This window comes from Massilia sp. LXY-5, from assembly GCF_059801075.1.
Map to the genome: position 1 here is coordinate 397,439 of NZ_JBNNEH010000005.1, position 56,137 is coordinate 453,575.

Below are 56,137 nucleotides of genomic sequence, written 5' to 3' on the forward strand. Positions count from 1 at the left end.
TGGGCCCGGCGTTCCATTTCCGGATTGCCGCGCTGGACCGAGTCGAAGTCCAGGTCCGCCGTATTCGTGCCGGTCGCCATCGAGGAGGCGGCCGAGCCGCCCATGCCGATGCGCATGCCCGGACCGCCAAGCTGGATCAGCAGGCTGCCCGGCGGGATGTCGTTTTTAAAGGTGTGCTGGTCGGAGATGTTGCCGATGCCGCCGGCGATCATGATCGGCTTGTGGTAGCCGTAGACGCCGCCGGCGGCCTGGGCGTTCTGCTCGTAGGTGCGGAAATAGCCGCCCAGGACAGGACGGCCGAATTCGTTACTGAAGGCGGCGCCGCCGAGCGGGCCGTCGATCATGATCTGCAATGGCGACGCGATGCGCTCAGGTTTGCCGTAGACAGGCGCCTCGTCCTTTTCGCCGGCGGCGGTAACGTCGGCAGCGTTTTCCCATGGACGCTGGGCATCGGGCAGCAGCAGGTTCGACACGGTGAAACCGGTCAGGCCGGCCTTTGGCTTGGCGCCGCGCCCGGTTGCGCCTTCGTCCCGGATTTCGCCGCCGGCGCCGGTCGAGGCGCCCGGGAAAGGAGAAATCGCGGTCGGGTGGTTGTGGGTCTCGACCTTCATCAGCGTGTGGGTCAGCTCGGTCAGCGGCGCGTATTCCCCGTCCGGGCGCGGGAAGAAGCGCGTGACGACGGCGCCTTCCATGATCGACGAGTTGTCGCTGTAGGCGACCACGGTGCCCTTCGGCTGCAGTTGGTGCGTGTTCTTGATCATGCCGAACAGCGACTTGTCCTGCTTCACCCCGTCGATGATCCAGTCGGCGTTGAAGATCTTGTGGCGGCAGTGCTCGCTATTAGCCTGGGCGAACATCATCAGTTCGACGTCGGTCGGATTCCGTCTGGCCCTGGTGAAGGCCTCGTACAGGTAGTCGATCTCGTCGATCGACATGGCAAGGCCCAGTTCCGTGTTGGCGCGTACCAGCGCCTCGCGGCCCTGCCCCAGCACGTCGATGGCTTCGAGCGGCTTGCCTTCGAGCTCCTGGAAAAGCCGGGATGCTTCGTCGGCGCTGCGCAGGACGGTTTCCGTCATGCGGTCGTGCAGCAAGGCGGCGACCTGCGCCAGTTCCTCGTCGGCCAGCTTCTTCGGTGCGCCGATGCTGCTGCCGAGGATGCCGCTTTTCAGCACCAGCGTGTAGGCCACGCCGCGCTCGATGCGGTGCACGTGGCGCATGCCGCAGTTGTGGGCGATATCGGTCGCCTTCGAGGCCCAGGGCGAAATCGTACCCAGGCGCGGGATGACGAAGAATTCGACGGTACTGCCTTCGTACAGCGTTTCCGGCACCGGCTCGCCATAGGTCAGCATGGCGGTCAGCTGCTGTGTATCGTCGATGGAAAGCGGCGCGGCGCTGTCGATGAAGTGGACAAATCGGGCCTGGACGGCGGCAATCGCGGGCGCGGCTGCTTGCAGTTGGGTCAGGAGGCGTTGGCTACGAAAGACAGACAGGGCATTGGAACCCGGCAGAATCAACATGGCTGGAAGTCGGTTGATGCAGCGTGGCTGCGGGTGGAAGATAGCCCGCTATTATACAGGGTTGATAATATTGCCCCCGCATAGGGGCGCTTTCGGTTGCCCGGCGGGATGGTTGTCGGTATTGTAGCGATTGATATTGACGACATAGGCGGCGTCCAGCGGCCGATGAAAGAGACGATGCAAGAGAACAGCCAACTGTCGGTACTGGTAATCGATCCCAACCCGGGCATGCGCAGCAACCTGCAGAACATGCTCAATGCCGCGGGCATCAACAAGATCGAATATGCCGTCAACTCGGGCACGGCGATTCGCCAGCTGACGCGGCGCGCCTACGACATCGTCCTCTGCGAATACGACCTGGGCAGCGGCGAGGGCCAGGACGGCCAGCAGCTGCTGGAAGACCTGCGCCACCACCGCCTGATCAGCCCCTGGGCGATCTTCATCATGCTGACCTCGGAAGCCGTGTACGGCAAGGTGATCGGCGCGGCCGAGCTGGCGCCGACCGATTATGTGCTCAAACCCTTTACCGCCGAGACGCTTGGGGCCCGCGTCGCGCGCGCCCTCGAGCGACGCGCCGTCTTCCTGCCGACTTATCAACTTGTGGCGCAGGGCAATGTACGGGAAGCGATCCGCTCCGCTGCGGCCGCCGAGATCGCCCATCCGCGCCACGCCCTCGAGTTCGCCCGCCTGCGCGCCGACCTGCACGTGAGCATCAAAGAACACGGCGAGGCCGAGCAGATCTACCGCAAGGTGCTCGACTACAAGCCGCTCGGCTGGGCCGGTCTCGGCTTGGCCCGGGCGCAGTTCGCGCAGGGCCGGGTCGAGGATGCGCGCGAGACGCTGCAGGTGCTGGTGGCCGCCAATCCGCGGCTGATGGCCGGCTACGACCTGCTGGCACGCTGCCACGAAGCGCTCGGGAACCAGGCCCAGGCGCAAAAGATCCTGGAGGAAGCGGTGGCGATCTCGCCGCACATGGTACGCCGCCTGCGCAAGCTCGGCGAAGTGGCGCTCGAGGCCGGGGACACGGCGGCTGCGGAAAAATCCTTCAAGCAGGTGGTGAGCAAGGCGCGCTATTCCGAGTTTCGCGATCCCGAAGACCATGTGCGGCTGGTCAAGGCGCTGGTGAAACGCGGCGACCTGGCGGGCGCGAGCGGCGTGGTGCGCGACCTCGAGCGCTCGATGAAGGCGAGTCCCGAGCTCGACGCCTGCGTCGCCGTGTCGAACGCGGCCCTGCACGACGCGGCCGGCAACCGGACGGCAGCCCTGGCCGATCTGCAAGGCGCGGTGTCGGCGGTACGCGCCGGCAGCGGCCTGTCTACAAGCCTGAAGCTGGGCCTGGTGCGGGCCTGCCTCGACCATCGCCTGGACCAGGGTGCGCAGGACGTCATGATGGCCGTGGTGAACGACGCCGACAGCGGCATCACCAGCGAGCATGCGCTGACCCTGTTTGCACAAGCCGGCCGGCGCGACCTGGCCGATGGCGTCCAGCAGCAGCTCAAGGCCCAGGCCCAGATCCTGCTCGGCGTCGCCGACGAGAAGCGCAACATGGGCGACGTACGCGGCGCCGTCCAGACCCTGCTCGAAGCCCTGCACATGGCGCCGTCGAACCTGCAGGTCACGATTGCCGTGGCCGGCGGCGTGCTCAGGCAAATCAACGAGCTCGGATGGGATCATCCGCTGGGCGAGCTGTGTTACGCCCAGCTCGAAAAGATCCGGGCCATCGACGCCCAGCATCCGAGACTGGGCCCGCTCGAGACCGAGTACCAGGCAATGCGCCGCAAGTACGGTATCTCGTAGGGACACTGGGGCTCACGCCTCTCCGTACCCTCCCCCGCCCGGCGTCTCGATCACGAACAGGTCCCCGGCCGCCATCTCGACCTTGCCGATATGGCCGACCTGCTCGACCCGCCCATCGGCACGCACGACCGTGTTGACGCCGCGCGCGCCCGGCTCGCCGCCCGCCATCCCGAAGGGCGCGTAGATCCGGTTGTTCGACAGGATCGCGGCCGTCATCGGTTCCAGGAAGCGCACCTGGCGCACGCCGCCCTTGCCGCCATGCCAGCGCCCGGCGCCGCCGGAACCGGGCCGGATCGCATAGCTCTCCAGCCGCACCGGGAAGCGGAACTCGAGGATCTCCGGATCGGTCAGGCGCGAATTGGTCATGTTGGTCTGCACGACGTCGGTGCCGTCGAAGCCCTCGCCCGCGCCGCTACCGCCCGAAATGGTCTCGTAGTATTGGTAGCGGGCGTTCCCGAACGTAAAATTGTTCATCGTGCCCTGCGAGGCCGCCATCACGCCCAGTGCCCCATATAAGGCGTTGGTGATGCAGGTCGAGGTCTCGACGTTGCCGGAAACGACAGAGGCCGGGTAATGCGGGTTGAGCATCGAGCCGGGCGGGATGATCACCTCGAGCGGCTTCAGGCAGCCGCCGTTGAGCGGGATCTCGTCCTCGACCAGGGTACGGAACACGTACAGCACCGCGGCCATGCAGACGGCGGACGGCGCGTTGAAATTGTTATCGAGCTGGCTTGACGTGCCGGTGAAGTCGATGCGGGCGCTGCGTGCGGCGCGGTCGACCGTGATCGCCACCGCGATGCGCGCGCCATTGTCCAGTTCCACGGTGAAGGCGCCGTCCTTCAGGGCCGTGATCACGCGCCGCACGGCTTCCTCGGCATTGTCCTGCACGTGGCCCATGTAGGCGCGCACGACATCGAGGCCGAAGTGCGCCACCATCCGCAGCAGCTCCTCGACGCCCTTCTGGTTGGCTGCGACCTGGGCGCGCAGGTCGGCCATGTTCTGGTCCGGATTGCGGGCCGGGTAGCGCGCGCCGTTCAACAGCGCACGCGCTTCGGCCTCGCGCAGGATGCCGTCGGCGCCGTCGACCAGCTTGAAGTTGTCGATCAGGACGCCCTCCTCCTCGATGTGGCGCGAGTCCGGCGGCATCGAGCCCGGCGTGGTGCCGCCGATGTCGGCGTGGTGGCCGCGCGACCCGACGTAGAACAGTATGTCGATGCCCGCTTCGTCGAACACGGGCGAGATCACCGTCACGTCCGGCAAGTGGGTGCCGCCGTTGTAGGGGTCGTTCAGCACATACACGTCGCCGGCCCGCATGCGGCCCGCATTCTCGCGCATCACGGTCTTGATGCTCTCGCCCATCGAGCCCAGGTGCACGGGCATGTGCGGCGCGTTCGCTACCAGGTTGCCGGCGGCATCAAAAATGGCGCAGCTGAAGTCGAGCCGCTCCTTGATGTTCACCGAATGGGCCGTGTTCTGCAGGCGCAGGCCCATCTGCTCGGCGATCGACATGAACAGGTTGTTGAAGATCTCGAGCATGACCGGATCGGCCGTGGTGCCGATCGCGCGCCGCTCGGGCAGCGCCTGCACGCGGCGCAGCACAAGGTGATTGTAGGGCGTGACCTCGGCCTGCCAGCCGGCCTCGATGACCGTCGTCGCATTGTCCTCGGCGACGATGGCCGGACCGTCGATGCGGTCGCCGGGCCGCAGGTCCGCGCGCCGGTAGATCGCGGTCGCGCGCCATTCGCCGGCGCCGAACATGGGCACCGTGTCGAAGGGGTGCAGGCCGCCGTCGCGCGGCATGACCGGGGCGATCGTCTCCGGCGGCGCTTCCGAGCGTCCCAACGCTTCCACCGACACCGCTTCCACGATCAATGCGCGCGAGGGCATCAGGAAGGAGAAGCGGCGTTTATAGGCGGCTTCGAACCGGGCCTGCATGGCCTCCGGCGCAGCGAAGTCCACCACCAGCGCCGAATCCGTGCCCTCGTAGCGCAGGTGCACGCGCTTGACGACGTCGATGCGCGCGTCATCCACGCCTTGGGCGCGCAGGTCGCCGCTCGCGGCCTTGGCCAGGGTGTCGAGGCGTGCGGCCAGCGCTTCGCTGTCGGCCGCACCCAGGCGCTCCTCGACCGCCTGCTCGCGCATCGCGCTCTGGTCGGCCAGGCCCATGCCGTAGGCCGACAGCACGCCCGCCAGGCCATGGACGAAGACCGTCTTCATGCCGAGGGCGTCGGCCACCAGGCAGGCATGCTGGCCGCCGGCGCCGCCGAAGCTGGTCAGCGCATATTCCGTGACGTCGTGGCCGCGCTGCACCGAGATCTGCTTGATGGCGTTGGCCATGTTCCCGACCGCGATCTGGATGAAGCCTTCGGCGACCTGTTCGGGCGTACGCTCGTCGCCTGTGGCTGCGGCGATCTCGCGCGCCATTTCCTCGAACCTGGCGCGCACGACGCCGGCGTCGAGCGCTTCGTTCCCGCCCGGTCCGAACAGGTGCGGAAACTGCCCCGGCTGGATTTTACCCAGCATCAGGTTGGCGTCGGTGACCGTCAGCGGCCCGCCGCGGCGGTAGCTGGCCGGGCCCGGATTGGCGCCGGCGCTGTCGGGGCCGACGCGGTAGCGGCTGCCGTCGAAATGCAGGATCGAGCCGCCGCCGGCCGCCACCGTGTGGATGCTCATCATCGGCGCGCGCATCCGCACGCCGGCGACCTGGGTCTCGAACACCCTTTCGAATTCCCCCGCATAGTGCGAGACATCGGTCGAGGTGCCGCCCATGTCGAAGCCGATGACGCGCTCGAAGCCGGCCAGCCGGCTCGCACGCACCATGCCGACGATGCCGCCCGCGGGGCCGGACAGGATGCTGTCCTTGCCCTGGAAGGCGCGCGCATCGGTCAGTCCCCCGTTCGACTGCATGAACTGCAGGTGCACGCCCGGCAGTTCGGCCGCGACCTGGTCGACATAGCGGCGCAGGATCGGCGACAGGTAGGCGTCGACCACGGTGGTGTCGCCGCGCGCGACCAGCTTCATCATCGGACTGACCTCGTGCGACACCGAGACCTGGGTAAAGCCGATCTCGCGCGCGATGCGGGCGACTTCGGCTTCGTGCCGCGTATGGCGGTAACCGTGCATGAAGACGATCGCCAGCGCGCGGGTGCCGCTGTCGAACACCGCCTGCAGCTCGGTCCGCGCCTTCGCCGCGTCGAGCTCGCGCACGGTCTCGCCGTGCGCGCCGATGCGCTCGTCGACCTCGACCACCTGGCCGTACAGCAGCTCGGGCAGCACGATGTGGCGTTCGAACAGCCTGGGACGGTTCTGGTAGGCGATGCGCAGCGCGTCCCGGAAGCCGCGCGTGATCGCCAGCGCCGTGGGTGCGCCCTTGCGCTCGAGCAGCGCGTTGGTCGCGACCGTCGTACCCATCTTGACGGCCCCGATGCGTTCAGCCGGCAGTGGCTGGCCGGGCGCCACGTTCAACAGATGGCGGATGCCCGCTACGGCGGCGTCGCGGTACTGCTCCGGGTTCTCGGAGAGCAGCTTGTGCGTCGTGAGGCTGCCGTCTGGGCGGCGCGCCACGATATCGGTAAAGGTGCCGCCGCGGTCGATCCAGAACTGCCAATCCATTCCTTACTCCATGCGCTGTCAGGTATGCTCCTATTGTATTCGCCCCTCGCGCCAAAATTGGCGAAAATGCACTGTTGGTACCACTTTGGAGTCCGGATGGACAATCGTCTTTACAGCGTGGCGCAGATTCGCGCCACGGAAGCCGCCGCGGCGGAAAGCCTTGAACCGGGCGCATTGATGCGCCGCGCCGGGCGTGCCGGCGCGGATGCCGCCCTCGAGCTGCTCGGCGGCGCACGGGAACGGCCGGTGCTGGTGCTGGCCGGCCCCGGCAACAATGGCGGCGACGCCCTCGAGCTGGCGGCCAACCTGGGCGAAGCCGGGGTCGACGTCGTCGTGCTGCACCTGGCCGGCAGCGGCAAGGTGTCCACCGAGGCGGCCCAGGCCCTGGCGCGCGCCCGCGCCAGCCGCGCCAACTTCGCCGACGTCGCACCCGACGTGCGCGACTGGGCGCTGGTGGTCGACGGCCTGTTCGGCATCGGCCTGCAACGGCCGCTCGAGGGCCGCTACCGCGACCTGGTGAGCGCCATCGACGGCGTGCGCTGCCCGGTGCTGGCGCTCGACGTGCCGAGCGGCCTGGACGCGGACAGCGGCGCGGTTGTCGGTCCGAACGGCGTCGCCGTCCACGCCACCCATACGATCACCTTCATCGGCGACAAGCCGGGCCTGCACACGGCCGAGGGCCGCGACCATGCGGGACAGGTGCAGGTGGCCGGCCTCGAGCTCGATGAAGCCCTGTTCGAGCCCGCGCAAGCCTGCATCGGCTCGCCCGCGCTGTTCGCAGCCAGCCTCGCGCCGCGGCGCCAGAATTCGCACAAGGGACAGTTCGGCGACCTGGCTGTGGTCGGCGGCGCCCGCGGGATGACCGGGGCCGCGGTGCTGGCCGCGCGCGGCGCGCTGTACGCCGGCGCCGGACGCGTGTTCGCGGTGACGATCGATCCGGCCCCCGCCTTCGATCCGGTGCATCCCGAACTGATGTTCCGCCTTGCCCACGACTTCGACTTCGCCGGCCGCGTGCTGGTGCTCGGCCCCGGCATGGGCGACGCGATGGAGGCGATGCGCGCACTCGGCCACGGCATCGACAGCGCGGCGCCGATCGTGCTCGACGCCGACGCCCTCAACCTGGTCGCGGCCAGCACCGAACTGCAGGCGCGCCTGACACGGCGCCAGGCGGCTACCCTGGTCACGCCGCATCCGCTGGAAGCGGCGCGCCTGCTGGGCAGCTCGGCGGCCGAGGTGCAGGCAGACCGGCTGGGGGCGGCGCGCAGGCTGGCCAAGCGCCTGCAGGCGGTCGTGGTGCTCAAGGGGGCCGGCAGCGTGATCGCGCGGCCGGATGGCGAGATCGTGATCAACCCGACCGGTAATCCGGGCCTGGCGACGGGCGGCAGCGGCGACGTGCTGGCGGGCGTATGCGGCGCACTGCTGGCGCAGGGCTGGCCGGCCTGGGAGGCGGCGATCGGGGCCGTGTGGATGCACGGGGCGGCGGCGGACCGGCTGGTCGATGAAGGTATCGGGCCGGTCGGAATGACGGCCGGGGAATTGCCGGCGGCGGTGCGGGCCGTATTCAACGGCTTGATCCGGGAGCGCGGCCAGGCACGCGCCCGTTGACGCGTGGGGCGAGCGGGGAATTCGGACAGCATGCTGTCCGCCCGCGGAGCGCCCTGCCCGTGAGGCAGGGCACGACTGCCCACCCTACGTTACGCAAGGGCCGAGGGCTGCAATCGAGACGGCGGTGCACCGTAGGGTGGGCACCTCTGCCCACGCGTCAACGCACGGATGCAAGTCGAAACGTGCTTCGATGCGTACTGACTAAACCAGCTTCCCCGCCGCAATCGTAATCGTCCGCCCACACCGTGCCGCCATCGCGGGATCGTGCGTGACGAGCACCAGGGTCGACCCGCGTTCGCGATTGAGTTCGAACATCAGCTGGATGATGGCCTCCCCGGTCGCCGCATCCAGGCTGCCGGTGGGCTCGTCCGCGAACAGCAGCGGCGGCTCGGTCACGAAGGCGCGCGCCAGGGCCACGCGCTGCTGCTCGCCGCCGGACAGGTATTTCGGATAATGGCGCAGCCGGCTGGACAGGCCGACGCGGCCCAGCATCGCTTCCGCTTTTGCCCGCGCCTGGCCGTCGCCGCGCAATTCGAGCGGCAGCATCACGTTTTCGAGCGCGTTCAAATGCGCCAGCAGCTGGAAGGACTGGAACACGAAACCGAGCCTGGCCTTGCGAAACGCGGCGCGTCCATCCTCGTCGAGCGCGAAGATATCGGTGCCGCCCAGCAGCACGCGGCCGCCGCTCGGGGTGTCGAGACCGGCCAGCAGACCGAGCAGGGTCGACTTGCCGGAACCCGAGGCGCCGACGATCGCGAGCGTCTCGGCCGGTTGCACGGTAAAATCGATGCTGTGCAGGATGGTGAGTTCGCCGCTGGCGTCCGCCACCCGCTTGGACAGGCCTTCCACCTGGATTGCAGCCGCCCCGTCTGTCGCGGCGGAGTCCGTATATTTGAAAGCCTCGGGATGATCGCGCATGCTCTCTTTTCTCAATAAATTCACTGTCGCGGCAGCCCTCGTGGCTGCTTCGGCGAGCGCTTATTCTGCACCAAAAACCGTACTCGTGGTGGGCGACAGCCTGTCGGCCGAATATGGCCTCACACGCGGCGCCGGCTGGGTCGCCCTGCTCGAACAGAAGCTGAAAAGCGAAAAGATCGACGCCAACATCGTGAACGCCAGCATCAGCGGCGAGACCACCAGCGGCGGGCGAGCGCGGCTGCCCGCCCTGCTCAATGCGCACAAGCCCCAGATCGTCGTCATCGAACTCGGCGCCAACGATGGCCTGCGCGGATTGCCGGTCGACGCCGCCTCGACCAACCTGCGCGAAATGATCACGATGGCGCAGAAGCATCGCGCCAAGGTCATGTTGATCGGCATGCGCATGCCGCCGAACTATGGCCGTGCGTACACGGAGCGCTTCTTCGGCATGTTCAGCACGCTCTCGAAGGAATACAAGGCGCCGCTGGTGCCCTTCATGCTGGAAGGCGTGGCCGACAAGCCGGCGCTGTTCCAGGCCGACCGCCTGCACCCGAGCGCGCAGGCACATCCAATTATCCTGAATAACATCTGGCCGACTTTCTCGACACTGATCACCAAATAATGAAATATCCCGCCGTACTGAGCTTTGCCGACATCCTTCCCGAACTCGACCGCTTCGACACCATCATCGACGCCCGCAGCGAGGGCGAGTTCGCGCTCGACCACTTGCCCGGCGCCATCAACTGCCCGGTCCTGAACGACGAGGAGCGGGTGCGGGTCGGCACGCTCTACAAGCAGGTCGGCGCCTTCGAGGCCAAGAAGGTCGGCGCGGCCCTGGTCGCGCGCAACATCGCGCGCCATCTGGACGAGCGCTTCGGCGACAAGCCGAAGGACTGGAAGCCCCTCGTCTACTGCTGGCGCGGCGGCAACCGCAGCGGCTCGCTGGCCCACATCCTGGCCAAGATCGGCTGGCCGGCGATCCAGCTCGACGGCGGCTACAAGGCCTACCGCGCCGCCGTGAGCGCCGCCCTGGCCGCGCCGCCGGACCTGGAATGGCGGGTCATCTGCGGCACCACCGGCAGCGGCAAGAGCCGCCTGCTGGAGACCCTGGACGGGATCGGCGCCCAGGTGCTCGACCTCGAGCGCCTGGCGGCCCACCGCGGCTCGGTGCTCGGCCACCTGCCCGACGAGCCGCAGCCGACCCAGAAGATGTTCGAGACCCGGATCTGGAACAAGCTGCGTCATTTCGACCCGAGCCGTCCCGTGTTCGTCGAATCCGAGAGCAAGAAGGTCGGCAACCTGCGCGTGCCGGACGCCGTCATGGAGCGCATGCGCGCGGCGCCCTGCGTGGCCCTGACGCTGTCGCGCCCGAACCGGGTGCGCCTGCTGATGGAAGACTACGAACACTTCGCGCGCGACCCGCAAGCCCTGAACGGCCAGCTCGACCACCTGGTCCAGCTGCACGGCCGCGCCCGGATCGACGAATGGCACGCCCTGGCCAACAGCGGCGCGATGCCGGAGCTGGTCGACCAGCTGCTGGTCGAACACTACGACCCGGCCTACCTGCGTTCGATCGACCGCAATTTCGTCCAGTACGGGCAGGCGCGGGTGCTGGAGTTGAGTGATATCGGGCCGCAGGACTTCATGAAGGCGGCGCAGTCGCTGCACGCGGCCTGACCGACGCCGCGTAGGGTGGGCGCTCCGTACCCACCTGCGGCGAGACGTAAAAAAACCCGGACACGCGAGCGTCCGGGTTTTTTTGTATGTGACTCAGGCCCGCAGGCCTGCGCTTACTGCGCCTTGGCCGCCTCTTCGCCTTTGGCGACATTGATCTTCACCTTGGACTTCGCCTTGATCGCTTCCACGAAGTTGTACAGTTCCGCCTGGCCGACCAGGCCGCCGATCTGCTGTGCTTCCTGGGCGCGGCGGGCGGCGTCCGGCTGGGCCGGCTGCGAGACCTTGCCGATGCGGTAGACGCCATAGCCCTGGCCCGGCAGCTCGACACCGACATAGGCCGGCAACTTGGTCACGTCGGCCTTGAACACGGCCAGCGCACCGGCGGTGTTGATCGCCGGCTGCCTGGTGCGCGACAGGACCTTCGCTTCGCCGAAACCGGTGGCGTCGCCGGACGCCTTGGCGGCGGCCAGTTTCGCTTCGCCGGCCTGGCGTGCCAGGCGCAGCGCTTCTTCCTGGGTCACGCGCTGGCGGATCTGCGACTCGACCTGCGCCATCGGCAGTTTCGAGGCCGGGTGGAACTCGACCACGCGGCCGGCGATCAGGACCGCAGGCGCGACTTCGACGGCTTCCGTGTTGCGCTTGTTCTTGATGGCGTCCGTCGAGAACAGGGCCGTCAGGAATTTCTCGTTGTTGAACGGCGCGGCGCCCAGTTGCGGATTCGGCTTGCGGTTCAGGTTCTCGGCGGTCTGGATCTTCAGGCCCAGCTTGTCGGCCGTCGGCTTCAGGCTGTCCGACTGCTCGTAGACGCTGTTGTTGAACTGCTCGGCCAGCTCCGAATACTTCTTCGACAGCTTCGACTTCTTCACTTCGGCAGCGATCTCGTCCTTCGCATCCGCGAGCGACTTCTGCGTCTGCGGCTTGATCGAGGTGAGCTTGATGATGTGGTAGCCGAATTCCGACGGCACGATGCCGCTGATCTCGCCTTCCTTCAGGCCGTAGATCGCGTCTTCCATCGACTTGCCGAAGGTGCCGCGTTCGATCGGGCCCAGGTCGCCGCCGCGGCTTGCCGACTCGGCATCCTGCGACTGGCTCTTCGCGATCGCCGCGAAGTCGGCCGGGTTCTTGCGCACCTCGGCCAGCACGGCTTCGGCTTTCGCCTTGGCCGCGGCTTCCTCGGCCGGCTTGGCGCCCTGCGCCTTGGTGATCAGGATGTGGCTGGCGGTACGCTGTTCCGGCGTGGTGAAGCGCTTCTTGTTGGTTTCGTAGAACTGGGCGATTTCGGCGTCGCTGACGCTGACCTGGCTTTCCACGGCGCCGGCGTCGAGCACGATGTACTCGGCCTTCACGCTTTCCGGAATCTGGAACAGGCTGGCGTTCTTGTCGTAGAAGGCCTTGACCATGTCGTCGGTGACCTTGACCTGCGCCAGGTACTGGGCCGCCGGGAAAATCAGTTCCTGGACTTCGCGTTCCTGGTCGTTGATGTCCGAGACGCGGCTCGCCACCGAACGCGGCACGAATGCGGTGGCCTGGACCGAGCCTGCCAGCTGCTGGATCGCCATGTCGCGGCGCATGCGCGCCTCGAAGACTGGCGCCGTCATGCCCTGCGCGGCCAGCGCGGCGCGATAGGCGTCCATGTCAAAGCTGCCGTCCGGCTTCTTGAAGGCGCCCATCTCGGCAATGGCCTTGGCGATACTGGTGTCGCCGACGGTCAGGTTGCTGCGCGCGATTTCGGCGTTGACGGCACGTTCGGCAACCAGGTTTTCGAGCACTTCGCGCTTGGCTTCGGGCGTGTCGAACAGTTTCTGGTCGAATTGTGGACCCATCTGCTGGCGCGCCTGGTCGATCTGCTTGCGCTGCGCATCGTCCCACTCCTGCTGGGTGATCTTGCGGCCATCGACGGTCGCGACGCCCGCACCGCTGTCACCACGGTTCTGGTAGCTCTCCACGCCGACGAGCACGAACGAGGGAATGATCAGCAACAGCAGGACGAACTGCAATATGCGCTTGTTATTACGTACAAAATCAAACATGGTCCACCAATCGCTGTAGAAATGGCTTCAAAGCACAAGTTAAAAAAAAAGGCGAACTCGCGTTCGCCTCTTCTCATTGAAACGCTCTTTCCGAGCATTTCGAATACTGCTGAAATCTGGCGGAGCGGACGGGGCTCGAACCCGCGACCCCCGGCGTGACAGGCCGGTATTCTAACCAACTGAACTACCGCTCCAAATTCGTTGTATGCCGTGGCGGAGCGGACGGGGCTCGAACCCGCGACCCCCGGCGTGACAGGCCGGTATTCTAACCAACTGAACTACCGCTCCACGAACATACTGGGTACTGCATCACCCTCAAGAAAGAAAGCCGAGAGGCTCATGCCCTCTACTCCTCAAAGGATGTTTTCTTTGCGTGTCACCGCAAAGAAGGCATTAGTTTACAGCATCTTTTAACGCTTTACCAGCCTTAAATTTCGGAACCTTTGCAGCCTTAATCTTGATCGGTTCCTTGGTGCGCGGATCGCGGCCGGTACGGGCCGCGCGTTCGCCGACGGTGAAGGTGCCGAAGCCGACCAGGGTCACGCTGTCGTTCTTCTTCAGGGTGTTCGTCACCGCTTCGATCATCGCATCCAGGGCACGGGTGGCCGAGGCCTTGGTAATGTCCGCGGATTTCGCGATTTCTTCGATCAGTTCAGTCTTGTTCACTCGTATCCTCTAGGTCGTTCTGACGCGGCGGCGCTGCGCCTTCCTGCAAAAAGTGCAAGCGCGTATTAAACAAGGGGGGATTGCTTCTGTCAAGCAACATTCACCGGTGAATGCTTGGGTGTGGCGAATTGTTGGCATTGGCATGGACGTGGGATGCTACCTTGGTGTCCGTGATAAACGGTTCGACCAGGCCGCGTTCGATAACGCGTGGGCATGCCCACCCTACGGTACGCAACAGTCTCGGCAGACGCACGACGTAGGGTGGGCATGCCCACGCGTAACGTAACCGATGCGGCGCCGCGCGGCGTTTTCATGGACGACGCGCGCGCAAAAAAGGCGCCCCGCAGGGCGCCTTTCATTCGACCAAACCTCGATCAGTGCTTGACGACGTCGCCCTGCCCGTCCGTTGCCGTCGCCGCTGGCGTGACCGGCACGGCCTGCACCTCGACGATGGCTTCCGGCTGGCGTTCCAGTGCGATTTCCAGCACCTTCTCGATCCAGCGAACGGGCACGATCTCGAGCTTGTTCTTGACGTTGTCCGGAATCTCGGCCAGGTCCTTCACGTTCTGCTCGGGGATCAGCACCGTCTTGATGCCGCCGCGATGCGCCGCCAGCAGCTTTTCCTTCAGGCCGCCGATCGGCAGCACTTCGCCGCGCAGCGTGATCTCGCCCGTCATCGCCACATCGGCACGCACCGGAATCCCGGTGAAGGCCGACACCAGCGCCGTCGTCATGCCGATACCGGCGGACGGACCGTCCTTCGGCGTCGCACCTTCCGGCACGTGGATGTGGATGTCGCTCTTTTCGAACGCTTCCGCCTTGATGCCGAAACGCTGGGCACGGCTACGAACCACCGTACGCGCCGCTTCGATCGATTCCTTCATCACGTCGCCCAGCGTACCGGTACGGATGATGCCGCCTTTACCAGGCACGTTCACGGCTTCGATCGTCAGCAGGTCGCCGCCGACTTCGGTCCAGGCCAGGCCGACCACCTGGCCAACCTGGTTTTCCTTCTCGGCCACGCCGAAATCATAGCGGCGCACGCCCAGGAACTTGTCCAGGTTCTTGCCGTTGACGATGACCGCCTTCTCGCTCTTTTTCAGGAGCAGCATCTTGACGACCTTGCGGCAGATCTTCGAGATTTCGCGCTCGAGCGAACGAACGCCGGCTTCGCGGGTGTAGTAGCGGATGATGTCGCGGATTGCCGACTCTTCCACCTTGATCTCGCCATCCTGCAGGCCGTTCGCCTTGACCTGCTTCGGCAGCAGGTAGCGCTGCGCGATGCTGGTCTTCTCGTCTTCGGTGTAACCCGACAGGCGGATGACTTCCATCCGGTCCAGCAGCGCCGGCGGGATGTTGAAGGAGTTCGAGGTCGCCACGAACATCACGTCCGACAGGTCGAAGTCGACTTCCAGGTAGTGGTCCGAGAAGGTGTGGTTCTGTTCCGGATCCAGCACCTCCAGCAGGGCCGACGACGGGTCGCCGCGGAAGTCCGCACCCATCTTGTCGATCTCGTCGAGCAGGAAGAGCGGGTTACGGACGCCGACTTTCGCCAGCGACTGCAGCACCTTGCCCGGCATCGAGCCGATGTAGGTACGGCGGTGGCCGCGGATCTCGGCTTCGTCGCGCACGCCGCCCAGGGCCATGCGCACGAACTTGCGGTTCGTGGCACGGGCGATCGACTGTCCGAGCGAGGTCTTGCCGACGCCTGGAGGGCCCACGAAGCACAGGATCGGGGCTTTCAGCTTGTCGACGCGCTGCTGGACTGCAAGGTATTCCAGGATGCGTTCTTTAATCTTGTCGAGGCCATAGTGCTCGGCTTCCAGCACTTTCTCGGCGTTCGACAGGTCGTTGGTGACCTTCGACTTCTTCTTCCACGGCAGCGACACCAGGGTGTCGATGTAGTTGCGCACGACGGTGGCTTCGGCCGACATCGGCGACATCAGCTTGAGCTTCTTGATCTCGGCGGTGGCCTTGTCGAGGGCCTCCTTCGGCATCTTGGCGGCGATGACTTTCTTCTCGAGCTCGTCGATGTCGGCACCGTCTTCGCCTTCGCCCAGTTCCTTCTGGATGGCCTTGACCTGTTCGTTCAGGTAGTACTCGCGCTGCGACTTCTCCATCTGGCGCTTGACGCGGCCACGGATGCGCTTCTCGACCTGCAGGATGTCCAGTTCGCCTTCCAGCTGGCCGAGCAGGTGCTCGAGGCGCTTGGCGACGTTGAAGATCTCCAGGATCACCTGCTTCTGCTCGAGCTTGAGCGGCAGGTGCGCGGCGACGGTGTCGGCCAGGCGGCCGGCGTCGTCGATGCCTGCCAGGGATGCGAGGATCTCGGGCGGGATTTTCTTGTTCAGTTTTACGTACTGGTCGAACTGCTGGACGATGGCACGGCGCATCGCCTCGACTTCGGAATCGTCGCCGATTTCCGAACGCAGCGGGGTCAGCTCGGCGACGAAATGGGTCGGCGCATCGCTGATGTGATCGATCCGGGCACGCTGGGAGCCTTCGACCAGCACCTTCACGGTACCGTCGGGCAGTTTCAACATTTGCAGGATGTTCGCGACGCAGCCGATCTCGTAGATGTCCGCGGCGGAAGGTTCGTCCTTGGCAGCAGCCTTCTGGGCGGCGAGCATGATGCTCTTGCCCTGTTCCATCGCGGCTTCAAGCGCCTTGATCGACTTCGGGCGGCCAACGAACAGGGGTATCACCATATGGGGAAATACGACCACGTCGCGCAACGGCAGCAGGGGCAGCGTCGTTTGCTCGGTTAATTTCGAAGTTGTCATGGTATACCTTATAAAAAGCGTGTAACGGATGTTGGGCGCACACGGTGAAAACTCAAGACCGTCCCAAAATAATTTCTATGAATAAAAAAACATATTCGCGAAATGCAATCTGGACGTTCCAATAAAATCCCGATTTGAAATGAAAAAGCCACCACGTGACGGTCGGTCACGAGTGGCTTTTCGATTGAAGCCGGATGCTTTTATTGAGGTAAATTGTACCGCCAAGCTCCCAGCGCACAAGTGGTTTTGTGGTTTCCGCGCGGATATTTTTTAATTTTCTCCGGACGCCTTTGCAGTTTCGCTATAAATCAACAGCGGCTTGGCGCCGTTCGTGATGGTATTTTCATCAACCACGACTTTCACCACGTTTTGCTGATTCGGCAATTCATACATGACGTCGAGCAGTGCGTGTTCCAGGATCGAACGCAGGCCGCGGGCACCGGTCTTGCGTGCCAATGCTTTTTTCGCAATTGCGTGCAAGGCCGCCGGACGGATTTCCAGTTCGGCGCCTTCCATTTCCAGCAATTTCGAATACTGCTTGATGAGCGCATTCTTCGGCTCGATCAGGATCTGGATCAGCGCTTCTTCCGTCAATTCGTTCAGCGTAGCTACGACAGGCAGACGGCCGACAAGTTCCGGAATCAGGCCGAATTTGATCAGGTCTTCAGGCTCGGCTTCCATCATGATTTCGCTGTTCGAACGCTGGGTGGCGCTCTTGACGCTGGCTGCGAAACCGATGCCGCCCTTTTCCGAACGGTTCTGCACGATCTTGGCCAGGCCGTCGAAAGCGCCGCCGCAGATGAACATGATGTTGGTCGTGTCGATCTGGACGAAGTCCTGGTTCGGATGCTTGCGCCCGCCCTGCGGCGGTACCGAGGCCATCGTGCCTTCGATCAGTTTCAGCAGCGCCTGCTGGACGCCCTCGCCCGACACATCGCGCGTGATCGACGGATTGTCCGATTTACGCGAAATCTTGTCGATCTCGTCGATGTAGACGATGCCGCGCTGGGCCTTTTCGACTTCGTAGTTACAGCTCTGCAGCAGCTTCTGGATGATGTTCTCGACGTCCTCGCCCACATAGCCCGCTTCGGTCAGCGTGGTCGCGTCGGCGATGACGAAAGGCACATTCAGCATGCGTGCCAGGGTCTGCGCCAGCAGGGTCTTGCCGGAGCCGGTCGGACCGACGAGCAGGATGTTGCTCTTGGCCAGCTCGACGTCATCCTTCTTGCCCAGGTGCTTGAGGCGCTTGTAGTGGTTGTACACAGCGACGGACAGGATGCGCTTCGCTGTCTGCTGGCCGATCACATATTGGTCGAGCAGTTCGGCGATTTCGTGCGGCGTCGGCAAATCGGACTTGGCGCCCGCCACCGATTCCACATTCGATGTCTCGTCGCGGATGATGTCGTTGCACAGGTCGATGCACTCGTCGCAGATAAAGACGGATGGTCCCGCGATGAGCTTTTTGACCTCGTGCTGGCTCTTGCCGCAGAACGAGCAGTACAGGAGCTTTTCGCCGCTGGAGGATTTTTTGTCAGACATGGGGGGCAGGTCTCAAGTGAAGTACTGGAAATATAACGCGCTTGCGGTGCACGCGACAATGCATGCGCACACCGCCATGCTACCCGAAATAAAAAACAAACGCCCGAACGTGTTGGCGCCCGGGCGTTTTTTAAGCAACACCTTGTGTCGGCTCAAGCGCGATTCAGGTGCGCTCAGTTCACGTTCGGTTGGTGAGCACCTTGTCGATCAGGCCATAATCCACCGACTCTTCCGCCGACATGAAGCGGTCGCGGTCGGTGTCCTTGTGGATCTGCTCGACGCTCTGGCCGGTGTTCTCGGCCATGATGCGTGCCAGGCGCTCGCGCAGGTAGAGGATTTCCTTGGCCTGGATTTCGATGTCCGAAGCCATGCCCTGCGATCCGCCGGACGGCTGGTGGATCATGACGCGCGAATTCGGCAGCGAGAAGCGCTTGCCCTTGGCGCCGGCGGCCAGCAGGAAGGCGCCCATCGAGGCAGCCAGGCCGGTGCACAGCGTCGAAACGTCGGGCTTGATGAAGTTCATCGTGTCGAAGATCGCCAGACCGGCCGAAACCGATCCGCCAGGCGAGTTAATGTAGAGCGAGATGTCCTTGTCGGGATTCTCGCTCTCCAGGAACAGCATCTGGGCGACGATCAGATTGGCCATCTGATCGTTGACAGGACCGACCAGGAAAATCACGCGCTCCTTGAGCAGACGCGAGTAAATGTCGTACGCGCGTTCGCCGCGGCCGCTTTGCTCAACTACCATCGGCACGAGGCCGAGTGCTTGGGTGTCCAATGCCGGATTACGGTTCATACCTGTCTCGTTCCTTGTAAGTAGGGCAAACTCGAAGACTAAGCCTGCGCTCAGCCTTGTGGGTTGCTGCCCATCAATTCATCGAAAGCGACGGCCTTGGTGCTGACCTTCGCCTTGCCAAGCACATAGTTAACGACGTTTTCTTCCAAAACAAGGCTTTCCACTTCACCAAGGCGGCGACGATCGCTGTAGTAGTACTTGAGGACTTCTTTCGGGTCTTCGTAGCTCTGTGCGAAATCTTCGATCTGGGCCTTCACCTGCTCTTGCGTTGCCTGCAGGCTGTTGTCAGCGACCAGTTGCGACAGGATCAGGCCCAGGCGCACGCGGCGCTCGGCCTTTTCGGCGAACAGTTCGGTCGGGAACGGCATGCTCTTGACGTCCATGCCGCGCTGGGCCATGTCCTGGCGAGTCTGCTCGGCCAGGCGCTCGGAGTCCTGCTGGATCATCACGGTCGGCACGTCCATCTCGGTCACTTTGACCAGGGCGTCCATCACGGCTTCCTTGTTGCGGGCCTTGACGCGGGCGTTGACTTCACGCTCGAGGTTGGTCTTGATATCGGCGCGCATCTTTTCGATCGAACCGTCTTCGATGCCCAGCGACTTGGCGAACTCTTCGTCGACTTGCGGCAGGTGCGCCCATTCCAGCTTCTTCAGCGTGATGGTGAACTCGGCGGTCTTGCCGGCCACGTCGGCACCATGGTAGTCCGCAGGGAAAGCCAGCGGGAAGGTCTTGCTTTCGCCGACTTTCAGGCCGACGGTGGCGGCTTCGAATTCCGGCAGCATGCGGCCTTCGCCGAGCACGAAGGCGTAGTCTTCAGCCTTGCCGCCCGGGAATTCCACGCCGTCGATCACGCCGACGAAGTCGACGGTCACGCGGTCGCCATTGGCTGCGACCGGCTCGCCGCCGTCGCCGTGCTCGCCTGCCTCACCCTTGGTGTGGTAGTGCACGCGCTGCTTGCGCAGGATGTCGATGGTCTTGTCGATCTCGGCGTCCGAGACCTCGGCCTTGACGGTCTCGACTTCAATCGCGGACAGGTCGCCGATGACGACTTCCGGGAACACTTCGAAGGTCGCGTCGAAAGCCAGCATGCCTTCCGGTGCGTCTTCCTTCGGCTCGATCTTCGGGAAACCGGCAACGCGCAGCTGGTTCTCGTTGGCGGCTTCGTTGAAAGCGCGGCCGACGCGGTCGTTCAGCACGTCCGATTCGATCTGGTAGCCATACTGGGCTGCGACCATTTTCAGAGGCACTTTGCCAGGACGGAAACCAGGAGCCTTGGCGGTCTTGGCCTGCTTCTTGAGGCGTTTTTCAACTTCCGAACGGACATCGCTCAGCGGAAAAGTGATCGTCAGGCGACGCTCGAGTTTATCCAGGGTTTCGACTGCAGTTGCCATCGTAAAAATCGTCCAAAAAAATAATTATTCGTGGTGCGAGGAGGGGGACTCGAACCCCCACACCATTGCTGGCGTCAGGACCTAAACCTGGTGCGTCTACCAATTTCGCCATCCTCGCGCAGGATTGCATACTGCCACATAAACAAAGGGCGCCCGACAGTAAATCCGGCCGCCCTTGCACTCCATTGTCTATGGGCTACAACTTCAACCCGGTATTTTACTGGATTTTCTGACACCATAGGAGTGAATTTTCATGGAGTGCGGGGCGTATCGGCGCCCTTTATAATGTAGCGCTCACTTACTGCGGATGACTTGCCGGTCATTTGAACTGCATGGCCGTCGATCATTACGAAAACTTCCCCGTCGCCTCCATCCTGCTGCCGCGCCGCCTGGTGCCGGCCGTCGAAGCCATCTATGCCTTCGCGCGCGGGGCGGACGACGTCGCCGACGAGGGCGACGCCCTGCCCGCCGAGCGACTCACGGGCCTGGCGGAATACGAAGCCGCCCTCGACGAGATCGCCGCCGGACGCATGCCCGCACACCCCATGTTCGCCCGGCTGGCCACGGTCGTCGCCGAATACGCGCTGCCGCTACAGCCCCTGCGCGACCTGCTGTCGGCCTTCCGCCAGGACGTGGTCACCACGCGTTACCCGGATTACGCGCTTCTCCTCGACTATTGCCGGCGTTCGGCCGATCCGGTCGGACGCCTGATGCTGGCCCTGTATGGCGTCGGCGGCGAGCAGAACCTGGTCGAGGCCGACGCCATCTGCACCGCCCTGCAGCTGATCAACTTCTGGCAGGACGTCGGCATCGATATCGGCAAGGGCCGGATCTACCTGCCGCTGGAAGACCTGCAGCGCTTCGGCGTAGGCGAAGCCGATATCGCGGCGCAGGCGGATACCCCGGCCTGGCGCAGGCTGATGGCCTTCGAAGTCGCGCGGGCCCGTGCCTTGATGCTGTCGGGCGCCCCGCTGGCGACGCGGCTGCCGGGCCGCATCGGCTGGGAGCTGCGCCTCGTGATCCAGGGCGGGCTGCGCATCCTCGAATGCATCGAGGCCGCCGGCTACGACGTCTTCCGCCGCCGGCCGCAGCTGGGCAAGAAGGATTACGTGATCATGGGCTGGCGCGCCCTGCGAATGTCAGCATAATTGCCTTTGATCGGACCCAGCCGCACCCGGCATCGGCTAAGATAACGGATTCGCATCACCCAACCTTGCCTTTTTTACATGTCTCCTGACGAATACTGCCAGCAAAAGACTGTCCAGAGCGGTTCCAGCTTCTATTACAGCTTCCTGTTCCTCGCCCCCGAGCGCCGCCGTGCGATCACGGCCCTGTACGCGTTCTGCCGGGAGGTGGACGATACCGTCGACGAAGCGACCGACGCTTCGCTGGCCCGCATCAAGCTGGCCTGGTGGCGCACCGAGGTGTCGACCATGTACAAGGGCACGCCGACCCACCCGGTCACGCAGGCCCTGAAGCCGCACCTCGCGGTCTACCACCTGGAAGAGCAGCACCTGCAGGCGATCATCGACGGCATGGAGATGGACCTCGACCAGAGCCGCTACCTCGATTACCCGGGCCTGCGCAAGTATTGCTGGCATGTGGCCGGCGTGGTCGGCATCCTCTCGGCCAGCATCTTCGGCTATACCAATCCGCAAACCCTCCAGTACGCCGAGAAGCTCGGGCTGGCCTTCCAGCTGACGAACATCATCCGCGACGTCGGCGACGATGCGCGCCGCGGCCGCATCTACCTGCCCGTCAACGAGCTGCAGCAGTTCGGCGTCACGGCGGCCGACCTGCTGGGCGCCCGCCACAGCGACAAGTTCGAGGCGCTGATGAAGTTCCAGACCGGGCGCGCCCAGGCGATGTACGACGAGGCGCTGGCGCTCCTGCCGAAGGAAGACCGGCGCGCCCAGCGTCCCGGCCTGATGATGGCGGCGATCTACCGCACCCTGCTGGATGAGATCGCGCGCGACAACTTCCACGTCCTGAACCAGCGCATCTCGCTCACGCCGCTGCGCAAGCTCTGGCTGGCGTGGAAGACCTATGTCCGCAACTGATGGGAAGGCTGCCGGCGCGGTCGCCGTCGTCGGCGGCGGCTGGGCCGGTTGCGCCGCGGCGGTCGAGCTGGCGCGGCGCGGCCGGCGCGTTACCCTGTTCGAAGCGGCGCGCACCCTTGGCGGGCGCGCGCGCGCCATCGAGCTCGATGGCCGTCTGCTGGACAATGGCCAGCATATCCTGCTCGGCGCCTACAAGGACACCCTGACACTGTTGAAGCGGGTCGGCGTCGACCCGGCCAGGGCATTTTTACGCCTGCCGCTCCAGATGCGCTATCCCGCAGGCAGCGGCGGCATGGATTTCGTCGCCCCTCGCCTGCCCGCGCCCTGGCACATGATCGTCGCCCTGGTGCGCGCCGGCGGCCTAGCGCGCGAGGACAAGCTGGCGCTGGCGCGCTTTTCCACCGCCGCGCGCTGGATGGGCTGGCGCCTCGACCAGGACGTGAGCGTCAGCATACTACTGGAACGTTTCGGCCAGACCGCCCGCCTGAACCGCCTGATGTGGCATCCACTCTGCCTGGCGGCCCTGAACACGGCGCCGGAACGGGCATCAAGCAACGTCTTTCTCGCCGTGCTGCGCGACAGCCTGGGCGCGAAGCGGGCGGCCTCCGACATGCTGGTCCCGCGCCTGGAATTGAGCGCCCTGTTTCCGCAGGCCGCCGCGCGTTACCTCGAAGCGAAGGGCGGCACCGTGCACCTCGGCGCCAAGGTCGAGACGCTGGAGCACAGCGCCGGCGGCTGGGAGCTGCGGGCCAGCGGCCAGGCGCTCGGCGGTGACTGGAACGGGCGTTTCGACGCCGTCGTGCTGGCCACGCCCGCTGCACAGTCGGGCGCCCTGCTCGCTTCTTTTCCGGAGACGGCCGGCCTGGCCGCCCAGCTGGGCGCATTCGAATACGAGCCGATCGCCACCTGCTACCTGCAATACGAGCGCCAGACACGCCTGCCGCTGCCCTTCTGCGCCCTGCTCGACGATCCGGAACACGAACGCTTCGGCCAGTTCGTGTTCGACCGGGGCCAGCTCGACGCCGACCAGGGCGGCCTGCTGGCAGTGGTCATCAGTGCCGCAGGCGCGGCCGCCGAGTTCAGGCAGGACAGCCTGGCCCGCGCCGTCGCGGCGCAACTGGACGCGGCCTTCCCGGCGCTGGGCCTGGGCAGCCCGCAGTGGTCGCGCGTGATCACCGAAAAACGCGCCACCTTCGCCTGCACCCCGGAGCTGGCGCGTCCGGCGAACGCCACGCCGCTGCCGAACCTGGTGCTGGCCGGCGACTATACGGCCGGCGACTACCCTGCCACGCTCGAGTCGGCGGTGCGCAGTGGCCAGGCGGCGGCGTCGGCCATCCTGCGTGGACGCGCCTCAAGCCGCAAAAACGGCAGCCTGTCGCAGGGCGATGGCAAACATCAGGCCGGGTCCGTACAGTAGCAGCATCGGATAACCGGATCACGGACATCGCCATGACACCCCAACTCGGATTGCGCACCCTGCTCCTGCTGGCACTGGTTGCCGCCAGCACGCTGGCCCTGGTCGCGCCCGAACTCTTCGGCGCGCACGCCAACGCCACGGGCCCGGCCCTGCTGTCGATGCTCGCCGTCGGCCACGCCTGATCCATGGGCAAGCTCGAATACCTCGAGGCGCTGAAACGCGCCATGCTCGGCCTGCCGCCCGAACTGCAGGCCAGGACCCTGGCCTGGTACGAGCAGCGCTTCGTCGACGGCATTGCCGCCGGCCGGCCGGAAGCCGACATCGCACGCGAACTGGACGACCCGAAGAAGGTGGCGCTCACCCTGCGCACCAGCACCCACATGGATGCCTTCAAGGAGCAGAAGAATCCGGCGAACCTGGTACGCCTGATGGTGTCGGTGCTGGGCCTGCTGATCTTCAACCTGTTCATGGTCATCCCGGCGGCCGTGTTCGGCTCGCTGCTGGCGGCGCTGTACGCGGGCGCGTTTGCCTTCTATGTGAGCGGCATCGCCATCACCGCGAGCGGCCTGGCCGGCGCCAACGAACTGGTGCTCGACGGACCGCTGCGCCACGTCGTCGACGGCGCCATCGACGACCGCGACCGCACGCGCACCCGGATCACGATCGGCGACACCGGCATCGAAGTCAGCCAGGACAAGGATAACCGCGCCGATGCAGGTGCCGACACCGGCGACGATGCCGGCGCCAGCAAAGGCGCGCGCGCCGTGCGCCGCGCCGAACGGGTGGCCGGCAGCGGCATCCGCATCTCGACCGAGATGGACGAAGAGTCGCGCGCGACCCAGACGGTGCTCGGCCTGGCCATGGTGCTGGGCGGGATCGTGCTGTTCCTGGTCTCGATCGTCGTCACCCGCTATGCGGCGCTGGGCGTGAAGCGCTACCTGCAAATGAACATGTCCCTGCTCCGGGGCAGCTGAGGAGAAACGATGCGTTCATTGTTACGGGTAGGCCTCGGCCTGTTGCTCCTTGCCTTCGTCCTGATCGGCCTGTCCTATGGCGTGCTGCGCGCCCAGGGCGGCACCGCGCGCCTGGATGCGCGCATCGTCGGCGACGAGACGCGCAAGATCACGCGCGAGGCGCGGGCGGTCGAACTGAGCGGGCCGATCGACCTGACCCTGCGCTACGGCGCCGAGCCGGCGCTGGTCGTGCGCGGCGAACAGCGCCTGCTGGCCAATGTCGAGACCGGCCAGGACGGGCGCGTGCTGCACATCGGCACCCGCGGCATCGTGCTGCGCCACCGCCAGCCGATCGAAGTCGAATTGACCCTCCCTGGGCTCGACCGGGTCGGCGTCGACGGCAGCGGCGAGACCCGCATCAACGGCTTTTCGGGCGAGCGCATCGAGCTCGAGCTGAACGGCTCGGGCAGCGTCGACTTCAACGGCCGCTACCGCCAGGCGAAGGCCACCCTGCACGGCACCGGCGAGCTCACCGTCGATGCCGGCAACGGCGACAGCGTCGAGGCCGAGCTGAGCGGCGGCGGCACCATCACCCTGGCCGGCGCCGCGCGCAGCTTCCAGGCCGTATCGAACGGCTCCGGCACCCTCGACGCCCAGCGCCTGCGGGCGGACGAGGTGAAGGTGCGCCAGACCGGCTCGGGCAACACCAGCGTCACCGCGCACGCCACGGTGGCGGCGGCCGTCAGCGGCAGCGGGGATGTGGATGTGTACGGAAATCCGCCGCAGCGCAGTATCAGCCGCACGGGTTCAGGCGACGTCCATTTCGATCATTGATGGAGCCGGCGATCCGTATGATCGTAGGGTGGGCACTCCGTGCCCACGCGTGAAGCATGCGTCACGTCAGATGATGCAGCACCCCTTGCGCCGCCGCCCGCCCGCTGGCAAAGCAGGCAGTCAGCAAATACCCGCCCGTCGGCGCTTCCCAATCGAGCATCTCGCCGGCCACGAACACCCCCGGCACCGTGCGCAGCATGCCGTGCGCATCGAGCGCTTCGAAACGAACGCCGCCCGCGCTGCTGATCGCTTCGTCGATCGGCCGCGGACGCTTTAATACCAGCGGCAGCGCCTTGATCGCCGCCGCCAGCTTTTCCTCATCCAGATAATCCGCCTGTGCCAGGCATTCGCGCAGCAGGCCAGCCTTCACACCCTTGATCCCCAGCCGGCTCTGCAAATGGCTCGACATCGAGCGCGCGCCCCGTGGCCGGGTGACCTCGGCATGGACCCGCTGCGCATCGTGGTCGGGCGCGAGGTCGAGCCAGACCATCGTTTCGCCGCGCGCCGCGATCTGGTCGCGCAGGATGCTCGACAAGGCATACACCAGGCTGCCTTCGATGCCGCTACTCGTCACCACGAACTGCCCCTGGCGCCGCGCACGCTTGCCTGCGCGGGCTTCATACTCGATAGCCACGGTGGTCAAGGGCGCGCCCGCATGCCTGTCGCTGAAGTGGGGCGACCAGTCGACGTCGAAGCCGCAATTGGCCGGCACCAGCGGCGCCACCTCGACGCGGCGCGCTTCCAGCAAGGGCACCCACGCGCCGTCCGATCCCAGCCGCGCCCAGCTCGCCCCCCCCAGCGCCAGGACGACGGCGTCGAACTGCCCGGACGTGTCGCCGTCCGGCGTCGCGAAGCGCAGCGCTTCCCCCTCCCAGCCGAGCCAGCGGTGGCGCATGTGAAAACGTACACCGGCTTCCCGCAAGCGATGCAGCCAGGCACGCAGCAGGGGCGCCGCCTTCATGTCGGTCGGGAAGACCCGGCCCGAAGTACCGATGAAGGTGTCGATCCCGAGGCCGTGGATCCAGGCGCGCACGGCGTCCGGCCCGAAGGCATCGAGCCAGGCGCCGACCTGCGTGCTGCGTTCGCCATAGCGGAGAACGAAATCGGCATAGGGCTCGGAGTGGGTGATGTTCATGCCGCCCTTCCCGGCCAGCAGGAATTTGCGGGCGACCGAGGGCATCGCGTCGAAGACCTCGACCTGCACGCCGCCGGCGGCCAGGACTTCGGCCGCCATCAGGCCGGCCGGTCCGCCGCCGACGACGGCGACGCGCTGTGGAAGGGATGAAGGAATCGGCATGGGAAGCGGCACAGAAGATCGGGAGCCGCATTGTAGACGACAAGGCTGCGCCGGTCAGCCCCTGCCGAACGACTCAGGCCGCGGCAGCCTGCAACTGCGGCAGGGACGCCATCAGGTCCGCAAAGCGCTGCCCCTGGATCATCACGTGCTCGCGCGTCAGGCGCGCGGCCAGTTCGCCGTCGCCGTCGAGGATGGCCTGGACCATCTCGTCGTGCTCCGCATACGAATTGCTGACCCGGTCGCGCACGCGCAGCTGCAGGCGGCGGTAGGGCCGCAGGCGCCGGTACAGGCTGCGTGCCTGCTCGATCAGGAACTGGTTGTGGCTGCCGGTGTAGATCGCCTCGTGGAAGGCCTCGTTCTTCACATAGTAGTCGTCCGGGTCCTGCGAGGTCATCGCTTCCTTGCAGGCGGCGTGGGCCGCCCGCAGCGCGTCCTGTTCGGCCGGCGTCATGCGACGCGCGGCCAGGCGCGCGCAGATCGATTCCAGCTCCGACATCACCTCGAAGCGCTCGACCAGCTGCTGCGGTCCGAGTTCGGCGACCACGGCGCCGCGGCGCGGGCGGATCACGACCAGGCCCATCGAGGCCAGCTGGATCAGGGTTTCGCGGATCGGCGTGCGCGAGACGCCGAAGGATGCCGCCAGCTCGGTCTCGTCGAGGTGCTGGCCGGGGGCGAATTTGCCGACGGCGATCATCTCTTCGATTGCGTCCTTTAAGGTTTCCGACCTGCTCTTCATATGCTGCCCACTATTCATGTATTCGATATCTCATTATAAAAGCTAAGTATAGCTTGACAACGTATATTTTAAGTTTAATCTTGTATACACGAAGACGGACGATGCATACGGCTTGACCGCAGGCACGATCCGAACGATCACTACACTTCTTGGAGATAGATATGCCGGCAATCACCCGCAGGACCGTCCTGGGCGCACTCGCTACCACCCCACTCTGGCTGCAGGCCGCACGCGCCCAATCGAACACGTCCCTCAAAATTTCGCACCAGTTCCCGGGCGGCAGCGTCACGCAGGGCGATTTCCGCGATCGCCTGTGCCGCATGTTCGCCACCGAGGTCGAAAAGCGCACCAAGGGCGCCCTGAAATTCTCGATCTATCCCGGCTCCTCCCTGATGAAGACGAACGCCCAGTTCTCGTCGATGCGCAAGGGCGCCCTCGACATGTCGCTGGTGCCGCTCTCGTATGCCGGCGGCGAAGTCCCGGAAGTGAACATCGGCCTGATGCCCGGCCTGGTGACCTCCTATGAGCAGGGCTACGGCTGGAAGAATGCAGAAGTCGGCAAGGAACTGGCGCGCATCCTCGGCGAAAAAGGCATCGTGGTGGTGAGCTGGATCTGGCAGGCGGGCGGTGTCGCCTCGCGCTCCAAGCCGATCGTCGAGCCGGAAGACGCGCGCGGCCTGAAGGTGCGCGGCGGCTCGCGCGAGATGGACCTGATCCTGAAGGAAGCCGGCGCCGCCGTCGTCACCCTGCCCTCGAACGAAATCTATGCCGCGATGCAGACCGGCGCCATGGACGCGGCGCTCACCTCCTCGACTTCGCTGATCTCGTTCCGTCTCGAGGAAGTCTCGAAAGCCCTGACCACGGGCCGCACCGGCGCCTACTGGTTCATGTTCGAGCCGCTGATGATGTCGAAGGCCGTCTTCGACCGCCTGCCGAAGGACCAGCAGGCAGCCATCATGGCCGTGGGCGGCGAGCTCGAAGCCTTCGCCCGCAAGGAAGCGCAGGAAGACGACCAGGAAGTGGCGACCGTCTACCAGAAGAAGGGCGCCACGGTAGTCGACCTGAAGCCGGCGACCATCAAGAAGTGGCAGGCGATCGCCCGCAACACCGCCTGGAAGGATTATGCAGAGCGTAATCCGAACTGCGCCAAGCTGCTGGCCCTGGCGGAGAAGACGCTGTGAGCCACGGCTTCGAGCTCGAATCGGCACGGCTGCCCGCCGTGTCGGGCAGCGCGCCGGTCGCAGCGATGCAGCTGCTGCTGGCGCGCGTCAACTCGGTCCTGCTGAAGCTGTCGATGGTGGCGATGATCCTCACCGCCCTGGTGCTGACCTATTCGGTCGTGGCCCGCTACTTCTTCAAGACCCCGACCGACTGGCAGGACGAGGCTTCGGTCTTCATGCTGGTGGGCGTGACCTTCTTCTGCACCGCCTATGTCCAGTCCTTCCGCGGCCACATCGGCATCGAAGCCCTGGCCACGATCCTGCCGCCGAAGGTCAACGCCGCGCGCCTGTTCCTGGTCGACCTGCTCTCCCTTGCCTTCTGCGCCTTCTTCGCCTGGAAGTCCTGGGCGCTGTGCCATGAAGCCTGGGTCGACGGCCAGACCACGTCCTCGACGCTGGCGCCGCCGCTGTGGATTCCCTACTCCATGATGGCGGCCGGGATGACCCTGCTGGCCCTGCAGATCCTGGTCCAGGTGCTGGCCCATTTTACCGACAAGCGGGCCGTGGCCCCGACTGAAACCCGGAGCGCCCCATGAGCGACCTGACCCTGGGCGCCCTGTACGGCGCCGTGACCCTGATCGTCATGTTTTCCGGCATGCCTATCGCCTTCGCGCTCGGCCTGGTGGCCACCGCCTTCATGTACTTCTTCATGCCGGCCACCTCGCTCGACACGATCAGCCAGAACGTGTACGAGGAAATGGCCTCGATCACCCTGCTGTCGATTCCGCTCTTCATCCTGAAGGGCGCGGCGATCGGCAAGTCGCCGGCGGGCCGCGACCTGTACGGCGCGATCCACGCCTGGCTGCACAAGGTGCCGGGGGGACTCGGCATCGCCAACGTCTTCGCCTGCGCCCTGTTCGCGGCCATGGCCGGCTCCTCGCCCGCGACCTGCTCGGCGATCGGCTCGGCCGGCATTCCGGAGATGAGGAAGCGCGGCTATTCGCCCGGTTTCGCGGCCGGCATCATCGCCGCCGGCGGCACGCTCGGCATCCTGCTGCCGCCCTCGATCACCATGATCCTGTATGCGGTCGCCGCCGAACAGTCCCTCGGCCGCCTGTTCCTCGCCGGGATCGGCCCCGGCCTGCTGCTGGTGCTGATGTTCGCCGGGTACGCAGTCTACCGCGCACGCAAGGAATACGGCCTGGCCAAGGCCGCCTATGAAGGCGGCGGCGTCAAGTCGGCCTATCTCGAGAACGAGCATTTCACCCTCTCGCAAAAGGTCGAGATGCTGCCGCGCGTGCTGCCCTTCCTGGTCCTGCTGATCGGCGTGATGATCGCGCTCTACGGCGGCTACGCGACGCCATCGGAGACCGCCGGCCTGGGCGCGCTGCTGGCGATCGTCCTGATCGCGGTCGTCTACAAGCTGTGGCACCCGAAGGACCTGTCTCCCTTCCTGGCCGCGACGATCAAGGAATCGACCATGCTGCTGCTGATCATCGGCATGTCGCTGCTGTATTCCTATGTGATGAGCTACCTGCACATCAGCCAGTCGGCCGCGCAATGGGTGGTCGACATGCACCTGTCGCGCTGGGTGCTGCTGTCGGTGATCCTGTTCATGGTGATCGTGCTCGGCTTCTTCCTGCCGCCGGTCTCGATCATCCTGATGACGGCGCCGATCATCCTGCCGCCGCTGCGCGAAGCCGGTTTCGACCTGATCTGGTTCGGCGTGGTGATGACGATCGTGATGGAGATGGGCCTGATCCACCCGCCGGTCGGCCTGAACATCTTCGTGATCAAGAACATCGCGCCCGACATCCCGCTGCGCGACGTGATCTACGGCGTCATGCCCTTCGTCGGCCTGATGTTCGTCGCCGTCGTGCTGCTGTGCGTGTTCCCGCAGATCGCCACCGGCCTGCCCGCCATGCTGATGGGGGGAAGCTGATGAACGCGCCGGACAAGACCTGGAACACGCTCCAGGCCGACCGCCGGGCGCGCCTGGAAAGGACGGCCGCGGTGCTGGGGCGCGACCTGGACGGCAAGGCCGTCCCCAGCGGCCGGGTCCAGGACCTGCTGCACAGCGTGCTGGCCTGCGGCGACCGCGTCTGCCTCGAGGGGAACAACCAGAAGCAGGCCGATTTCCTGGCCGCGGCGCTGGCGGGACTGGATCCCTCGCGCATCAATCACCTGCACATGCTGCAGTCGGTGCTGGCGCTGCCGGAACACCTCGACGTGTTCGAACGCGGCGTCGCTTCGCGCCTGGACTTTTCCTTTTCCGGCCCCCAGGCCGGGCGGGTGGCGAAGCTGGCCTCGGCCGGCAAGCTGAACATCGGCGCGATCCACACCTATCTCGAGCTGTTCTCGCGCTACTTCATCGACCTGCCGCCGCGCGTGTCGCTGGTGGCGGCCGAAGCGGCCGACCGCAACGGCAACCTGTACACCGGCGCCAACACCGAGGACACGCCGGCCATCGTGGAGGCGACCGCCTTCAAGAACGGCATCGTCATCGTCCAGGTGAACCGCATCATGGATACGCTGCCGCGCGTCGACATCCCGGGCGACTGGGTCGACTACGTGGTGCAGTCGCCGAAACCGTATTACATCGAGCCGCTGTTCACGCGCGACCCGGCCCTGATCTCGGAGATCCAGGTGCTGATGGCGATGATGGCCATCAAGGGCATCTATGCCGAGTACGGGGTCGAGCGCCTGAACCACGGCATCGGCTTCGACACCGCGGCCATCGAGCTGCTGCTGCCGACTTATGCGACCGACCTTGGCCTGAAGGGGAAGATCGGCCGTCACTGGGCCCTGAACCCGCATCCGGCGCTGATTCCGGCGATCGAATCGGGCTTCGTCGAATCCGTGTATTCCTTCGGTTCGGAGCTGGGGATGGAAGACTACATCCGCGCCCGCCCCGACGTGTTCGCGGTCGGCCCCGACGGCAGCATGCGCAGCAACCGGGCGCTGTGCCAGGCCGCCGGCCACTATGCCTGCGACATGTTCATCGGCTCGACCCTGCAGATCGACTTGCAGGGCAATTCCTCGACGGCCGTCGTCGGCCGCATCGCCGGCTTCGGCGGCGCACCGAACATGGGAGCGGATGCGCGCGGAAGGCGTCACGCGAGTCCGGCCTGGCTCAAGGCCGGCGCCGAGGCACGCGGGGAGCGCAACACGATCCCACGCGGCCAGAAGCTGGTCGTGCAGATGGTCGAGACCTTCCGCGAGCACATGCAGCCGGCCTTTGTCGAGCGCCTGGATGCCTGGGAACTGGCCGAGCAGGCCGGCTTCGAGATCCCGCCGGTAATGATCTACGGCGACGACGTGACCCACATCCTGACCGAAGAAGGCATCGCCAACCTGCTGCTGTGCCGTAGCGCAGAAGAGCGCGAACAGGCGATCCGCGGCGTGGCCGGCTACACCCCGGTGGGCCTGGGACGCGACCGGCGCATGGTCGAAAACCTGCGCGACCGCGGCGTCATCAAACGGGCCGAAGACCTGGGCATCGACAAGCGGCTCGCCACGCGCGACCTGCTGGCGGCCAAGAACATGAAAGACCTGGTGCGCGCATCGCACGGCATGTACGAGCCGCCGAAGCGCTTCCGCAACTGGTAACGATCATTGGTAGAAGAGACACCATGGAAAAGCTTACATACCGATTTGCAGGCGGCAGCCGCGCGCTGCCGCACACCGCGGAAGTCGTCGGCGTCGTCAGCTCCGGCAACCTCGAGGTGCTGATCGAATCGGCGCCCCTGAACGGAGACTGCGCGATCGAAGTCAATACCGCGGCCCTGGGCTTCGGCGCCACCTGGGGAGCCGTCATGCGCGACTTCCACGAGCGCTGGCAGCTGACGGACACCCGCATCGCCATCAACGACATGGGCGCCACGCCCGCCGTGGTCAGCCTGCGCCTGGACCAGGCCGTGGAGACCGTGCTGGGAGGCCCGCCATGAGCAGCTACCTGGAATTGTCGGCGCGCGAGCGCCTGGCCCAGCTCTTCGACGCGGGCAGCTTCACCGAATTCCTGCCGCCGAAAGCGCGCGTGATCAGCCCGCACCTGGCCCAGCTCGACGCCCCGGTCGCCTTCGATGACGGCGTCGCCGTCGGCCGCGCGTGCCTCGATGGCCGGACCGTCTTTGCCGCCGCCCAGGAAGGCGGCTTCATGGGCGGCGCGGTCGGCGAAGTGCATGGGGCCAAGCTGGTGGGCCTGCTGCGCCGCGCCATCGCCGAGCGCGCGGCGGGCGTGGTGCTGCTGCTCGAATCGGGCGGCGTGCGCCTGCACGAAGCGAATGCGGGCCTGGTCGCCGTTTCGGAAGTGATGCGCGCCGTGCTCGATGCCCGCAATGCCGGCGTGCCGGTGATCGCCCTGATCGGCGGCGCCAATGGCTGCTTCGGCGGCATGGGCATCGTGGCGCGCTGCACGAATGCCGTGATCATGTCGGAAGAGGCGCGCCTGGGCATGTCGGGACCGGAAGTCATCGAGACCGCCAGCGGCGTCGAGGAATTCGATTCGCGCGACCGCGCCCTGGTCTGGCGCACCACCGGCGGCAAGCATCGCTACCTGCTGGGCGACTGCCAGGAGCTGGTGGCGGACAAAGTGGCCGACTTCCGCGCCGCGGCCATTGCGACGCTGGATCGCCTCCAGGTGCAGGAGACTGCCCTGAGCCTGGCGGCCCTGGAAGCCGAGCAGGACATGCTGGCCCGGCGCCTGGATCGCTTCGGCAGCCTGGAGGAACCAATGCAGATCTGGGCCGCGCTCGGGATCGCCGAGCCGCGCAGCCTGCCGCTGCTCGAAGCGGGGGCTTTCGTCGAACAGGTAGCCGCACACCGGATTGGAGCGAACTGATGGACTGGAACACAATCACGAGCGCCCTCTTCCCGCGCGGGCACGACATCGTCGAGCGCGACCTGTTTTTGAGCGGGACGGCCCAGGTAGGCGCGCATGGCGGCAACATCACGGTTGCCGTCGTCGGCACCACCGGCCACGCGCCGATCGGGGTCGAGATCGCCCTGGCGCAGGCGCGTTTCATTTTGCAGACCGTGCGCGAGCACCCGGGGCGGCCGATCCTGATCCTGGTCGACACCGTCGGCCAGCGCCTGCGCCACCGCGACGAAATGCTGGGAATTAACAGCTACATGGCCCACCTGGGCAAATGCGTGGAACTGGCGCGCCGCCAGGGGCATCCGGTGCTGGGACTGGTGTACGACCAGGCCCTGTCCGGCGGCTTCATCACCAGCGGCCTGATGGCCGACGCCTGCTACGCGCTGCCCGATTCGACCATCCGCGTGATGGGCCTGCCGGCAATGGCGCGCATCACCAAGGTGCCCGAGGAGCGGCTGACCGAACTCGCGGCCAGCAATCCGGTCTTCGCGCCGGGGCCGGAAAACTACCTGCGCATGGGTGGGGTGCGAGAAATCTGGCAGGGCGAGCTCGGCGCGCAGCTGGAAGCGGCGCTGGCGGAGCTCGCCCCCGTCGACGAGCGCGCCGCGCTTGGCCTGGCGCGCGGCGGACGCAAGTTCGCGCAGCCCGTGATCGAAGCCATCATGGCGGGGCGCGATGTACTCGCGTCATGACCTGGTCTGGCTGACGGCGCAGGGGTGGAAAGAGGCAGCGAAGACGGTGCGCCCCGGCGACCTGCGATCGCTCGCGCTGTGGGAACGCCAGGGCTGGCCGGCGGTCGTGCGGCGGCGCGATGTCGGCCAGCCGGCCGGTATCGTTTCGCTCGGCATCGCGCTGCCGCCGGCCGGGGCCGACGCGCCGAAGGAGCGCATCGCGCTGCGCGTCCCGTCGCAGCATGTCGCGCGTCGCGCGGGTGCGCTGTCGCTGCCTGAGGCGATGGCGGCCGCACCCGAAACCTGGCGCGCGGACCTCGCTGCGCTGGGCGGCGGCACCGCGCTGCGTGCCTACGGTTCGCTCGCGCTGCAGGCCATCACCGGACTTCCCTACCTGACCCCGCGCTCGGACATCGACCTGCTGCTCGCGCCGCGCAGCCGCAGCGAACTCGATGCGGGAATCGCCGCGCTGTCGCGCCATGCGGACGCCCTGCCGCTCGACGGCGAAATCCTGTTCCCGGGAGGCGCGGCCGTGGCCTGGAAGGAGTGGCGCGACGCCCGCGACGGCATGCGGGTGCTGGTGAAAACGATGGACGCGGTGCGCCTCGATAGCCGCGCCGCGCTGCTGGCCACGCTGGAGGACCGATGAGCCTTGCCGCCATCGCCGCCCGCCGCGCACTGCTCGCGCCGCGCCCACCCGCCGCACCGGACCAGGCGCTGCATGGCGCCGTCGCGCGGCTGGCGCTGCGCTGCCTGTACGCCGAGCTGACGCTGTATCCGAAACCGGGCCTCGTTTCGCTGGTCGACAACGGCAGCCATGGCGACATGAATGCCGAGACCTTCATGCGCAGCCTGTTCGCGCTGCGCCATTATTTTTCCCGCATTTGCCGCGCAGGTGCCCACGGCGCGCTGTTCGGCGAACTGAAGCGGCTGGGAATCGAGGCGGAAGCGCGCATGCTGCTCGCGACCCGCGGCATCAATACCCACCGCGGCGCGATCTTCAGCCTCGGCCTGCTGTGCGCGGCCATCGGCCGGGCGCGCGCCCAGGGTGTCGCCCTGACGCCCGCCGGCCTGCGTGCGGTGCTGCTGCTGCGCTGGGGCGAGGAACTGGCGGCGCATACGGTGCCGGGTGCACAGCAGTCGAACGGCCTGCGCGTGGCCGACCTGCACGGCGCCGGCGGCGCGCGCGAGGAAGCGGCGCTCGGCCTCCCGTCCGTGTTCGAGACCGGCCTGCCGGCGCTGCGCGCGACGCTCGCCGCGGGACGCGGCCTGCAGCAGGCGCGCATCGACGCCCTGTTCGCGCTGATGGCGCGCGTCAGCGACACCAACGTGTTCCACCGCGGCGGCGCGGCGGGCGCGGCCACCGTACGCGAGCAGGCGCAGGCCTTCCTCGACGCCGGCGGAACGGGCGATCCACACTGGCGCGAACGGGCGCTGGCCTGCCATCGCCTGTTCGTCGCGCGGCGCATCTCGCCCGGCGGCGCGGCGGACCTGCTGGCCGCCACCTGCCTCGTGCATGCCGCAACGAGCGGCACCCTGCCGTGAGCGCGCGCCTGCTGATCCTGTGTCCGGGCCAGGGCGGCCAGCACGCCGCCATGTACGACCTGGCGCGCGGCGATCCGGCCGGCGCCGCGCTGCTCGATGCCTGCGCGCCGGCGCTCGATCCGGATACCCTGTTCGACAACCGGATCGCCCAGCCGGCGATCGTCGCCGCCACCCTCGCCACCTGGGAAGCGCTGCGCCCTCGGCTGCCGGCGCCGGCGCTGGTCGCCGGCTACAGCATCGGCGAACTGGCTGCGCATGGCGTGGCGGGCGCTTTGCCTGCTCAGGATGCAATCGCACTGGCAAGCCGGCGCGCCGCGCTGATGGACGCCGCTGCCGCTGCAGGCGTGCGCGGCGCCCTGGCCGCCGTCAGCGCCCTGCCGCTCGAACGCGTGCGCGCGATCGCCCGGGCCTGCGACTGGCAGCTCGCCATCGTGAATGGCGAAGACGCTTGCGTCGCCGGCGGACCCGCTTCGACATACGAAACCTTTGCCGGCGCCTGCGAGGCCGCCGGCGCGCGCATGCAGCGCCTGCCGGTCGCCGTGGCTTCGCACACGCCCCTGATCGCCGCGGCGGTGCAGCCCTTTGCCGGCGCACTCGCCGGTGCGCCCTTCCACGGCTGGCAGTGCCCGGTGCTGTCGGGGATCAGCGGTGTACGCATCGCGAGCAAGGATGCGGCGGTCGAACACCTGTCGCGCCAGCTGGCGGAGACGATCGAATGGCGCGCCTGCATGGACGCGGCCGTCGAGAGCGGGATCAGCGTGGCGCTCGAGCTGGGGCCGGGCGCGGCGCTGGCGCGCATGTTCGCGGCGCGCCACCCGCAGGTTGCCTGCCGTTCGGTTGCGGAGTTCCGCAGCCTGGATGGTGTCGCCGCCTGGGTGGAGCGCCAATTCGAGCGCTAGCGGCCTCAATGTAAAGGAAGCTTGACATCACCGGAAACGCTGTCTACCATGTAAAGCATACTTTACATGGAGGCCAGTGTCATGCGTGAAAAGCGTATCGCCCGAATCTACTACCGCGAGCTGTTCGCCGCGTTCGCGCTCTACACCATCCTGCTGGTGGCGGCGATCAGGTTCGGGCGGCCGATGGCGGACAGCCTGCTGCGCACGGCGATCCTGGCCAGCCCGATGATCGGCTTTGGCGCGGCCATCTGGGCCATCGCGCGCCAGGTGCAGCGCGCCGACGAATACATCCGGATGCGCCTGCTGGAAAACATCGCGCTGGCCGCCGCAATCACGGCCGGCCTGACCTTCACCTACGGCTTCCTCGAAACGGCCGGCTTTGCCAAGCTGTCGATGTTCACCGTCTGGGGCATGCTCTGCCTGTCGCTCGGCGCGGTACAGCTCGTGCGCAAAGCGCTCGGCCGATGAACAACCATATTCGCGAACTGCGCGCCGAACACGGCTGGAGCCAGGCCCGCCTGGCCGAGCTGCTCGACGTCTCGCGCCAGACCGTGATCGCCATCGAGACCGGGCGCTACGACCCCAGCCTCCCGCTTGCCTTTGCGATTTCCCGTTTATTCCAGCAACCGATCGAAGCCATCTTCAACCCTGACCAGGAGCCCGCATGAAAGCCACCCTGTTGTTTGCACTGCTCGCCGCAAGCTTTACGCCGGCCTTTGCCGCTGACGTCCCGGCCACCCCCAACCGCTTTGCCGGCGCCGTCGCACCGGCCGAGCGCTTCGAGCTGCAGGGCATGCTGGTCGAGCGCTTCGGTGCCGGCGGCAAGCCCTTGATCCTGATACCGGGCCTCGCCACGGGCGGCTGGGTATGGCAGGAAACGGTGCGCGCGTTCGCCGGCAGCCAGGCCGTGTATGTCGTGACCCTGCCCGGTTTCGATGGCCGTCCGGCGGTCGAGGGCAATCCCTTCGATGCGGCAAAAAGCGCGCTGAAGGAGCTGATCGCCTCGCGCCGGCTGGCCAGTCCGGTGCTGGTCGGGCATAGCCTGGGCGCGACGCTGGCGATCGCGCTGGCCGAGGAACTGCCGGGCCGGATCGGCGGCACGGTTGCCCTCGACGGCCTGCCGGTCATGCCGCGCACCGAAGACAGCCCGCCGGAACAGCGCGCCGCGATGGCGGACGCGATGCGCCAGCGGATGGCGGCTGCCGACCCCGCCGCCTTCGCCGCCCAGCAGCGGCAATACATGCGCGCCATCGGCACGGTCGACATGGGCAAGGCGGACGACCTGGCGCAGCTGACCAGCCGCAGCGATCCCGCCGCCGTGGCGGCCTGGGTCGGCGCCGTGCTGGCACTCGACCTGCGCCCCGGCCTGTCGAAGATCACCGCGCCGGTACTCGTGCTGGCGCCCTTCTACGGCCCGGACAGCGCGGCCCAGGGCGGGATATCGTCGGCGGACAAGGTGGCGTATTATCGGGAACTGATGACCGGCACCCCGAAGCTGGAGGTCGCGCCGGTCGAGAATGCGCGCCACTTCGCCATGATCGACCAGCCGCAGGCGGTCAACGACGCGCTGCGCCGCTTCCTGAAAACCCTGTAAGGAGACACCATGCCACCGCTAGCTCACTGGATCGTCCAGTACCTGATCGCCGTCGTCTCGATGACCGCGCTGCTGACCGGCATCGACATGATGGGCGGCGAGACCCTGCCGCGCGCCCTGCTCTCGGCCCTGGCCTGGTCGGCAGTCGCCTCGGCGCTGTTTATCGGCACCCGCTACCGCAACATGAAGCGCGGTATCGCCTGCGCCGTGTGCGACACGCTCGACAAGAAATAAGTTCCGTCCTCCTCCCTGATGAGCTTCAGTCCGGTATCTCTCCGCGCGAGGGATACTCGACAGTTATTCACGATGCATTTGTTAAGAAAACAAGATACTGCTTGACAAGCTTTATCAGGAGAATATTCTTATACACACCTAAAAGGTAGAAAAGTGAACGATGCGTGTCACAAGACGCGCACGATTCGCCCGGTAGTGTCGTTTTACTCATCTTGGAGGATGAATATGTCGTTGAAGACAGGGCCGATTCTGGCTCGTAGAACCCTGCTGGGCGCGATCGCGTCCAGCCCCCTGTGGCTCGGCAGTGCATGGGCCGCGCAGTCGATGAAAATCTCGCACCAGTTCCCCGGCGGCAGCGTCATGGAAGGCGACTTCCGCGACCGGCTGTGCCGCATGTTCGCGGCCGACGTCGAAAAACGCACGCGCGGCAGCCTGAAGTTCTCGATCTATCCCGACGCCGCGCTGATGGCCCCGAACGCCCAGTTCGGCGCCCTGAAGAAGGGCAGCCTCGAACTGGCCCTGGTGCCGCTCTCGTATGCGGCCGCCGAGTCGCCGGAAGCGAACATCGGCCTGATGCCGGGCCTGGTCACCTCCTATGCGCAAGGCTACGGCTGGAAGAATGCGGAAGTCGGCAAGGAGCTGACCCGCATCCTGGCCGACCAGGGCCTGGTCATGATCAGCTGGATCTGGCAGGCCGGCGGCGTCGCCGCACGCGGCACGCCGATCCTCGCGCCCGAAGACACGCGCGGCCTCAAGGTGCGCGGCGGCTCACGCGAAATGGACCTGGTCCTGCAGGAAGCGGGAGCGACCATCGTCAACGTGCCCTCGAACGACATCCATGCCGCGATGAAGAGCGGCGCGCTGGACGCCGCGTTTACCTCCTCGACCTCGCTGATCTCGTTCCGCCTGCAGGACGTGTCGCGTTCATTGACCACGGCGCGCAGCGGCGGCTACTGGTTCATGCTGGAACCGCTCCTGATGTCGAAGACCGTGTTCGACCGCCTCCACAAGGACCAGCAGGCCGCGATCATGGCAGTCGGCGCCGACCTCGAAAAGTTCGCGCTGCGCATGGCCCAGGGCGACGATGCGGCCGTGGCCAATGTCTATTCGCGCAACGGTGCGCGCGTGGTCGACATGGATGCCGACGCGCTCCGAAAATGGCAGGAGATGGCGCGCAATACCGCCTGGCGCGACTTCAGCGCGCGCAGCGACAACTGCGCCAGGCTGATGGCGCTGGCGGAAAAGTCGATCGTCGCACTGTAAAAAAAGGGCGGCCCTGGCCGCCCTTGTTTGTTTACCCGCCGGTCACAGGCGGGAAGAAGGCCACTTCCCCGCCCTCTCTTATTTCCGTCTCCGGACCGCACATCACGTGCTCGAAGGCCATGCGCAGCGCGCGATCCTGGCCGAGGGCCTGCGCCCACACGCCGCCGCGTTCGACCAGGTGCGCGCGCACGGCGCCCACCGTCGTCACGCCCGGGGGCAGTTCGATGCGTTCGCTGGCGAGGCCGAGGGCTTCGCGCACGGACGCGAAAAATCGCAGTTCGATGTGCATGACGATGTGGTTTCTCCTAGTGTTGCAGTTCGGCGAAGGGAATGAAGCGCACGATGTCGCCTTCGTTGATGATGCGCCCCGGTGGATTGTCGATGATGCCGTCGCCCCAGACGGTCGAGGTCAGCACGCCCGAGCTCTGGTTCGGGAACAGGTCGAGGCCGCCGCCGGCATTCACGCGCGCGCGCAGGAATTCGTTGCGGCGGTCGGGCTTCGGCAGGCTGAAGTCGGCGCGCAGCTGCCAGGCGCGCGGTTCCACCGGTCCGCTCACGCCCTGCAGGCGCAGCAGGAAGGGACGCACGAACAGCAGAAAGGTGATGAAGCTCGACACCGGGTTGCCCGGCAGGCCGAGGAAGAACGCATGACCGTTTTCCCGCCGTACCTCACCGAAGGCCAGCGGCTTGCCCGGCTTGACGGCGATCTGCCACATGTTCAGCTGGCCCTCGGCTTCCACCGCCGGCTTGATATGGTCTTCCTCGCCGACCGAGACGCCGCCCGAGGTGATGATCAGGTCGTTCTCGCGCGCCGCCTCGACCAGCGTGGCGCGGGTGGCCGCGAGCGTATCGGGCACGATGCCGAAGTCGCTGATGACGCAGCCGAAGTTCTCCAGCAGGCCGCGCAGCGTAAAACGGTTCGAATTGTAGATCGCGCCCGGCGCCAGCACGCCGCCCGGTGCTTCGCCCGGCATGGTCAGCTCGTCGCCGGTAAAGAAGACGGCCACCCGCAGGCGCCGGCGCACCGGCAGGCTGGCCAGGCCGACCGAGGCGGCCAGTCCCAGCTCCTGGCTGCGCAGGCGCGTACCGGCGGCCAGGATGGTAGCGCCGGCCGCGATGTCCTCGCCCGTGCGGCGGATCCATTCGCCGCTCTTCGGGGTGTGGCGGATGGTGACGCTGTCGCCTGTCGGTTCGCATTGTTCCTGCATCACGACCGCGTCCGCGCCGGCCGGGATCATCGCGCCGGTGAAGATGCGCGCCGCGGTGCCGGGTTCCAGCGGCGCGCCGACCTGGCCGGCCGGGATGCGCTGGGTGACGCGCAGGACGGCGCCGCCATTGACGCAATCGGCCGCACGCACCGCATAGCCATCCATCGAAGTGTTGTCGGCCGAGGGCACATCGATCGTCGACGCCTGGTCCTCGGCCAGCACGCGGCCGTTGGCTTCCAGGGTCGGCACCCGTTCGGTTTCCTGTACGGGACGGGCGGCGCCCAGCAGCGTGTCGAGCGCCTCGCGCACCGACAGCATCGGGCGCGGCGCCGGTTTCTCGGTGGCGCTCATGCTCACAGTCCCGTGTGCGCCGCGATGAAGGTCTTCATCTCGTCGACGTTCGGACGCATCACGACGAACTTCTGCGGCAGGCTTTCGATGTGCTCGAAGCCGGCAGGACGCTCGGCATCCGTACCCAGGGCTTCGAGGATGGTCTCGTTGAACTTCGCGGCCAGCGCGGTCTCCAGCACGATCATGGTCACGCCGGGCGCCATGTGTTCGCGCGCGACCTTGATGCCGTCGGCGGTGTGGGTATCGATCACGATGCCGTAATCGTCCGCCACCATGCGGATCGTTTCCAGGCGGTCGGCGTGGGTCGATTTGCCCGACACGAAGCCGTATTCGCCGACGCGCCTGAATTCGTCGCCGTCCGCACCCGGCGCGCCCGACAGGTCGAAGCCCCCGTGGGTGTCGACCTTGCGGAACAGCGCGTGGGTGCGCTCGCTGTCGCGTCCGACCAGGTCGTAGATGAAGCGTTCGAAGTTCGAAGCTTTCGAGATGTCCATCGACGGGCTGCTGGTGTGGAAGGTCTCGGCCGATTTGCGTACCCGGTAGACGCCGGTGCGGAAGAACTCGTCGAGCACGTCGTTCTCGTTGGTCGCGACCACCAGCTTGTCGATCGGCAGGCCCATCATGCGCGCGATATGGCCGGCGCAGATGTTCCCGAAGTTCCCCGACGGGACCGTGAACGAGACTTTTTGCGCGTTGTCGGTCGTCGCGGCGAGGTAGCCGCGGAAGTAGTACACGACCTGGGCGACGACGCGCGCCCAGTTGATCGAATTGACGGTGCCGATCTTGTGGCGCGCCTTGAAGGACAGGTCGTTCGACACCGCCTTGACCAGATCCTGGCAGTCGTCGAACACGCCTTCGACGGCAATGTTGAAGATGTTCGGGTCCTGCAGGCTGAACATCTGGGCGGTCTGGAAGGGGCTCATCTTCCCGGCGGGCGACAGCATGAACACGCGCACGCCGCGTTTTCCACGCATCGCGTATTCGGCGGCGCTGCCGGTGTCGCCCGAGGTGGCGCCAAAAATGTTCAGCTCATCCTCGTCCTTCGCCAGCGCGTATTCGAACAGGTTGCCCAGCAACTGCATCGCCATGTCCTTGAAGGCCAGGGTCGGGCCGTTCGACAGCGCCTGCAGCACCAGCTTGCGGCCACCCTCTTCTTCCAGCGTGCGCAGCGGCGTGATGTCGACCGCCGACTCTCCGGCGCGCGCGTTGCGGTAGACCTCGGGCGTATAGGTCTTCGCGGTCAGCGCCTTCAGGTCGGCTTCCGGAATGTCGGTCGCGAATTTGCGCAGGATTTCGTAGGCCAGCTCGGCGTACGGCAGCTTGCGCCAGGCGTTCAATTCCTCGCCGCTGACGCGCGGGTACGCGGCCGGCATGAACAGGCCACCGTCGGGGGCGAGGCCGCCGAGCAGGATGGAGGAGAAGGACTCGGGATTGCGGGAAGCGGACGCGCTGGTCGCGCGGGTAGACACGTATTGCATGTTGGGATAATCCGGTTGGGCTCGCGTTGACCATTTATTATAGTGCGAGCCGGAGAATCCTGTGTGCGGACGGGTTTTGCACAGGCGGCGCTGCGCGGAAGTGCCGCAGCTGCGCGCAGGGTGAACGCGTGGGCGGTGCCCACCCTACGTTACGCCTCGGTCAACGTAGGGTGGGCACCGCCCACGCGTACGTGCCAACGAATACCCGGCCGCCGATTCACATCGGCGATGCCGGAATACCACTACTCAACACGCGGCGTGGTTGACCGTCACCACATGAATCGCGAGACCACCGAGCGAGGTCTCCTTGTACTTCACCTGCATATCCGCCCCCGTCTGGCGCATCGTCTCAATCGCATTGTCCAGGCTGACGAAATGGGTTCCGTCGCCCTTCAGCGCCAGCGAGGCCGCCGTGATCGCCTTGATCGCGCCCATGCCGTTGCGCTCGATGCAGGGGATCTGCACCAGGCCGCCGATCGGGTCGCAGGTCATGCCGAGGTGGTGTTCGATGCCGATTTCGGCGGCGTTCTCGATCTGTTCGTTGCTGCCGCCGAGCGCCGCCACCAGGCCCGCCGCGGCCATCGCGCAGGCGACGCCGACTTCGCCCTGGCAGCCGACTTCGGCGCCCGAGATCGAGGCGTTGCGCTTGCAGAGCATGCCGATCGCGGCGGAAGTCAGCAGGAATTCGCGGATGCCCTTCACCGCGTCCGTCGGACGGCAGTCTTCGGCGTAGTAGCGGACCACCGCCGGGATGATGCCGGCGGCGCCGTTGGTCGGCGCAGTGACGACCCGGCCGCCGGCCGCGTTTTCTTCGTTGACCGCCATCGCATACAGCGTCACCTGGTGGGTCGCGTCATGCGGCAGTTCGTTCACGCGCTTGCCCTCGATGCAGTGCGCCTGCTTCCACAGTGTGGCGGCGCGCCGTTTGACGTTCAGGCCGCCCGGCAGCTGGCCGTTCGTGACCAGGCCGTGGGCGATACAGTCGCGCATCACGCTCCAGATACGGTCCAGGCCCGCGTCGAGTTCGGGCTCGGTCATGCGCGCCAGCTCGTTCGCGCGCAGCATGTGCGGGATCGACAGCTTGTGCGCGCGGCCCTGGGCCAGCAGCTCGGCCATGGTCGCGAAAGGGAACGGCACCTGCACGCCGCCCGGCTCGACGCCCTGTTCCTGCGCGCGCTGCGCTTCGCCGGCTGCGGTAATAAAGCCGCCGCCGACCGAATAGAAGATGCGTTCGATGACGCTGCCGTCCGCCAGCTGCAGCACGAAGCGCATGCCGTTCGGGTGCTCGGGCAGGCTGGAGGCCTTGTGCCATACGAGGCCCGTGCGCATCGAGAACGGTACTTCCTTCGTTCCCAGCAGGCGCAGCACGCCGTCCAGTTCCGCTTCGGCGAGTTTATCTTCGACCGTATCCGGATCGATATCCTGCGGCGTCTCGCCCATCAGGCCGAGGATGACCGCCTTGTCGGTCGCATGGCCGACGCCGGTCAGCGCCAGCGACCCGTACAAATGGGCCTCGACGCCAACCGCGGCGTCAAGCGGACCGCACTCCAGCAGGAAGCGGCGCGCCGCCACCATCGGGCCCACCGTATGCGAGCTCGAAGGCCCGATACCGATCTTGAACAGATCGAAAACGCTCATGTCCATCTGTTTGTCTCTTTAATTTTTTATTATTGTGTGTGTTCAGGCAGTGGCGCCGACGTCGATATTCTCGAGCATGCTGGCCACCATCTCTTCGATGCCGACGCGGGCCTTCCAGCCCCAGTCGCTGGTCGCGCGGCTGTCGTCCAGGCTCTTCGGCCAGGTATCGGCGATCTGCTGGCGGCTGTCCGGCTTGTAGGCGATCTCGAAACCAGGCTTGCGCTTGCGGATGCTCGCCGCCAGTTCGCGCGGGTTGAACGAGACGCCGGCCACGTTGTACGAGGAGCGGATCACGACCTTCTCGCCCGGCGCATCCATCAGTTCGATGGTGGCGCGGATCGCGTCCGGCATGTAGATCATCGGCAGCGTCGTTTCCGGGCCGAGGAAGCATTCGTAGGTTTCGCCCTTCAGCGCGGAGTGGAAGATCGCGATCGCATAGTCGGTCGTGCCGCCGCCCGGAGGCGATTTGAAACTGATGATGCCCGGGTAGCGGATGCTGCGCACGTCCACGCCATACTTGGTGTGGTAATACTCGCAGAGGCGCTCGCCGGCCAGCTTGCTGATGCCGTAGATCGTGGTCGGGTCCATCACCGTGTACTGCGGCGTGTTCTCGCTCGGCGTGTTCGGGCCGAAGGCCGCGATCGACGAAGGCCAGAACACCTTGAGGGGCTTGCCGGCTTCCAGCCGCGCGCGCGCCACTTCCAGGATGTTGAGCAGACCATCCATGTTCAGGGTCCAGGCCTTCAGGGGCGCCTGTTCGCCGGTGGCCGACAGCAGCGCCGCCAGCTGGTAGACCTGGGTCACGCCCTCTTCCTCGACCAGCGACATCAGGCGCGCCTTGTCCAGCACGTCGAGCTGGGCATAGCGCGCGGCGCCGTAGACGTTGTTGGCGCCGATGTCGGTGGCGAGGACGTTGGCGGCGCCGTGCTGCTCCGCCAGTGCGGAGACCAGTTCGCTGCCGATCTGTCCGTTGGCGCCGATGATGAGGATGCGTTCCATGTGTGTTCCCAGAGTGTTCGATTAATTATTCTTGAGGATGCCGAGTTCGCGGCCGGCCTGCTCGAAGGCCTTCAATACGGTGTCGAGCTGTTCGCGGGTGTGCGCCGCCGACAGCTGGACGCGCACGCGCGCCTGCCCCATCGGCACCACCGGATAGAAGAAGCCCGACAGCAGCACGCCCAGTTCGAACATGCGCGCCGCGAATTTCTGCGCCACCGGCGCATCGAACAGCATCACCGGCACCACCGGGTGGGTGCCCGGCTTGATGGTGAAGCCGATGCGCTCGATCTCCTTGCGGAAGTAAGCGGTGTTCTCGTGCAGGCGGTCGCGCAGCTCGGTCGACTTCGAGATCCGGTCCAGCACCGACAGCGAGGCGCCGGCGATCATCGGCGCCAGCGTATTCGAGAACAGGTAGGGACGCGACTTCTGGCGCAGGGTTTCGATGACTTCCTTGCGGCCCGAGGTAAAACCGCCCATCGCACCGCCCAGGGCCTTGCCCAGGGTGCCGGTGATGATGTCGATCCGGCCCATCACGCCGCAGTGCTCGTGCGTGCCGCGGCCGGTCGCGCCCAGGAAGCCGGAAGCGTGCGATTCGTCGATCAGGGTCAGGGCGCCGTACTTGTCGGCCAGGTCGCAGATTTTATCGAGCTGGGCGATCGTGCCGTCCATCGAGAAGGCGCCGTCGGTGACGATTACCTTGTGGCGCTTGCCGGCGGCGGTCGCGGCCTGCAGCTGGGCTTCGAGGTCGGCCATGTCGTTGTTGGCGTAGCGGTAGCGCGCCGCCTTGCACAGGCGGATGCCGTCGATGAGGGAAGCGTGGTTCAGGGCGTCCGAGATGATGGCGTCGTTCTCGTCGAACAGCGGCTCGAACACGCCGCCGTTGGCGTCAAAAGCGGCCGCGTACAGGATGGTGTCTTCGGTGCCGAGGAATTCGGACAGCTTGCGCTCGAGTTCCTTGTGCACGGTTTGCGTGCCGCAGATGAAGCGCACGGAGGACAGGCCGTAGCCGTACTTCTTGAGTGCTTCTTCGGCTGCCTTCTGCGTTTCCAGGTCGCCCGACAGGCCGAGGTAGTTGTTCGCGCACATATTGATCAGGGTGCGGCCGTCTTCGGACTGAACCTGCGCGCCCTGGCGCGAGGCGAGCACGCGCTCCGGCTTGAACAGGCCCTGCTCGCGCAGGGTGGACAGGTTCTGCTGCAGCCCAGTGTAAAAAGCGTTTTTCGCTTGCTCGCTCATCTGCTTACCTCGTCTGTGGATGCCGGCTTGACCGGCGGTTGGACTATGCTGTACCGTTCTTCGGTTGCCCCGCATATTTACTGGGCCGTCGCGTTTTCGGTATCTCGAACTGAAATTCAATATAATGAATATTACGCCGGCCTGTTGAACTTGGCAAGGTCCGGCAATTTCACCACTACTAGAGCTGTCCCGACAATGAAAACCCTGGTCCCGACCAACAACGCCCCGCCCGAAGTCGGCGCCACCCTGCAGCGCCTGCGCCTGGCGCGCGGTCTCACGCTGGAGGACCTGTCGCGCATCGCCGGCGTGTCGAAGTCGATGCTGTCGCAGATCGAGCGTGAAAAAGCGAATCCTACCATCGCCATCACCTGGCGTCTTGCCAACGCGCTAGGCGTGCAGATCGGCGAACTGCTGTCCTCGGAAACGCGCGAGGTCGAGGCGATCCGGGTGCTGGACGCGCACGAAACCCCGACCCTGCCGGGCGCCCACGCGGGCTATACCCTGCGCATCCTGGGGCCGATGGAGCTGGCCGGGCAGTACGAATGGTACGAGCTGACCCTGGCGCCGGGCGGCGAACTGGCCTCGCAGGCGCACGATCCGGGGACCAAGGAGCATATGACGGTGATTAACGGGACGCTCGAGGTCGAGGTAGGGACGTCGAAGCGCAAGGTCAAGGCCGGCGGGACGGCGCGGTATCCGGCGGACCAGGACCATATCGTCAGGAATGTGGGGAAGACGGAGGCGAAGGCTTTGCTGGTGGTGGTGCACCGGTAGGAGGGAGACTAGTTTTCGATGTGATCGCGGTGCGGGCGCCGTACCGCGTGGGCACGGAGTGCCCACCCTACGGACTACGGTGCGCTACGGTTCGGGTGCTATTTATCGATAACGGCTGCGTAACGTAGGGTGGGCAGTGCCCACGCGTTCGGTCGGTTGAGCAGACTTGCATTAAATAGCAACGGGCCGGTCGAATCCCACGATTCCACCGGCCCGTTTCATTCCTCACTCAAGCGGCCCGCGAGCCGCTTGTTGCGTTTACATCTTCAAGGCCTTCGTCAGGAAACCCCAGCGATCCGCCACTTCCTCGATCTGCTTGGCCGTCGGCTTGCCGGCGCCATGCCCGGCCTTGGTATCGATGCGGATGATGATCGGGTTGCAGCCCGCCTGCGCCGCCTGCGCCGTGGCGGCGAACTTGAAGCTGTGCGCCGGCACCACGCGGTCGTCGTGGTCGGCCGTGGTCACCATCGTGGCCGGATACTGCGTGCCCGGCTTCAGGTTGTGCAGCGGCGAATACTTCACCAGCGCCTTGAACTCGTCCGCGTTGTCCGCCGAACCGTAGTCCGAGGTCCAGGCCCAGCCGATCGTGAACTTGTGGAAGCGCAGCATGTCCATCACGCCCACCATCGGGATCGCCGCGCCGAACAGGTCCGGACGCTGGGTCATGGCCGCGCCCACCAGCAGGCCGCCGTTGCTGCCGCCGCCGATCGCCAGTTTCGACGGCGAGGTCACCTTGTTCGCCACCAGCCACTCGGCCGCGCCGATGAAGTCGTCGAACACGTTCTGCTTCTGGAGCTTCGTGCCCGCATTGTGCCAGGCTTCGCCGTACTCGCCGCCGCCGCGCAGGTTGGCGACGACGTAGACGCCGCCCATTTCCATCCACGCCAGGTTGGCCGGGGAGAAGCCCGGCAGCATCGAGATGTTGAAGCCGCCGTAGCCATACAGGTAGGTCGGGTTGCTGCCGTCGAGTTTGATGCCCTTCTTCGAGACGATGAACATCGGCACTTTGGTGCCGTCGCGGCTGGTATAGAACTGCTGGCGCGTTTCATAGGCGTTCGGGTCAAAGTCGACCTTCGGCTGGCGGAACACGCTGGTCTTGCCGCTCTTCATGTCGAGGCGGTAGATCGTCGTCGGGGTGGTGAAGCTGGTGAAGGAGAAGAAGGTCTCCGTGTCGCCGCGCTTGCCCGTGAAGCCCGATACCGAACCGATGCCCGGCAGCGCGATCTCGCGCACCAGTTTGCCCTCGAGCGTGTGCACGCGCACGACGCTGCGCGCATCCTTCAGGTTCTCCGTAATCAGGCGATTGCCGATGATGTGGGCGTTCGACAGCGTGTCGCCCGATTCCGCGACGATCTCTTTCCAGTTTTTCTCGTCCGGCTTGTTGACGTCGATGGCGACGATGCGCTGGCGCGGGGCCTTGCTGTCGGTGCTGAAATAGAAGGTCGGGCCGACGTTGTCGACGAAGTCCCAGGCGGCGTCGAAGTTGTCGACCAGCGGCAGGACTTTCGAATCGGCCTTCGTCAGGTCCTTGATGAAGACCCGGTATTTATGCGCCGTGCCCTTGGTCGCCGTGATCAGCAGGTATTTGCCGTCGTCGGTGGTCTGGGCGCGGAAGCCCCATTCCTTTTCGTCCGGACGGTCGTAGACCAGGATGTCGGCGCTTTGCGGGGTGCCGATCTTGTGGAAGTACAGCTTCTGGAAGTAGTTCACGCCGGCCAGTTTCGTCGCTTCTTCCGGCTCGTCGTAGCGGCTGTAGAAGAAACCCTTGCCGTCTTTGGTCCAGGCGGTCTGCGAGAACTTGACCCACTTCAGGTGGTCGTCCAGATCCTTGCCGGTCTCGATATCGCGCACCTTCCATTCGTTCCAGTCGGAACCCGAGGCGGCGGTGCCGTAGGCCAGCAGTTTGCCGTCCGGGCTGACTTCGACGCCGGCCAGGGCCACCGTGCCGTCCGCCGCCAGCGTGTTCGGGTCGAGCAGCATGCGCGGCGTGTCGCCCAGCTTCTTCATCGTGTACAGCACCGACTGGTTCTGCAGGCCGTCGTTGCGGCTGTAGAAGTAGCGGCCGCCCTCTTTCGACGGCACCGAATAGCGCTCGTAGTTCCACAGCTTCGTCAGGCGCTGGCGGATCGCTTCGCGCTGCGGGATCTGGCCGAGATACGCTTGCGTGACCGCGTTCTGGGCATCGACCCATCCCTTGGTCTCGGCGCTGTTCGCGTCTTCCAGCCAGCGGTAAGGGTCGGCCACCGTGGTGCCGTGGTAGTTGTCGGTCTGGGCGACCTTTGCCGTGACCGGATAGGTCAGCGCGGAACCCGCCGCGCAGGTGGCCGGGTCGGCTGCCTGCGTAGCGCCAAAGACCGTCATCAGGGCGACGGCCAGGGTTGCATGTCTCATGTGCATATTCTTCTCGAAACGGTGGAAGGAAGGCGGAGTGCCGAAAAGAATCATAACGCGAAACCCGACAGGAAGCGACCCGGCGTTTGCCCCGTACATACAGGCGCCCCGACGCGTGTGCGGCCGACCAGCAGAGCATGTCGGGCGGCCCGGCGCGGCGGAAAACGCCAGTGTGTTACCCGGTGTCGCGTTTCGCCAGCACCTCGCGATGGCTCAGCTGCCACTTGTGCGACAGGTCGATCGCCCAGCCGATTTCCGCGGGACTCAGGCGCCGGGCGACGATGGTCTTGTTGACGTTGGCCGCGCTGTCGCCGCCCTCGGCCGCCAGCAGCATCCACATGTAGGCGCGCACCGGGTCGCGCGCCACACCCAGGCCGCTGCCGACCATGCCGCCCAGGTTGTACTGGGCCAGCGCATGCCCCTGCTCGGCCGCCTGCTCGTACCAGTAGACGGCCTGCTTGTCGTCATGGGGCACGCCCTGCCCACTGGCGTACATCACGCCCAGGTTGTTCTGGGCGCTGGCGTCGCCCTGCTCGGCGGCCAGGCGATACCAGTAGGCGGCGCGCACCTCGTCCTTGTCGACGCCCTGGCCGTTGGCGTAGATGACGCCGAGGTTGAACTGGGCGTTCGGCGCGCCCTGCTCGGCAGCCCGGCGGTACCAGTCGAACGCGCGTGCCGGGTCGCGCGCGGTGCCGCGCCCATGCGCATACATATTGGCCAGGTTGTACTGCGCCGCCATGTGCCCGCCCTGGGCCGCGCGCGCATACCACTCGAGGGCGCGCGCTTCGTCGCGCTCGACGCCCCTGCCGTTGACGCACATGGTCGCGAACAGGAACTGCGCTTCGCGGTCGCCATGTTCGGCCGCCCGCTGCAGCCAGGCGCAGGCGCGGCGCGCATCGAGCCGCACGCCCTGCCCTTCGGCGTAGGCGATGCCGAGTTCGCGCTGGGCGCCGCGGTCGCCGGCGGCGGCAGCCTTGCGGAACCAGAACAGGGCCTGGCTGGCGCTGGCGTCCACGCCCTGCCCGCGCTGGTACATCAGGCCGAGGTTCAGCTGGGCCGCGGCCTCGCCCTGCAAGGCGGCCTTGCGAAACCAGGCCATCGCCAGCGGGTAATTGACGGCCGCCCCGACGCCCTCGAGATAGCATTCGCCGAGCTGGTTCTGGGCGCCGGCCATGCCCTGCTCGGCGGCGCGGTAATACCAGGACAGGGCGCGCTCGGGATCGACCGCCATGCCGCGCCCCTGGCGGAACATGTGGCCCAGGTTCTGCTGGGCCGAGGCGTCGCCCTGTTCGGCGGCCCGGCGGAACCAGCGCGCGGCCTCGAGGTCGCAGCGCTCGACGCCGCGTCCGTGGTAGTACATGGCGCCCAGGTGGTTCTGGGCAAAGGCCAGGCCCTGGCCCGCCGCCAGGCGCAGCCAGTGCACGGCGCTGGTGTCGTCGCGTTCGACGCCGCTGCCCTTCTTGTACATCAGGCCCAGGTTGAACTGCGCGTACGCATTGCCGCGCTCGGCGGCGTCGCGGAACCACAGATAGGTCTGGTGGCTCTCGTTCTGGAGCTTCTGGTTCATGCGAATCCCCGTCTGGACAAACGTCAGCCGCGTTCGGTTGGCCAATGCCTGTGGCAAGCGGCCTCATTTGTATTAACAAAATTTTAATGAAAGCGACCCTGCGCGGGTTTGACCGGGCACAATCGTGCCCGTGCGCGCCCCATAAAAAAACCCGCCGGGCGTGCGCGCGGCGGGTTTCAGTCGAGGCCTGCCTGGCTTCAGGACAGCGACGAACGGTTCGGTCCAAGCCCGTAGACCAGCATCGCCAGCAGCGCCAGGCACCAGACGATCAGGGCACCCGACGGCAGGTCGAGGATGACCGACAGCACCAGGCCGATTGCGTAGCCGCCGACGCCGACCAGGTAGGCGAAGGGCAGCTTGCGCGACTCGCGATAATGGCGCACCGCCAGGCTCGGCACGATCAGGCTGGCGAACACCAGGTAGACGCCGACCAGCTGCACCGAGGCCGTCACGGCCAGCGCGAACACCAGGTAGAAGCCGAGCCGCCCGAGACGGTTGCGAAAGGCCGCCAACAAGGCGAGGATCAGCACCGCGCCGAGCGCCGGCATCGCCAGCTGGTCGTAGCTGACCCAGAGGATCTGGCCGGCCAGCAGGTCCTGCAGGTGCTCGCCGCCGTGCGGATTATGTGCGAGCAGCAGCAGGCCGGCGGTTGCGGCCAGCACGAACAGCACGCCGATCTGTGCTTCCTGGACCTCGGGCCAGCGCTTCTCGGTCCAGGTCAGGAGCAAGGCGCCGAGCACCGCCGCCACCCCGGCCGCGACCTGGATGGTCCAGCCGTGCGGGTCGAAGTCCGCCGCGCTGGCGACGATCACGCCAAGCGCGGCGATCTGGGCGATCGCCAGGTCGATGAAGACGATGCCGCGCTTGAGCACCTGGGCGCCGAGCGGAATGTGGGTCGCGAGGACCAGCAGGCCGGCAACGAAGGCCGGGAGGACGATCAGGAAATCGACGTGTTGGGCGAAGTTTTGCACGTTACTTCACTGCCTGCGTCAGACGTTGCACCGTGGTGTCGAACAGCGCGAACAGGTCACCGCTTTCCTTGTCGGCGCCGACCGTAAACGGAACCACGACCGCCGGGATGTGGGCCCGCTGCGACAGCCAGTTCGAGGCCCGCTCGTCCTGGTAGGCCGCGCGCAGCACCAGTTTGGCCGGCTGCTGCTGGAGCTGGGCCAGCAGCTGGCCCAGCTGGGCCGCACTCGGCTCGACGCCCGGTTTCGGTTCCAGCGTGCCGACCTGGCGCATGCCGAGCCAGCTCATCAGGTATTCCATGTTGCGGTGGTGTTCGACCAGGGTCAGTCCGCGCAAAGGCGCCGCCTGGGTTTCCCATTTGCGCATGGCCTGCGACCAGCGGCCGGCGAAATCGGCCTGGCGCGCGGCATAGTACGCGGCATTCGCCGGGTCGATGGCGGCCAGGCGCTTGGCCAGCTGGGCGCTGATCAGGGCGATGTTGTGCGGGTTCAGGTGCACGTGCGGGTTGCCGAAGGCATGGACGTCGCCTTCGGCGCGATCGAGTTTGGCCGGCACGTCCAGGCGCGGGACGAAGCTGCCGGCTTCGAAGTAGCCCGGCTGGCCCTTGGCGATCTTCGCGTTGCCCGACTGCTGCACCAGCAGCGGCAGCCAGCCCGCTTCCAGATCCAGGCCGGTGCACACCAGCAGGTCGGCATTGCGGGTGCGCGCGATCAGGCCCGGACGCGCTTCGACCCGGTGCGGATCCTGCAGCGCATTGGTCGCGCTCGAGACGCTGGCCTTGTCGCCGGCCAGTTCCGTGGTCAGCGCCGCCCATTCCGGTTCGCAGGTCAGGACGTTGATTGCCGCCTGCGCAGGCAGTGCAAGGGACAAGGCCAGCGCGCCGGCGGCCAGCAGTTTGTTCGATACGGATTTTGTCAGGGTTCTCATGCTGCTCTCCTTAGAAGGTATGGCCGGCGTGGGCGCCCAGGCTCATGATGTATTGCAGGTAGACCTGGTTGTCGGTCTGGCCCGGACGCGCTTCGTCGCGCGCGAACTGGAGGCGCAGGCGCGAGAATTCCGAGGGACTCCAGTCGAGCATCACGCTCGAACGCTTTGGCTTGTAGATGGCCAGCGCCGGGAACGCGTCCATGCCGAGCGCGCCGCTGTCGACCAGGCCGATGAAGGGACTGCCGGAGGACAGGCGGTCATAACGCAGGCCGGCGCGCCAGTTCGGCATGAACTGGTACACGCCCTGCAGGTACCAGCCGGACTGGGTGCTCGCGTAGGCGTCGGCCAGTTCTCCCGCGGCCAGCGTGCCGCTTTCCTTGCGCCGCATGTATTCGCCCTGCAGCTTGAAATTGGTCCGGGTCGGATTGCCGTTCGGCGCCCATTTGTAGACGGCGTCCGCCATCCAGATGCTGGACTTGCCGCTGAAGGCGTTCGGGATGCCGTCGAACTCGTAGGCGCGGTCGGCCGCGCCGGTGCGCAGGTACGACAGGCCCGCGCGCCAGCTGGCGGAGTCGCCGATGTCGTCGCCCGCGTGCGCGAACACGCTGGTGGCGTTGAAGCCGTTCTTGTTGCGGTCGTTGCCGGGGAAGCTGCGCCCGCTGCCCACCTCCGCGCCGACCTCGAGGAAGGTGTTGAACGGCGCGAGCCAGCGCACCTGCACGCCGTCCGGCTTGTACTGGCCGCCGAAGAAGGCCTGGTAGGCCAGCGGCGCGTCGACGAAGTCCCAGGTGTGGCTGTGCTGGGCGTTCAGGTAGCCGACCCCGGACAGGAAGCGGCCCGCCTTGACGTTCATGCCGCCGCCCAGTTCGCGGGTGCGCACGAACGCTTCCTCGACCTCGGCCTCGTTCTCGCCGGTCAGGGCGAAAGTCAGCTGGCCCGCGAACATCGGGTCGATATTCGCCGCCATCGTCAGTTCGGACTCGCCCAGGTTGAAGCTGCGGCTGCCCGGACCGACCTCGCCCGCCGGCGGCATGAAGCCGCCGAAACGGTAGGTACTCGGATCCTGCGACAGGTTGGAGAAGGTGCCGCCCAGGACCAGGGAAATGCTCGGATTGAAGCTGTTGTCGCCGGCCGCGGCCGTCGTCGGCGCGGCCGGAGCCGGCGCGGCCGGTGCGGGCGACATATTGGCCTGCTGGGCGCTGGCTGCCGCGTTCTGCGCTTCGGCCACGGCCGCCTGCGCATCCTGCAGGCGCTGCTCCAGCGCCTGCAGGCGCGCCTCATAGCTTTGTTTCATTTCCTGGATCTGGGCACGGATGGCGGCCAGCTCGGGGCTCTCGGCGGCGCCGGCGGACAGGGGCAATGCAAAGGCGGCGGCGATCGCCACCGTCATGACGGAGTGTTTGAACATCGTGTTCCTTCTTTCAAATAGAGAATGCGGGGCAGCTTCCGGCACGGGCAGGAAGGCCACTCGGTAAAACGGGTCTCTAGACGAAGGAAGGCGGCGCGCGCGAATGGAAAACGCAGACGGTGCGCGGGGTGCGCTCGGTGGTGGTGAGCGCGATGATGCGTTCGGTCTGCAGGTCGAGCGGTGCGAACTGGCGCGGCGTGCTGCCGATCGCGCTCGCCATCTGGGCAAAGGCGAGGCACTCGCTGCAGCTGCGGTCCCCTGCCACGGCGCTGGAGAGGTCGTTGTCGCTGTCGAGCTTGACGAACGCCGCGTTCGGATGGGTGGAGGCGAGCTTGCCGGTCCAGTGCGACATCGCATGCGCGAACGCCATCTGCTGGGAGACCAGCAGTAGCAGCGAAAGCATTACATGGACAAGGCGGCGGCGCATCATGATGGCGGCATTGTAATGCGCACAAGGCAACTACGGAACAACTAGCGCGTCTTTTTTTCTGCAGCGTATTTACCGAGCCAGGTCGGCACCTTGTTTGCTGCCAGCTTGTTGATCGACACCAGCAGGTCCGGCGCGACCTGGGGCAGCCCGTAGGAGCTGCCGATGTGGCGCCCGATATGGATCAGCACTTCGGCCGCGACTTCGGCATCGGCCTCGGCGCGGTGGGCCGCACTGCGGAAAGCGATGCCGAGCTGGCGCGAGAGCGTGCCCAGTTTATAGCTCGGCATGCCGGGGAACACGCGGCGCGACAGCTTTAAAGAGCAGACCAGGCCATCGTGGCCGCAGCCGCGGCCGAGGCGCTCGGCTTCGGCCACCAGGAACTTCTCGTCGAAGCTGGCGTTATGGGCCGACAGCGTATCGCCGCCGATGAAGTCGAGCAGTTCCGGCACCACCTGGCGCGCGGGCGGCGCCGAATCGACCATCTCCTGGGTGATACCGGTGAGACCCGTAATAAAAGCCGGGATGCGAGCGCCGCAGTTCACGAGCGAGACATAGCGCTCGGTGACCTGCCCGCCGACGATGCGTAAAGCCGCGACCTCGGTGATGCGGTCGCCCATGGCGGGCGACAAACCCGTGGTCTCGAAGTCGAGCATCACGATGGGGCGTTCAAATATGGACATGCGATCCTTTTAGCCGAATTTGCGCTGCGCGTCCAGCGCCAGGCCGGCGCCGATGCTGCCGAACAGGTCGCCCTCGACCTTGCGTGCGCCGGGCAGCAGCGCGCCGATCCGTTCGCGCAGCAGGCCCACGCCGCTGGAGCCGCCGGTGAAGAACACGGTGTCGACCTCGCCGGCCCCGATACCTGCATCGTCCAGCAGGCGCAGCACGGTG

At 66.2% G+C, this 56,137-nt stretch carries 51 protein-coding genes and 3 tRNA genes (2 of these 54 cut by a window edge); 26 read left to right on the forward strand and 28 right to left on the reverse strand.

What is annotated here, in order from left to right; genetic code table 11:
* Positions 1–1,517 carry the 5' end (the start) of a phosphoribosylformylglycinamidine synthase gene (gene purL, locus ACI48I_RS16860; protein ID WP_498574853.1) on the reverse strand. Its footprint begins 2,509 nt before the window's first position, so the window shows 1,517 of its 4,026 coding nt (coding positions 1–1,517); the start codon lies at positions 1,515–1,517; the stop codon falls past the left edge of the window.
* Positions 1,518–1,694: 177 nt separating this feature from the next.
* Between purL and ACI48I_RS16865 the strand changes: the two genes are divergently transcribed.
* The gene (locus ACI48I_RS16865; RefSeq protein ID WP_498574854.1) at positions 1,695–3,314 is read left to right on the forward strand and encodes a tetratricopeptide repeat protein; all 1,620 of its coding nucleotides are present in this window, start codon (positions 1,695–1,697) and stop codon (positions 3,312–3,314) included.
* A gap of 12 nt (positions 3,315–3,326) precedes the next feature.
* Here ACI48I_RS16865 and ACI48I_RS16870 read toward each other — a convergent pair whose 3' ends face one another.
* Positions 3,327–6,926, reverse strand: a complete 3,600-nt coding sequence (locus tag ACI48I_RS16870) for a hydantoinase B/oxoprolinase family protein (protein WP_498574855.1) — start codon at positions 6,924–6,926, stop codon at positions 3,327–3,329.
* Between the two features lie 96 nt (positions 6,927–7,022).
* Between ACI48I_RS16870 and ACI48I_RS16875 the strand changes: the two genes are divergently transcribed.
* Positions 7,023–8,531, forward strand: coding sequence for an NAD(P)H-hydrate dehydratase (locus ACI48I_RS16875; protein ID WP_498574856.1), 1,509 nt, complete (start codon positions 7,023–7,025; stop codon positions 8,529–8,531).
* 201 nt (positions 8,532–8,732) lie between these two features.
* Here the strand turns inward: ACI48I_RS16875 and ACI48I_RS16880 are convergent, their stop codons facing one another.
* The gene (locus ACI48I_RS16880; RefSeq protein ID WP_498574857.1) at positions 8,733–9,449 is read right to left on the reverse strand and encodes an ABC transporter ATP-binding protein; all 717 of its coding nucleotides are present in this window, start codon (positions 9,447–9,449) and stop codon (positions 8,733–8,735) included.
* Here ACI48I_RS16880 and ACI48I_RS16885 point away from each other — a divergent pair.
* Together ACI48I_RS16885 and mnmH are read left to right on the forward strand one after the other, a co-directional pair.
* Complete coding sequence (locus ACI48I_RS16885; protein ID WP_193685891.1) at positions 9,448–10,071, forward strand: arylesterase; 624 nt, start codon at positions 9,448–9,450, stop codon at positions 10,069–10,071. The two genes, ACI48I_RS16880 and ACI48I_RS16885, sit on opposite strands and share 2 nt — an antisense overlap.
* Positions 10,071–11,126, forward strand: a complete 1,056-nt coding sequence (mnmH, locus tag ACI48I_RS16890) for a tRNA 2-selenouridine(34) synthase MnmH (RefSeq protein WP_193685892.1) — start codon at positions 10,071–10,073, stop codon at positions 11,124–11,126. Before ACI48I_RS16885 ends, mnmH begins: the two co-directional genes overlap by 1 nt.
* 113 nt (positions 11,127–11,239) lie before the next feature.
* Here the strand turns inward: mnmH and ACI48I_RS16895 are convergent, their stop codons facing one another.
* From ACI48I_RS16895 to ACI48I_RS16935, 9 genes are all read right to left on the reverse strand, one after another.
* Entirely contained in the window at positions 11,240–13,156 is a 1,917-nt protein-coding gene (locus tag ACI48I_RS16895; protein WP_498574858.1) for a SurA N-terminal domain-containing protein, read from the reverse strand.
* Between the two features lie 117 nt (positions 13,157–13,273).
* Positions 13,274–13,350, reverse strand: a tRNA-Asp gene (locus ACI48I_RS16900).
* Positions 13,351–13,367: 17 nt separating this feature from the next.
* A tRNA-Asp gene (locus ACI48I_RS16905) sits at positions 13,368–13,444 on the reverse strand.
* A gap of 105 nt (positions 13,445–13,549) precedes the next feature.
* The gene (locus tag ACI48I_RS16910) at positions 13,550–13,822 is read right to left on the reverse strand and encodes an HU family DNA-binding protein (RefSeq protein ID WP_193685894.1); all 273 of its coding nucleotides are present in this window, start codon (positions 13,820–13,822) and stop codon (positions 13,550–13,552) included.
* Positions 13,823–14,196: 374 nt separating this feature from the next.
* Complete coding sequence (gene lon, locus ACI48I_RS16915) at positions 14,197–16,605, reverse strand: endopeptidase La (protein WP_193685895.1); 2,409 nt, start codon at positions 16,603–16,605, stop codon at positions 14,197–14,199.
* Positions 16,606–16,875: 270 nt separating this feature from the next.
* On the reverse strand, positions 16,876–18,144 hold the full coding sequence (clpX, locus tag ACI48I_RS16920; RefSeq protein ID WP_193685896.1) for an ATP-dependent Clp protease ATP-binding subunit ClpX: 1,269 nt from the start codon (positions 18,142–18,144) through the stop codon (positions 16,876–16,878).
* Positions 18,145–18,322: 178 nt separating this feature from the next.
* Positions 18,323–18,940 (reverse strand): ATP-dependent Clp endopeptidase proteolytic subunit ClpP, encoded by a 618-nt coding sequence (clpP, locus tag ACI48I_RS16925; RefSeq protein ID WP_193685897.1) that lies wholly within the window; start codon positions 18,938–18,940, stop codon positions 18,323–18,325.
* A gap of 50 nt (positions 18,941–18,990) precedes the next feature.
* Complete coding sequence (gene tig / locus ACI48I_RS16930; RefSeq protein ID WP_193685898.1) at positions 18,991–20,331, reverse strand: trigger factor; 1,341 nt, start codon at positions 20,329–20,331, stop codon at positions 18,991–18,993.
* 31 nt (positions 20,332–20,362) lie between these two features.
* Positions 20,363–20,449 (reverse strand) — tRNA-Leu (locus ACI48I_RS16935).
* 214 nt (positions 20,450–20,663) lie between these two features.
* Here ACI48I_RS16935 and hpnC point away from each other — a divergent pair.
* The 6 genes from hpnC (at position 20,664) to ACI48I_RS16965 (ending at position 25,595) form a co-directional block, all read left to right on the forward strand.
* Positions 20,664–21,479 (forward strand): squalene synthase HpnC, encoded by an 816-nt coding sequence (gene hpnC, locus ACI48I_RS16940; RefSeq protein ID WP_498574859.1) that lies wholly within the window; start codon positions 20,664–20,666, stop codon positions 21,477–21,479.
* 78 nt (positions 21,480–21,557) lie between these two features.
* A complete protein-coding gene (gene hpnD, locus ACI48I_RS16945) occupies positions 21,558–22,391 on the forward strand; it encodes a presqualene diphosphate synthase HpnD (RefSeq protein WP_498574860.1) in 834 nt (277 codons plus the stop codon).
* Complete coding sequence (gene hpnE, locus ACI48I_RS16950; RefSeq protein WP_498574861.1) at positions 22,378–23,808, forward strand: hydroxysqualene dehydroxylase HpnE; 1,431 nt, start codon at positions 22,378–22,380, stop codon at positions 23,806–23,808. Before hpnD ends, hpnE begins: the two co-directional genes overlap by 14 nt.
* Before the next feature lie 32 nt (positions 23,809–23,840).
* Complete coding sequence (locus ACI48I_RS16955) at positions 23,841–23,990, forward strand: hypothetical protein (RefSeq protein WP_193685902.1); 150 nt, start codon at positions 23,841–23,843, stop codon at positions 23,988–23,990.
* Between the two features lie 3 nt (positions 23,991–23,993).
* Positions 23,994–24,782 carry a DUF1700 domain-containing protein gene (locus ACI48I_RS16960; RefSeq protein WP_498574862.1) on the forward strand — a complete coding sequence of 263 codons (789 nt, stop codon included), beginning with the start codon at positions 23,994–23,996 and terminating at the stop codon, positions 24,780–24,782.
* 9 nt (positions 24,783–24,791) lie between these two features.
* Positions 24,792–25,595 carry a GIN domain-containing protein gene (locus tag ACI48I_RS16965; protein WP_498574863.1) on the forward strand — a complete coding sequence of 268 codons (804 nt, stop codon included), beginning with the start codon at positions 24,792–24,794 and terminating at the stop codon, positions 25,593–25,595.
* A 61-nt stretch (positions 25,596–25,656) separates the two neighbouring features.
* Here the strand turns inward: ACI48I_RS16965 and ACI48I_RS16970 are convergent, their stop codons facing one another.
* Together ACI48I_RS16970 and ACI48I_RS16975 are read right to left on the reverse strand one after the other, a co-directional pair.
* Positions 25,657–26,892 carry a TIGR03862 family flavoprotein gene (locus ACI48I_RS16970; RefSeq protein WP_498574864.1) on the reverse strand — a complete coding sequence of 412 codons (1,236 nt, stop codon included), beginning with the start codon at positions 26,890–26,892 and terminating at the stop codon, positions 25,657–25,659.
* Between the two features lie 73 nt (positions 26,893–26,965).
* The gene (locus ACI48I_RS16975; protein ID WP_193685906.1) at positions 26,966–27,628 is read right to left on the reverse strand and encodes a GntR family transcriptional regulator; all 663 of its coding nucleotides are present in this window, start codon (positions 27,626–27,628) and stop codon (positions 26,966–26,968) included.
* A 161-nt stretch (positions 27,629–27,789) separates the two neighbouring features.
* Between ACI48I_RS16975 and ACI48I_RS16980 the strand changes: the two genes are divergently transcribed.
* From ACI48I_RS16980 to dctP, 15 genes are all read left to right on the forward strand, one after another.
* On the forward strand, positions 27,790–28,809 hold the full coding sequence (locus ACI48I_RS16980; protein WP_498574865.1) for a TRAP transporter substrate-binding protein: 1,020 nt from the start codon (positions 27,790–27,792) through the stop codon (positions 28,807–28,809).
* Positions 28,806–29,384: a TRAP transporter small permease gene (locus ACI48I_RS16985; protein ID WP_193685908.1), complete on the forward strand. Its 579-nt coding sequence runs from the start codon at positions 28,806–28,808 to the stop codon at positions 29,382–29,384. Before ACI48I_RS16980 ends, ACI48I_RS16985 begins: the two co-directional genes overlap by 4 nt.
* On the forward strand, positions 29,381–30,730 hold the full coding sequence (locus ACI48I_RS16990) for a TRAP transporter large permease (RefSeq protein WP_498574866.1): 1,350 nt from the start codon (positions 29,381–29,383) through the stop codon (positions 30,728–30,730). The genes ACI48I_RS16985 and ACI48I_RS16990 overlap by 4 nt, the downstream gene beginning before the upstream one ends.
* On the forward strand, positions 30,730–32,397 hold the full coding sequence (gene mdcA / locus ACI48I_RS16995) for a malonate decarboxylase subunit alpha (RefSeq protein ID WP_498574867.1): 1,668 nt from the start codon (positions 30,730–30,732) through the stop codon (positions 32,395–32,397). The genes ACI48I_RS16990 and mdcA overlap by 1 nt, the downstream gene beginning before the upstream one ends.
* Before the next feature lie 23 nt (positions 32,398–32,420).
* Positions 32,421–32,735 carry a malonate decarboxylase acyl carrier protein gene (gene mdcC, locus ACI48I_RS17000; protein WP_498574868.1) on the forward strand — a complete coding sequence of 105 codons (315 nt, stop codon included), beginning with the start codon at positions 32,421–32,423 and terminating at the stop codon, positions 32,733–32,735.
* Positions 32,732–33,628: a biotin-independent malonate decarboxylase subunit beta gene (locus tag ACI48I_RS17005; RefSeq protein WP_498574869.1), complete on the forward strand. Its 897-nt coding sequence runs from the start codon at positions 32,732–32,734 to the stop codon at positions 33,626–33,628. The genes mdcC and ACI48I_RS17005 overlap by 4 nt, the downstream gene beginning before the upstream one ends.
* Positions 33,628–34,356, forward strand: coding sequence for a biotin-independent malonate decarboxylase subunit gamma (locus ACI48I_RS17010; protein WP_498574870.1), 729 nt, complete (start codon positions 33,628–33,630; stop codon positions 34,354–34,356). Before ACI48I_RS17005 ends, ACI48I_RS17010 begins: the two co-directional genes overlap by 1 nt.
* A complete protein-coding gene (gene mdcG, locus ACI48I_RS17015) occupies positions 34,340–34,984 on the forward strand; it encodes a malonate decarboxylase holo-[acyl-carrier-protein] synthase (RefSeq protein WP_193685914.1) in 645 nt (214 codons plus the stop codon). Before ACI48I_RS17010 ends, mdcG begins: the two co-directional genes overlap by 17 nt.
* Positions 34,981–35,880 (forward strand): triphosphoribosyl-dephospho-CoA synthase MdcB, encoded by a 900-nt coding sequence (gene mdcB / locus ACI48I_RS17020; RefSeq protein ID WP_193685915.1) that lies wholly within the window; start codon positions 34,981–34,983, stop codon positions 35,878–35,880. Before mdcG ends, mdcB begins: the two co-directional genes overlap by 4 nt.
* Entirely contained in the window at positions 35,877–36,779 is a 903-nt protein-coding gene (locus tag ACI48I_RS17025; RefSeq protein WP_193685916.1) for an ACP S-malonyltransferase, read from the forward strand. Before mdcB ends, ACI48I_RS17025 begins: the two co-directional genes overlap by 4 nt.
* Positions 36,780–36,860: 81 nt before the next feature.
* The gene (locus ACI48I_RS17030) at positions 36,861–37,247 is read left to right on the forward strand and encodes a hypothetical protein (RefSeq protein ID WP_498574871.1); all 387 of its coding nucleotides are present in this window, start codon (positions 36,861–36,863) and stop codon (positions 37,245–37,247) included.
* Positions 37,244–37,447, forward strand: coding sequence for a helix-turn-helix transcriptional regulator (locus ACI48I_RS17035; protein ID WP_193685918.1), 204 nt, complete (start codon positions 37,244–37,246; stop codon positions 37,445–37,447). Before ACI48I_RS17030 ends, ACI48I_RS17035 begins: the two co-directional genes overlap by 4 nt.
* The gene (locus ACI48I_RS17040; RefSeq protein WP_498574872.1) at positions 37,444–38,373 is read left to right on the forward strand and encodes an alpha/beta fold hydrolase; all 930 of its coding nucleotides are present in this window, start codon (positions 37,444–37,446) and stop codon (positions 38,371–38,373) included. Before ACI48I_RS17035 ends, ACI48I_RS17040 begins: the two co-directional genes overlap by 4 nt.
* Before the next feature lie 9 nt (positions 38,374–38,382).
* The gene (locus ACI48I_RS17045) at positions 38,383–38,607 is read left to right on the forward strand and encodes a hypothetical protein (RefSeq protein WP_498574873.1); all 225 of its coding nucleotides are present in this window, start codon (positions 38,383–38,385) and stop codon (positions 38,605–38,607) included.
* 225 nt (positions 38,608–38,832) lie between these two features.
* Positions 38,833–39,870, forward strand: a complete 1,038-nt coding sequence (gene dctP / locus ACI48I_RS17050) for a TRAP transporter substrate-binding protein DctP (protein ID WP_498574874.1) — start codon at positions 38,833–38,835, stop codon at positions 39,868–39,870.
* Positions 39,871–39,901: 31 nt separating this feature from the next.
* Here the strand turns inward: dctP and moaD are convergent, their stop codons facing one another.
* From moaD to kbl, 6 genes are all read right to left on the reverse strand, one after another.
* Positions 39,902–40,159: a molybdopterin converting factor subunit 1 gene (gene moaD / locus ACI48I_RS17055; RefSeq protein ID WP_498574875.1), complete on the reverse strand. Its 258-nt coding sequence runs from the start codon at positions 40,157–40,159 to the stop codon at positions 39,902–39,904.
* A 16-nt stretch (positions 40,160–40,175) separates the two neighbouring features.
* Positions 40,176–41,429, reverse strand: a complete 1,254-nt coding sequence (locus ACI48I_RS17060) for a molybdopterin molybdotransferase MoeA (protein ID WP_227496467.1) — start codon at positions 41,427–41,429, stop codon at positions 40,176–40,178.
* Between the two features lie 2 nt (positions 41,430–41,431).
* Positions 41,432–42,907, reverse strand: coding sequence for a threonine synthase (thrC, locus tag ACI48I_RS17065; RefSeq protein ID WP_498574876.1), 1,476 nt, complete (start codon positions 42,905–42,907; stop codon positions 41,432–41,434).
* Positions 42,908–43,153: 246 nt separating this feature from the next.
* Positions 43,154–44,551, reverse strand: a complete 1,398-nt coding sequence (locus tag ACI48I_RS17070) for an L-serine ammonia-lyase (protein WP_498574877.1) — start codon at positions 44,549–44,551, stop codon at positions 43,154–43,156.
* A gap of 36 nt (positions 44,552–44,587) precedes the next feature.
* The gene (locus tag ACI48I_RS17075; RefSeq protein WP_193685925.1) at positions 44,588–45,544 is read right to left on the reverse strand and encodes an NAD-dependent epimerase/dehydratase family protein; all 957 of its coding nucleotides are present in this window, start codon (positions 45,542–45,544) and stop codon (positions 44,588–44,590) included.
* Between the two features lie 21 nt (positions 45,545–45,565).
* Entirely contained in the window at positions 45,566–46,780 is a 1,215-nt protein-coding gene (kbl, locus tag ACI48I_RS17080; protein ID WP_193685926.1) for a glycine C-acetyltransferase, read from the reverse strand.
* A 195-nt stretch (positions 46,781–46,975) separates the two neighbouring features.
* Between kbl and ACI48I_RS17085 the strand changes: the two genes are divergently transcribed.
* Positions 46,976–47,554, forward strand: coding sequence for a helix-turn-helix domain-containing protein (locus ACI48I_RS17085; RefSeq protein WP_193685927.1), 579 nt, complete (start codon positions 46,976–46,978; stop codon positions 47,552–47,554).
* A 258-nt stretch (positions 47,555–47,812) separates the two neighbouring features.
* On the opposite strand, the gene ACI48I_RS17090 is transcribed toward ACI48I_RS17085, so the two are convergent.
* The 8 genes from ACI48I_RS17090 to ACI48I_RS17125 form a co-directional block, all read right to left on the reverse strand.
* Positions 47,813–49,951 carry a prolyl oligopeptidase family serine peptidase gene (locus tag ACI48I_RS17090; RefSeq protein WP_498574878.1) on the reverse strand — a complete coding sequence of 713 codons (2,139 nt, stop codon included), beginning with the start codon at positions 49,949–49,951 and terminating at the stop codon, positions 47,813–47,815.
* 169 nt (positions 49,952–50,120) lie between these two features.
* The gene (locus tag ACI48I_RS17095) at positions 50,121–51,512 is read right to left on the reverse strand and encodes a tetratricopeptide repeat protein (RefSeq protein WP_498574879.1); all 1,392 of its coding nucleotides are present in this window, start codon (positions 51,510–51,512) and stop codon (positions 50,121–50,123) included.
* A 197-nt stretch (positions 51,513–51,709) separates the two neighbouring features.
* Positions 51,710–52,483 (reverse strand): metal ABC transporter permease, encoded by a 774-nt coding sequence (locus tag ACI48I_RS17100; RefSeq protein WP_498574880.1) that lies wholly within the window; start codon positions 52,481–52,483, stop codon positions 51,710–51,712.
* A gap of 1 nt (position 52,484) precedes the next feature.
* The gene (locus tag ACI48I_RS17105; RefSeq protein WP_193685930.1) at positions 52,485–53,408 is read right to left on the reverse strand and encodes a metal ABC transporter substrate-binding protein; all 924 of its coding nucleotides are present in this window, start codon (positions 53,406–53,408) and stop codon (positions 52,485–52,487) included.
* Between the two features lie 10 nt (positions 53,409–53,418).
* Complete coding sequence (locus ACI48I_RS17110; RefSeq protein ID WP_498574881.1) at positions 53,419–54,816, reverse strand: putative porin; 1,398 nt, start codon at positions 54,814–54,816, stop codon at positions 53,419–53,421.
* A gap of 76 nt (positions 54,817–54,892) precedes the next feature.
* Complete coding sequence (locus ACI48I_RS17115; protein WP_498574882.1) at positions 54,893–55,219, reverse strand: hypothetical protein; 327 nt, start codon at positions 55,217–55,219, stop codon at positions 54,893–54,895.
* Between the two features lie 68 nt (positions 55,220–55,287).
* Positions 55,288–55,926: a 3'-5' exonuclease gene (locus ACI48I_RS17120; protein WP_498574883.1), complete on the reverse strand. Its 639-nt coding sequence runs from the start codon at positions 55,924–55,926 to the stop codon at positions 55,288–55,290.
* A gap of 9 nt (positions 55,927–55,935) precedes the next feature.
* On the reverse strand, positions 55,936–56,137 hold the 3' portion of the coding sequence (locus tag ACI48I_RS17125) for an Hsp70 family protein (protein WP_498574884.1). Its footprint extends 1,070 nt past the window's final position; 202 of the gene's 1,272 nt are visible here — the last part of the coding sequence; its start codon lies beyond the right edge, outside the window — the gene reads right to left on this strand; the stop codon is at positions 55,936–55,938.

Bases quoted from the DNA above. Each gene is read 5' to 3' on its own strand.
- ACI48I_RS16955 (WP_193685902.1), top strand. From the start codon at position 23,841: ATGACACCCCAACTCGGATTGCGCACCCTGCTCCTGCTGGCACTGGTT.
- dctP (WP_498574874.1), top strand. From the start codon at position 38,833: ATGTCGTTGAAGACAGGGCCGATTCTGGCTCGTAGAACCCTGCTGGGC.
- ACI48I_RS16980 (WP_498574865.1), top strand. From the start codon at position 27,790: ATGCCGGCAATCACCCGCAGGACCGTCCTGGGCGCACTCGCTACCACC.
- ACI48I_RS16990 (WP_498574866.1), top strand. From the start codon at position 29,381: ATGAGCGACCTGACCCTGGGCGCCCTGTACGGCGCCGTGACCCTGATC.
- ACI48I_RS16870 (WP_498574855.1), bottom strand. From the start codon at position 6,926: ATGGATTGGCAGTTCTGGATCGACCGCGGCGGCACCTTTACCGATATC.
- ACI48I_RS16960 (WP_498574862.1), top strand. From the start codon at position 23,994: ATGGGCAAGCTCGAATACCTCGAGGCGCTGAAACGCGCCATGCTCGGC.
- ACI48I_RS17035 (WP_193685918.1), top strand. From the start codon at position 37,244: ATGAACAACCATATTCGCGAACTGCGCGCCGAACACGGCTGGAGCCAG.
- ACI48I_RS17090 (WP_498574878.1), bottom strand. From the start codon at position 49,951: ATGCACATGAGACATGCAACCCTGGCCGTCGCCCTGATGACGGTCTTT.
- ACI48I_RS16975 (WP_193685906.1), bottom strand. From the start codon at position 27,628: ATGAAGAGCAGGTCGGAAACCTTAAAGGACGCAATCGAAGAGATGATC.
- kbl (WP_193685926.1), bottom strand. From the start codon at position 46,780: ATGAGCGAGCAAGCGAAAAACGCTTTTTACACTGGGCTGCAGCAGAAC.
- ACI48I_RS16965 (WP_498574863.1), top strand. From the start codon at position 24,792: ATGCGTTCATTGTTACGGGTAGGCCTCGGCCTGTTGCTCCTTGCCTTC.
- moaD (WP_498574875.1), bottom strand. From the start codon at position 40,159: ATGCACATCGAACTGCGATTTTTCGCGTCCGTGCGCGAAGCCCTCGGC.
- ACI48I_RS16885 (WP_193685891.1), top strand. From the start codon at position 9,448: ATGCTCTCTTTTCTCAATAAATTCACTGTCGCGGCAGCCCTCGTGGCT.
- ACI48I_RS16875 (WP_498574856.1), top strand. From the start codon at position 7,023: ATGGACAATCGTCTTTACAGCGTGGCGCAGATTCGCGCCACGGAAGCC.
- thrC (WP_498574876.1), bottom strand. From the start codon at position 42,907: ATGCAATACGTGTCTACCCGCGCGACCAGCGCGTCCGCTTCCCGCAAT.
- ACI48I_RS16865 (WP_498574854.1), top strand. From the start codon at position 1,695: ATGCAAGAGAACAGCCAACTGTCGGTACTGGTAATCGATCCCAACCCG.
- ACI48I_RS17030 (WP_498574871.1), top strand. From the start codon at position 36,861: ATGCGTGAAAAGCGTATCGCCCGAATCTACTACCGCGAGCTGTTCGCC.
- ACI48I_RS17060 (WP_227496467.1), bottom strand. From the start codon at position 41,429: ATGAGCGCCACCGAGAAACCGGCGCCGCGCCCGATGCTGTCGGTGCGC.
- ACI48I_RS17010 (WP_498574870.1), top strand. From the start codon at position 33,628: ATGGACTGGAACACAATCACGAGCGCCCTCTTCCCGCGCGGGCACGAC.
- mdcG (WP_193685914.1), top strand. From the start codon at position 34,340: ATGTACTCGCGTCATGACCTGGTCTGGCTGACGGCGCAGGGGTGGAAA.
- ACI48I_RS17085 (WP_193685927.1), top strand. From the start codon at position 46,976: ATGAAAACCCTGGTCCCGACCAACAACGCCCCGCCCGAAGTCGGCGCC.
- ACI48I_RS16880 (WP_498574857.1), bottom strand. From the start codon at position 9,449: ATGCGCGATCATCCCGAGGCTTTCAAATATACGGACTCCGCCGCGACA.
- ACI48I_RS17075 (WP_193685925.1), bottom strand. From the start codon at position 45,544: ATGGAACGCATCCTCATCATCGGCGCCAACGGACAGATCGGCAGCGAA.
- ACI48I_RS16895 (WP_498574858.1), bottom strand. From the start codon at position 13,156: ATGTTTGATTTTGTACGTAATAACAAGCGCATATTGCAGTTCGTCCTG.
- ACI48I_RS17005 (WP_498574869.1), top strand. From the start codon at position 32,732: ATGAGCAGCTACCTGGAATTGTCGGCGCGCGAGCGCCTGGCCCAGCTC.
- clpP (WP_193685897.1), bottom strand. From the start codon at position 18,940: ATGAACCGTAATCCGGCATTGGACACCCAAGCACTCGGCCTCGTGCCG.
- mdcB (WP_193685915.1), top strand. From the start codon at position 34,981: ATGAGCCTTGCCGCCATCGCCGCCCGCCGCGCACTGCTCGCGCCGCGC.
- ACI48I_RS17070 (WP_498574877.1), bottom strand. From the start codon at position 44,551: ATGGACATGAGCGTTTTCGATCTGTTCAAGATCGGTATCGGGCCTTCG.
- ACI48I_RS17105 (WP_193685930.1), bottom strand. From the start codon at position 53,408: ATGAGAACCCTGACAAAATCCGTATCGAACAAACTGCTGGCCGCCGGC.
- hpnC (WP_498574859.1), top strand. From the start codon at position 20,664: ATGGCCGTCGATCATTACGAAAACTTCCCCGTCGCCTCCATCCTGCTG.
- ACI48I_RS16970 (WP_498574864.1), bottom strand. From the start codon at position 26,892: ATGCCGATTCCTTCATCCCTTCCACAGCGCGTCGCCGTCGTCGGCGGC.
- ACI48I_RS17120 (WP_498574883.1), bottom strand. From the start codon at position 55,926: ATGTCCATATTTGAACGCCCCATCGTGATGCTCGACTTCGAGACCACG.
- mdcA (WP_498574867.1), top strand. From the start codon at position 30,730: ATGAACGCGCCGGACAAGACCTGGAACACGCTCCAGGCCGACCGCCGG.
- hpnD (WP_498574860.1), top strand. From the start codon at position 21,558: ATGTCTCCTGACGAATACTGCCAGCAAAAGACTGTCCAGAGCGGTTCC.
- ACI48I_RS17095 (WP_498574879.1), bottom strand. From the start codon at position 51,512: ATGAACCAGAAGCTCCAGAACGAGAGCCACCAGACCTATCTGTGGTTC.
- tig (WP_193685898.1), bottom strand. From the start codon at position 20,331: ATGGCAACTGCAGTCGAAACCCTGGATAAACTCGAGCGTCGCCTGACG.
- ACI48I_RS17115 (WP_498574882.1), bottom strand. From the start codon at position 55,219: ATGCTTTCGCTGCTACTGCTGGTCTCCCAGCAGATGGCGTTCGCGCAT.
- ACI48I_RS17040 (WP_498574872.1), top strand. From the start codon at position 37,444: ATGAAAGCCACCCTGTTGTTTGCACTGCTCGCCGCAAGCTTTACGCCG.
- ACI48I_RS17045 (WP_498574873.1), top strand. From the start codon at position 38,383: ATGCCACCGCTAGCTCACTGGATCGTCCAGTACCTGATCGCCGTCGTC.
- mdcC (WP_498574868.1), top strand. From the start codon at position 32,421: ATGGAAAAGCTTACATACCGATTTGCAGGCGGCAGCCGCGCGCTGCCG.
- lon (WP_193685895.1), bottom strand. From the start codon at position 16,605: ATGACAACTTCGAAATTAACCGAGCAAACGACGCTGCCCCTGCTGCCG.
- clpX (WP_193685896.1), bottom strand. From the start codon at position 18,144: ATGTCTGACAAAAAATCCTCCAGCGGCGAAAAGCTCCTGTACTGCTCG.
- hpnE (WP_498574861.1), top strand. From the start codon at position 22,378: ATGTCCGCAACTGATGGGAAGGCTGCCGGCGCGGTCGCCGTCGTCGGC.
- mnmH (WP_193685892.1), top strand. From the start codon at position 10,071: ATGAAATATCCCGCCGTACTGAGCTTTGCCGACATCCTTCCCGAACTC.
- ACI48I_RS17110 (WP_498574881.1), bottom strand. From the start codon at position 54,816: ATGTTCAAACACTCCGTCATGACGGTGGCGATCGCCGCCGCCTTTGCA.